Here is a 57407-nt window from a genome sequence, read left to right as displayed (position 1 = left end):
CGGCGGCACGGTGCTGCACTGGGCACACGACGGCGGCATGCTGCTGAGCGGCGATATTTTGCAGGTAACGCCCGGTGCCAGTGCGGTTTCGTTTATGTGGAGCTATCCCAATATGCTACCGCTGGCCGGCGCCACGGTGACAGCCATGCTGCAGCGGTTGCAGGGCGTGAAGTTTATGCGCCTGTACGGCGCGTTTGCCGGCCGCGAAATTCTCGCGCGTGCCGATGAGGCAGTACAGCAGTCGGGTCGTCGCTATCTGGCCTGTCTGCAACATCCACAGCCGTAGCGCTTACACAGCCGCGCTGGATAAATACCAGGCGATCGCACCGCGCACGGATGTACAGACGTCTGGACGTATACTATAGTCGGTTTCCTGCAAACATAAGGAAACCTGCAAACAATGAAAAAAACATGGCTTACCGCCCTGCTGGCGGCCTCTGTCACCCTGCTCAGCGCCTGTGACAACCACAACGACAGCAAAATCAAAGTGGCGATCAATACCGGACCGGATGAGGCGCTGTGGCAGACCGTGAAGCAGGTGGCACACGATAAATATCAGCTCGATGTCGATGTAGTGGCGTTTAACGATTACGTGCAGCCGAATGAAGCGCTGTTCAATAAAGATGTGGACGCCAACGCGTTCCAGAGCCTGCCTTATCTGGAGATGCAGTCCAAAGAGCGCGGGTATAAATTTGCCGTCGTGACCAATACCTTCGTGTTCCCGATTGCCGGTTATTCACGCAAGATTAAATCACTACAGGATCTGCCGGATGGTGCTACCGTAACCGTGTCTAACGAAGCGACCACTCTGGGGCGTAGCCTGCTGCTGCTGCAGGCGCAGGGCCTGCTGAAGGTGAAACCCGAAGCCGGTCTGCTGCCGACCACGCTGGACATTACCGACAACCCGAAAAAGCTGAAGATTGTGGAAGTGGATACGCCGCAGCTGGCGCGCACGCTGGACGATCCGCAGGTTTATCTGTCGATCATTAATAATAACTTTGCCGCGCTGGTGAATTTATCCGCCTCGCGTGACGGGATGTTTATGGAAGGCAAAGCGTCGCCGTACGTGAATGCGATTGTGGCGCGCGAAGATAATAAAGACAGCCCGAACGTGCAGAAGCTGAAAGAAGCGTTCCAGTCCCAGCCGGTGCTGGATAAAGCCAACGAGATTTATAAAGGCGATATTATTAAGGGTTGGTAAGCGTATGCGGTCGCCATAAATGGCGACCCTATATCAATCGCGGTTCTCATTAATCGCGAACCCGCGGCAATTACGGTCGCCATAAATGGCGCCCCTACATCAATCGCGGTCATCATTAATCGCGAACCCGCCACAATATTGTAGGGTGCGCATTCATGCGCACCTGGACATCTCCCACCACCGCAAAGCCCCCGCTCCCCCATCCCATTTTCTGCCAGCCAGCCCGCTTCTGCTGCTGTCTGAATCGTCTACACTTCAGGTTGAAAAAGGCGCAGCGGTGTAAAAATGGCGTAAAAATTTGGTCGATTGGTATAAAAATCGCGTACAAAAAAACGCCAACCCCTACCGATTACGCCGCTGAAACGCTATCTTCGCCAGCATAAAAGTGGGTGATTGCGACACGCCAGTGCGGTTGATGGCGCTCGCCCTTTCTCCCTGAAAAAACAGGAAATGTATGAGTCAATCAGAGAAACAGTCTCTGCCTGCTGGCATGCTGGCCGCCGCCGGCATCGTGTTTGGTGATATCGGTACCAGCCCGCTGTATACCCTGAAAGAGTGTCTGTCGATTTTGCCGGACGGCGCGCCGTCGGCACTGGCGGTGATGGGCTTTCTGTCGCTGATCTTCTGGGCGCTGACGCTCATCGTCACGCTGAAATATGTCTGCTTCGTGATGCGCGCCGACCACGACGGCGAAGGCGGCATACTCACCCTGATGTCGCTGGCACGCCGCAACGTTGGCCGCAAAGCCGGTCATATCATCGTGCTGGCCGGTCTGATTGGCGGCGCATTTTTCTATGGGGATGGCGTGATCACCCCGGCCATCTCGGTGCTGTCGGCCATTGAAGGGATTCAGGTGGTCTCGCCCGGGCTGGAAAAATATGTGGTGCCGCTGGCGCTCACCATTCTCGCGCTGCTGTTCATTATCCAGAAACACGGCACGGAAAAGGTCAGCCGGGTGTTTGGCCCGGTGATGTTTGTCTGGTTTGTGGCCATCGGCGCACTTGGCATACGCGGTATTCTGCTCAACCCGGAAGTGCTGCAGGCGCTCAGTCCGTCCTATGCACTGACCTTCCTGCTCAGCCACAAAGCGCTCTCGCTCGCGGCGATGGGCATGGTGGTGCTGGCGGTGACCGGCGCGGAAGCGCTGTATGCGGATATGGGCCACCTGGGCAAAGCGCCGATTCGTCTCGCCTGGCTGGTGATCGCCATGCCGGCGCTGATACTGAATTACTTCGGCCAGGGCGCGCTGGTGATCGCCGATGCGCAGGCGCTGAACAATCCGTTCTTTAATCTGGCCCCCGGCTGGGCGCAGATTCCGCTGATTGTGCTGTCAACGCTGGCCACGGTCATCGCGGCGCAGGCGGTGATTTCCGGCGTCTATACCCTGACGCATCAGGCCATTCGCCAGGGCTTTTTACCGCCGATGCGCATCATTTTTACCTCGCATACTGAGTCCGGGCAGATTTACATTCCGGTGGTGAACTGGCTGCTGTTCACCGCCGTGATGCTGATTGTGCTGGCTTTCCGTCAGTCGTCAGCGTTGTCCTCGGCGTACGGCATCGTGGTGACCGGCACCATGGTGATCACGGCCTGTCTGGCGGGCGTGGTGGCGCTGCGTAACTGGCGCTGGCCGCTGCCGCTGGCGCTGTTGTTCCTGCTGTGTATGCTGGTGGTTGACGTGCCGCTGTTCATCGCCAACCTGATGAAACTGCTGTCCGGCGGCTGGGTGCCGGTGCTGCTGGCGCTGACCATGATGGGATTGATGCTGATCTGGAGCAGCGAGCGTAACCGCCTGATTCGCCGTTTGAATAACGATCAGGACGGTTTACTGGCGCTGGTGAAATCGCTGGAGAGCAATCCGCCGAACCGCGTCGAGGGCACCGCCATCTTCCTCGCGCGCAAGGAGTTTGAAATTCCCCAGGCGCTGTTGCACAACCTTAAGCATAACCGCGTGCTGCACCGCCGCGTGGTGCTGTTGCATATCCGCACCACCGACACGCCGCGCGTTTATAACCAGCAGCGCATCAGCATTACGCAATTGTCGCCGTCGTTCTGGCAGGTCACTGCCGCCTACGGCTGGCGTGAAGTGCCGTCGATGGCCGAGATTCTGCATCTGTGCGGACTGGAAGGTTTTGGCTGCACGGTGAATGAAGCATCATTTTTTACCGCGCACGATACGCTGGTGATGAAAAAACGCCGCGGTCTGGCGCGGGTGCGCGGCGGGATTTTTCACTTCTGCCAGCGCAACGCGCTGCGCGCCCATGAGCAATTTCATATTCCGCCCAACCGGGTGATCGAACTGGGCGGCCAGCGCGAGTTTTAAGCCGCAGGGCCACGGATGGCCGGATTTGCCCGCACATGACGCACCGACTTTTTTAATGGCAAATGTAAGCAGATGAAAAAATATTAGCGAAACATTACCGGAGTTGTGGCGGAACTTTTCTTAACATCTGATTAGCAATTAAAGCTAAAACGCATAACCTCAAAAGGTGTTTATTAACCCTACCGGCCTGATGATTCACCGTGCGCTTTGCCGGAATGTATAAACCAATAAACAACGATCTCAGGATCGGTTAATTCACTTCCGGCTCTGTTGTTATTTTTGAGGAGTAAGACCATGAAAGCGTTAATTAACGATGTGATTTCCATTTTTACGCCGCAAAATGTTAAACCGGTTTTAATTCGCGCCGATTTGACGCACCGCGAATTATCTTCAATCCATCCGGCGGGTGTCACTACTGTAAGCTGGGCCACGTCAATGGAAGAGTTAACAGACGCCATTGTGAAAAAAGCCCAGGCGGCCGGAGCCGTCGGTTATCACATCACCGACGTTGAATCACATGAGCCGGGCCACGACGGCCAGCACGTGATGGCCGCCACTGCCACGCTGTATCACATCAATGACAAAGTGGCTTACGGCTGATGCCGGGATTAACGCGTTTTTCTGTTTATGGCCTGCCCGTCATTTCCGGCAGGCTTTTTTCATTAAAATAGGCGGCGAGAAAATCGAGAAAAACTTTAATACGCTGCGATTCTGCGGCGCGTTGCGTATACACCGCCCAGATATTGGCTTCCTGATACCACTGCGGTAATACCGCCACCAGCTCGCCCGTCGCCAGATACGGCGCCACATCCCACGCTGAACGCAGCGCAATACCATGCCCCTGCAACGCCCAGTGCAGAATCACCTTGCCGCTATTGGAAGAGTAATGGCTGTTCAGGCGACACAATACCTGCTGCTCGCCATTGGTCAATGCCCAGTTTCCAAATGAATTATCGCGTTCATTAATGATCAGACAGCTGTGATGAATTAACGCATCCAGCGAGGCTGGCATACCGGCGCGGGATAAATACGCCGGCGCGGCACATAAAATGCGCCGGTTGGCAATCAGCCGGCGGGCAATATAGGAAGGATTGAGATCGTCGCCAACGCAGATTTCCACATCCGTGCCGCTCTGTAGCAGGTCGAATGCCCGATCGCTTAGCATCAGTTTAATATTCAGCGACGGATGCTGGTGAATAAATGCCGAAACCGCATCCGATAAATAGTCCTGACCGAAACCAAATGAGCAGCCGACGGTAATTTCCCCGGTCAGCTCGCCGCGCCACTGACGGAAATTATTGAGAAAGCCATCCATTTCCTGCACTACCTGCAGCGCGCCCTCCAGCGCTTTTTCACCTTCCGGCGTCAGGCGCATCACGCGGTTAGTGCGGAAAAACAGCCGCGTCTCCAGCTGTTTTTCCAGAATGGCGATGCGTTTACTGATGTAAGACGGTGACTGACCCAGCTCAATCGCCGCGCGGCCGAAACCGTCATGCCGCGCCACGCTGATAAACACGTACAGGTCTTCAATCGACGGCCAACCCTGTAACGGCTTCTGATAACTTTTTCCGGCAAGCAGTATTTTCATAACAGCACATGGTGAGTGAACGCCACGTGGTTATAACACAGATCCCAGGAAGCGCTGAAGCGAGTGCAGAAACCGCTCTGGCACCTCTTCCTGCGGTGAATGGCCGCACGGTAACGCCTCGCCCTGCACCTGCAGCGCCTTGTCCTGCCAGGTGTGCACCACATCATACAGCTGACCGACCGTGCCCTTTTCGCCCCACAACAGTAACAGCGGGCAGGCAATGCGCCGGTCGCTGTCAGCGGCATCGTGTTGCAAATCGATGCTGGCGGCGGCGCGATAATCTTCACACACCGCGTGGATCATCGCCGGATCCCGATAGCAGCGCAGATAATCTTCAAACACCGCCGCTTCGGTCGCGCCCGGCGTTTTCAGCTGGCCATCAATGTGTTTACGCAAAAAGAACGCCGGATCGTGACCAATCATGGTCTCCGGCAGCGGGTGCGGCTGAATCAGGAAGAACCACCAGAAGTAGCGCGTGGCGAACGCCTGATCGGTCAGCGCGTACATGGTGGCAGTCGGTGCGATATCGACAAACACGCAGCAGCTGACTTTCTCCGGGTGATCGAGCGCCAGCCGGTGCCCGACGCGCCCGCCGCGATCGTGGCCGACAAACGCCACGCGCTGCAGGCCGAGCGCGTCGATCAGCTGGCTGATATCCTGCGCCATGCTGCGTTTGGCATACGGCAGATGTTCAGCGTCACTGGCGGGCTTGTCGCTGTCACCGTAGCCGCGCAAATCCGGCAGGATCACCTGATAATGCTGCGCCAGCTGCGGTGCGATTTTACGCCAGGCCAGATGATTTTGCGGATGGCCGTGCAGCATCAGTAAAGGCGAGCCCTTGCCGCCGCTGGCCACGCGCAGCGTAACGCCATTATCAAGCGTCACATCCTGCAGGGTAAAACCGGCGATAAACGGCGACGGGCCGCGATCGATAATCTTACTCATGGTTGCTCCCTGGTGCGCTGCAGCCACGGACGCTGCGCAAAGTGCTGCGCTTCAAACTGGCGGATATCTGCTTCATATTGCAGCGTCCAGTCTACCGCGCTGCCGCCACCGATCAGCATCTCGCGCTTCAGGGCACTGACCGTAAAGTGAATCACCTCATCCGCGAACTGAATGGTTTGCTGATCCAGCGACACGCTGATGGTGTTGCGCTGCGCATCGGCGGCCACCGCACTCAGACGCTGGTAATCAGCCTCGCTCAGGCTCAGCGTCAGCACACCGTTACGCTGGCAGTTGTCGTCAAAAATGCCGGCGAAGCTGGTGCCGATAATCGCGCGGATGCCCAACTGATTCAGCCCCCACACCGCATGTTCGCGGCTGGAGCCGCAGCCAAAATTGGCGCCGACCAGCAAAAACGTCGCGTTCTGCCAGCCCGGCTGATTAAGGATGAAATCAGGGTTTGGCGCACCGTCGGCCAGAAAGCGCAGGTCAAAGAACACGCCGCGATCCAGCCCCTGCCGGTCAATGCCTTTGAGAAACTGCTTGGGCATAATCACATCGGTATCGATGTTAGCAGCCGGCAGCGGTGCCAGCTTGCCGGTGATGGTAGTGAAAGCTTGCATATTAAACCCCGGATTGCAGATAGTGACGAACATCAACCAGATGGCCCGCCAGCGCAGCGGCGGCGACCATCGCCGGACTCATTAAGTGAGTACGCGCGCCCGCGCCCTGACGGCCGGCAAAGTTACGATTGGTGCCAGATGCGCAGCGATCGCCCGGTGCCAGCACATCCTCGTTCATCGCCAGACACATCGAACAGCCCGACTGACGCCACTCGAAGCCGGCGTCGATAAAGATGGCCGCCAGCCCTTCCGCCTCCGCCTGCTGCCGTACCTGGGTTGAGCCCGGCACGATGATGCCGCGCACGTGCGGCGCGATTTTGCGGGTGCCGATCACCGCTGCCGCAGCGCGCAAATCTTCAATGCGCCCATTGGTGCAGGAGCCGATAAACGCGTGGGTGATGGCAATGTCGGCCAGCGGCGTGCCGGCTTGCAGCCCCATGTAGTGCAGCGCATTTTTCATCGCCTGCTGTTTCACCAGATCGGGTTCGTCTGCCGGATTAGGCACGTGGCCGCTGATGGCGCAGGCCTGATCCGGGCTGATGCCCCAGGTGACTTTCGGTTCCAGATCGCTGCAATCAATGGTCAGTTGCCGGTCAAATACCGCATCATCATCGCTGCGCAACGTGCGCCACTCGGCCAGCGCCTGCTGCCACAGCTCGCCCACCGGCATTTGCGGTTTGCCGGCAATGTAAGCGTAGACCTTGTCATCCGGCGCGATAATCGCTCCGCGCGCACCGGCTTCCACCGCCATGTTACACAGCGTCATACGCCCTTCCATGCTCAGCGCATCGATCGCGCTGCCGGTAAACTCAATCGCATATCCCGTAGCGCCGGATGCGCCAATCTGTTCGATCAACGCCAGCACGATGTCTTTGGCGGCGCAGCCAAACGGCAGCTCGCCGGTAACTTCAACGCGCATGGTTTTCAGCGTGCGATAAATCAATGTCTGTGTCGCCAGCAGGTGCTCGATTTCCGAGGTGCCGATGCCAAACCCCAGCGCGCCAAACGCCCCGTAAGTGGTGGTATGGCTGTCGCCGGCGGCAATCACCATGCCTGGCATCACCAGCCCCTGCTCGTGCGCCACCACATGTTCAATGCCCTGTCGCGGGTCGAGCACGTCAAACAGCTCGATGCCAAAGTGTTCAGCATTTTTGCGGAAGTAATCGACCTGCAGCTGACCGCCAGCGTCGGTCATCGCCGCATCGCGCACTGGCCGCGTCGGGTTCACATGGTCGACGTTGAGTAGAATAGTGGCCGGATGACGCACGCGACGCGACCGGTCGCGCAGACCGCTAAACGCCTGCGGGCTGGTGTATTCATTGAGGATTGACCGGTCGATATAGAGCAGCACGTGCCCCTCATCGTCCAGGTGACGTACCACATGCTGTTCGATCAGCTTTTCATACAGGGTTTTGCCCGCCATGCTCATGTCCACGCGAAAGTTAAACAAGTCATCAGAGACCTTAGGGTAAACCCATTCGGCGTCAGATCATCAACACGCTCCGTGCAGTGATAGTGCATGATTTGTCATCGCTGCAGCGGATTTAATTTGACCTAAGTCGTGCCCGTCGTTATAAATAATAACCGCGCTCCGTTAGCGGATATATTGTTGCTTTTTCCCGCATTTCTGCTGTATTCCTGCCGTTTATTTCGCCATCCCGCTTTTATGAAAGTTAATTAATTGCCATCAATAGTTAATTAACTAAAAACAAGTTAATCTTTTCGTAACAATCTTTTAATTTGCCAACCGAATTTTTAACGTTCATCTGCAAAGAATAAACAGGACTGGCATGACTCAGACCAAAAAACTTGTGTCCGCGCTTTCGCTGACGGCACTGCTTGTCTCTTCAGCGGTTCACGCTGAGAACGCACCAGAAAAAACCGACGTGCTGCTGATTGGCGGCGGTATCATGAGCGCCTCGCTCGGTACCTGGCTGCAGGAGCTGCAACCGGGCTGGAAACAACTGATGGTTGAGCGTCTCGACGGCGTCGCGCTTGAATCCTCCAACGGCTGGAACAACGCCGGTACTGGCCACTCTGCCAACATGGAGCTGAACTACACGCCAGAGCGTGCAGACGGTTCCATTGATGTGAGCAAAGCGCTGGAAATCAATGAATCGTTCATGATTACCCGCCAGTTCCTGACCAGCCAGGTACAGCGTGGCGTGCTGCACGATCCGCGTTCGTTCATCAACTCCACCCCGCACATGAGCTTTGTCTGGGGCGACAAAAATGTCGAATACCTGACCAAACGCTATGCGGCGCTGCAGAAAACGACCCTGTTCCAGGGCATGAAGTTCTCTACCGATCACAAGCAGATCGAGCAGTGGGCACCGCTGGTGATGGAAGGTCGCGATCCGAATCAGAAAGTGGCCGCCACCTGGACGCCGGTGGGTACCGATGTGAACTACGGTGAAATTACCCGTCAGCTGATCGGCAGCCTGCAGAAAGATCAGAACTTCAAGCTGGAAACCTCCTCTGAAGTCACCGATTTCAAACGCAACAGCGACAACTCCTGGCACGTCACCATCAAAGATGTGAAGAGCGGCGCAAACCGTGAAGTGGATGCGAAATACGTATTCATCGGCGCGGGCGGTGCGGCGATCAAGCTGCTGCAGAAAACCGGTATTCCTGAAGCCGATAACTACGGCGGTTTCCCGGTGGGCGGTTCGTTCCTGATGACCGAAAACCCGGAAATCACCAGCCGTCACCTGCAGAAAGTGTATGGTCAGGCTTCCGTAGGCGCACCGCCAATGTCGGTACCGCACATCGATGCCCGTAACCTCGACGGTAAAAAAGTGGTACTGTTTGGACCGTTCGCCACGTTCTCGACCAAATACCTGAAGAACGGTTCGCTGTTCGATCTGCTGAGCGCCACCACCACCAGCAACTTCATGCCGATGACGCACGTGGGCATCGATAACTTTGACCTGGTGAAATACCTGATTGGTCAGGTGATGCTGAACGATGACGACCGCTTTGCCGCGCTGAAAGAGTACTACCCGAACGCGCGTAAAGAGGACTGGAAACTGATTCAGGCCGGCCAGCGTGTGCAGATCATCAAGAAAGATGCTGAGAAAGGCGGCGTGCTGAAGCTGGGTACCGAAATCGTGACCGATCAGCAGAAAACCGTGGCGGCCCTGCTGGGTGCTTCACCGGGTGCATCTACCGCGGCACCGATCACCCTGAACGTGATGCAGAAGCTGTTCCCGCAGCAGTTCGCGTCACCAGAGTGGCAGCAGAAGATCCGCGCTATCGTGCCAAGCTTTGGCCAGAAGCTGAACGGCAACACCGCGCTGACCCAGCAGGTATGGGATAACACCGCATCCGTGCTGCAGCTGACCAAACCGCCAGTGATTAACATGGACGATCAGCAGTCAGCACCTGCGCAGGCCAAACCGCGCGAAGAGTCCGCGAAGCAGGATATGGCGCTGTAATAGGCCATCGCTGAGTCAATCGAACCGATGCCGGTGCGCGAGCCATCGCCCACCGGCATTTTTTTGTCTGAGGATTGGCTGAATGCTGTGTCAGATTGCGCAATAAAATTGCGCTGCTACGGTTTGTACGCGCTGTGATTACTGTATCTTCCAGCCGCACCTGGTGTAGCGGCACGATTTATCGTGCTAGTTGTCCATCGCACTGCTGCCTGTTGCGCAATAAATTGCGCCGCTACGGTTTGTGCGCGCTGTGATTACTGCACCTTCCAACCGCACCTGGTGTAGCGGCACGATTTATCGTGCTAATTGTCCGCCGCGCTGCTGCTCAATGCGCAATAAATTGCGCCGCTACGGTTGGTGTGCGCTGTGATTACTGCATCTTCTAACCGCACCTTGTGTAGCGGTACGATTTATCGTGCTAGTTGTCCACCGCGCTGCTGTTTAATGCGCAATAAATTGCGCCGCTACGGTTTGTGCGCGTTGTGATTACTGCATCTTCTAACCGCACCATGTGTAGCGGCACGATTTATCGTGCTAGTTGTCCGCTGCGCTGCTGCCCAATGCGCAATAAATTGCGCCGCTACGGTTTGTGCGCGTTGTGATTACTGCATCTTCTAACCGCACCATGTGTAGCGGCACGATTTATCGTGCTAGTTGTCCGCTGCGCTGCTGCCCAATGCGCAATAAATTGCGCCGCTACGGTTTGTGCGCACTGTGATTACTGCACTTTCCAGCCGCACCTGTTGTAGCGGCACGATTTATCGTGCTAATTCAATCGCTGTAAGACCGCGGTAGGTGCGGGCATTGTGAATCTTCCGTAGGGTGCGCATTCATGCGCACCTGGAAAATAATTACGACTTTACGTAATCCGAATAGGCATTTTGCAGCGCGATGTGGTCGGCAATATATTTCGCATCGTGCCACACGCCGTAAATAAACGACGACGCCCGGTTGACCAGATTGGGCAGGCCAAGGAAATAAATACCGCGCTCGGCAGAAATACCGCGCTTGTGGAATGGCAGGCCCTGTTCATCAAACGCATCCACCTGCAGCCAGCTGAAATCAAATTTAAACCCGGTAGCCCAGATAATGGTGCTGATGCCCGCCGCCTGCACGTCCAGCTGCATCAGCGGATTTAACAGGCAGTCCGGATCCGGCAACAGCTCCCACGCCTGCGGCTCGGCCGGTAAATCCAGCCCGTTGCGCTCAATGTACGCATCCGCATCGCGCAGCACCTCGAAATAGGCTCTGTCACCTTCGGCGATATTCTCTGCCAGCCCCGGCGCAAAGCGCAGCACGCCGTTATCCCAGCGCTCGGTGATGCCGACCAGCGTAATACCCATATGGGCCAGCCGGCGGAAATCCACGGTTTTACCGCCTTCATAGCCGCTCACGGCAAAGGCCACGTGCTGTTTCTTCGGCTTGATTTTCACTTCGTCCCACAGCCCCAGCGCGCCAAGCCACCAGCAGTAATCACGGTCGCGATAGGCGCGTGGCGGGCGGTAGTGCTCGCCGACCGACAGAAACACCTCGCGGCCGGCCTGACGCAGCTCCTCGGCAATCTGGGTGCCGGACGCACCCGCACCGACCACCAGCACCGCACCGGGCGCCAGCTGCTGTGGATTCTTGTACGCAGATGAGTGGATCTGCTGCGGCACCGCGCCTTCAGGCACGATGGCCGGGAACGCGGGCTTCTGAAACGGCCCGGTGGCAGCCACCACGTTGTCCGCGTCGAATTCTCCCACCGACGTCACCACCCGGAAGCCGCTGCGTCCGGGCAGCCGCGTTACCTGCTGTACTTCAACCCCGGTGCGCACCGGCGCGTTGAGCATCTTTGCGTAATCCTCGAAATACTGCGCCATGCGCTCTTTCGGCGGAAACGCCTCCGGTGAAATGTTATCAAACTTCAGCGAAGGAAAGCGGTCGTGCCACGCCGGACCGTTGGCCACCAGCGAATCCCAGCGTTCGGAACGCCAGCGCTCGGCAATGCGGCTGCGCTCCAGCACCACATGCGGGATCTGCATCTGCGCCAGATGTTCGCTCATGGCGATACCCGCCTGGCCCGCTCCGACGATCACGGTATTGATTTTTTCTACTGACATAGGTCATCCCCGAATAGTTGGCATGCCACCAGCGCGGCGCAAATATTGCGCCGCTGGCGATTAACACCAGGTTGTCATGTTTAACGGCGGCTTAATGGCACAGCGAAATTAATGCCCGGCCTCAACGTTTAATATTTTTCCCAGCCCGAAAAACTTATTGGCGATAATTAACATCGCGGCGGTCACCACAATATAAATAACCGACAGCGCCGCCAGCGTCGGGTCGGCAAATTCACGCACGTAGTTGTACATCGCCACCGGCAGCGTCTGCGTCGCCTGGGTGGTAATAAACAGCGAGGCGGTAAATTCATTGAATGAGAGAATCGCGGCGAACAGCCAGCCACCAAACAGGCCCGGCAGAATCAGCGGCACGGTAATGGTCCATACCACGCGCAGCGGCGATGCGCCGAGGCTGGCCGCCGCCAGTTCTATCCGCTGCTCGAGATTTTTTAGCGATACATAGACGCTGCGCAGCACGAACGGCAGCACCAGCACCACGTGGCAGAAAATCACCAGCGCATAGCCGCGTCCCAGATTGAGCTGCGACACCAGCATCAGCAGGCCGAGGCCAATGGTGAAATGCGGAATAAACAGCGGCGACAGCAGAATGCTCTCCAGCACCTGTTTGCAGGGAAAGCGATAGCGCTCAATGGCAATCGCCAGCGTGGCACCGATGATCACCGCCAGCGTTGACGCCCATGCTGTGACAATCAGTCCGGACCAGAAGCCGTGACGAAAATCGTCGTAGCTCAGCGCCCGCTCAAACCAGCGCAGCGACCAGCCTTTCGGCGGGAAGAACAGCACGGAGGTGCTGCTGAACGACGAGATAAACACCACGACGGTGGGCAACATGACAAACGCCAGAATGGCGATCACCAGCAGTTTACCCAGCAGCGCAATCAGTTTGTCGTTGTGAGAACGGGTCATATCAGTGCCCTCCCATGGCGTGCAGGAAGCGCGTCATGCGCTTCAGCGCCAGCAGCAGCAGAATGGTCAGCAGCAGGCCAGCAATGCTCAGCGCTGCGGCAAACGGGAAGTTCATCGAGGAGAAACCCAGCTGATACACCAGCGTAGCCACGGTACTGACGCGCCCGCCGCCAATCAGTTGTGGCGTCGCGAAAGCGCTGAAGGTCCAGGCAAACGCGGTGGTCAGGCTGGCGATGATGCCAGGAATGGACAGCGGAATGGTCACCGTCAGCAGCGCGCGTACCGGCCCGGCACCAAGGCTGGTGGCGGCTTTTTCGTAGTCCGGATTGATGTGTGACAGCGCCGTCGCCAGCATCAGCACCATGATCGGCATGGTGACATGCACCAGCGCGACCACCACGCCGGTCTGGGTAAACATAAACTGGATTGGCTGGCTGATGATGCCCAGCGCCAGCAGCAGGCTATTAAGAAAGCCGCTGTTACCCAGCACGATAATCCACGAATAGGTGCGCACCACTTCCCCCAGAAACAGCGGGGTAATTGCGATGATCAGAATGGTGGATTTGATCCACGCGGTGCGGGTGCGCACCAGCGCATAGGCCAGTGGGTAACTCATCAGCAAACCAAACAGGGCCGTTTTGGCGCTGAGCAGCACGGTGTTGAGAAACGCGTCGCCGTAGATGCGTTTGAACAGGCCACTGAAATTGGCCAGCGTAAAGCCGCCGACATCCAGCGAGCCGGGAATGTACGCACGCACGCTGAACTGCATCACCGCAAACATCGCGACGACCAGCCCCATCGCGGTCAGCGTGGCGGGAAGAATGAACCAGGGTAAAAATGTCGGTTTTTTCGTCATGGACGTTACTGCCTGCATAGGTGGTACCGGCTACGGCGAGGCACCCGCCCCGCCGCAGCACCAGGACAATCAGTGAGACATGATGTTTTCAGAGAACCACTGACGCCACTCGGCAGTTTTCTCCGCACGCAGTTGGGGATCGGTATTGATGGTGGCATTCCACTGCGCCGGCGTGGTCAGCATGCCTGGCAGCTTCGCCAGCTCCGGATCGATATGCGCGTTGGTCACCGTCGGGCTACCGCGATAGATCTTCGCCACCTGCTGCTGAATTTCCGGTTTCAGTGCGATGTTGATGAACTTGTACGCCAGATCGGCATGTTTGCTGCCTTTATTGATGCCGACGGTATCCACGCCGAGGATCGCGCCCTCTTTCGGTATCGCCAGCTTGATGTTGACCCCTTCCGCAATCATGCTGTAGGCGTTCATTGACAGCATCACCTGCACCGGCGTTTCTCCGGTAGAGATCAGCTGCTGGCTGTTGGCATCATCGGTGTAGAACGATTTGATGTTAGGAATCAGCGCTTTCAGCTTCGCCTGGCCCTGCTGCCAGTGCGCGGCATCGCTGCCGGAGAGTTTTGCGGCCACGGCGATGATGTGGCTCGGATCCCAGTCGGGCAGCGCCAGCGTGCCTTTCAGCTCCGGCTTCCACAGGTCGTTCCAGCTGGTAAAGGTTTCCCCTTTCGGCACCAGATCCGGACGGTAGCCGATGGTGTAGACGTAGCCCCACACGCCAAGGTGATACGGGCTGACTTTCGCCTGCTGCACCAGATTGACCGCGTTAGGGATTTTGCTCATATCGAGCTTCTCAAACAGGCCGCTGTTGGCATACAGATAGCCGACGTGCGCGGTGGTGAAAGTCACGTCAGTTTCCGGCGAACCGCCCGCCAGTTTGGCTTTGTTGAGGCGATCGATGGTGCCGCCGGTGACGAACTGCACTTCGACGCCGGTCTCTTTGGTGAACTCTTTAGCGATGGTTTGATCGATCAGATCTTTAAAGCTGCCGCCCCAGGTGCTGACAATCAGCTTGTCGGCGGCCATGGCATTCCCTGCGCTCAGAATTCCCGTGGTTAACAACGTTAAGGCACATATCTTACGCAACATATTTTTGTCCCCAGTGAATGAAAAGGCTGTTATCGCTGCTCTGAACCACCGTTGATTCGCCACGGCGCGCTGCGCCAAAACAGTGCGAAAGTGAAAAGCAGGTGTCACAGCGATTCTGCCGCTGGCAGCTGCTGCGGTAAAACAGCCTTTTCCTCGCCGTTGCATCGGAATTTCTGACGCTAAAAAAGTCGCTGCTTTGCAACGGATTTTCTTAAGCCTTAGTGAGGCAGAAGCGAATGGGCGTGAAGGGTCAGGCAGGGGATTATGCTGCTATTCGCTGTCCGGCATGATAAATGCATGGAAACAGGAGTAAATAGAAAAGCCGGCGCGACAAGATCGCGCTGGCGACACCAGGAGAATCTGCATGCTCAGTCGCATCACCCAGCGCCAGCTGGAATACTTCGTCGCGTCCGGCGAAGCCGGCAGCATTATTGGCGCATCCGAACGTATTCACGTGTCGTCACCGTCGATCTCGGCCGCCATTACCCACATCGAATCCGAGCTGGGGGTGCAGCTGTTTGTGCGCCACCACGCGCAGGGCGTGTCGCTCACCGCCATTGGCCATCAGGTATTAAAAGAGGCGAAGCTAATCCTGGAACAGATGTCGAATCTGTATACCATCGCCTCAGAGTCGCTGAATAACGTGCGCGGCCCGCTGCGCGTCGGCTGTCTCGACACGCTGGCCCCGATGCTGACGCCGGAGCTGGTGTTTGGCTTTGGCCGTGCCTTCCCCGGCGTGCGCATCACGCTGGTGGAGGGCAATCATGAACAGCTGCTGAAACAACTGCGCGCCGCCGATATCGATATCGCGCTGACCTACGATCTGGTGCCGGCCAGCGACATCGCGTTTCAGTCGCTGGCGCAGCTGCCGCCGTATGTGATGGTCGGCGAACATCACCCGTTTGCCAGTCAGTCTGCGGTGACCATCCAGGATCTCGCTACGGTGCCGATGGTGCTGCTGGATATGCCGTGGAGCCGCGAATATTTTCTCAGCCTGTTTAGCGAAGCAGGCGTTACGCCCAACATTGTGATGCGCTCCGGCAATATGGAAGTGGTACGCGCGATGGTGGCCAACGGCGTGGGATTTGGCATCGCCAATGTGCGGCCCAAAGCCAATCTGTCGCAGGATGGCAAACGGGTGATCCGCGTGCGCCTTGCCGGCGTGAACCGGCCGATGTTGCTGGGATACGCCACGGTGGCCCACGTGCAGCAGTCGATGGTGGTCAACGCCTTCGCCGAACGCTGCCGCATGTTCATCTCCGATCAATACATTCCCGGCATGGCCGCGCCAAGCTACTTCGACCCGCAGGTGGTGCGCGTCGCCTGACGCGCTCAGTAACCCCGCGCGGGGAACACCTGGTTGAGCACCGGCTCGCCGCGCATCACTCGCTGGATGTTATCAGCCACCTGACGCGCCGCGCTGGCCGGAATCGCCACCGACGCCAGATGCGGGGTGATCAGCACATTCTCCATGCCCCACAGCGCATCGTCGGGCGGCAGCGGCTCGCGATCAAACACGTCTAATGTGGCGTGCCCGATCTGTCCGCTCTGCAGCGCCGCGGTCAGCGCGGGCTGATCGACAATCGCGCCGCGCGACACGTTGATCAGCGCACAGCCCGGCGGCAACCGCGCCAGGCGCTGCGCATCCAGCAAACCGTGGGTTTCCGGCGTGAGCGGCAGCATCACCACCAGAATGTCGCTGCTGGCCAGAAACGCATCCAGCGCCTGCATACCGCTGACGCAGTGAATGCCGTCCAGCGCTTTGGGCGACCGCGACCAGCCGCGCACGTCAAAGCCCTGACGCGCCAGCTCGCGCGCCGCATACGCACCCAGTTCGCCCAGCCCCAGCACGCCCACGCGAATCGACCCCGGCTCGCGCGGATGCAGATAGTGCCAGCGATGTTCACGCTGTGCGCGCTCAAATGCCGGTATGTCACGCGCGTAACGCAGCACGGCAAACAGCACGTAACCGGCCATCATGCGCGCCATATCCGGGTCCGATAGCCGCACGATCGGGATGTCAGGCAGGTCGTCGCGCCCCACCAGCGAGTCGACGCCCGCGCCCAGATTCACCAGCAATTTCAGCTGGCGATACGGGGCAAAAAAACCGCGCGGCGGCTTCCACGCCAGCGCAAACTGCACGCTATCGGCATCCGCAACCTGATCGGCACGGCAGATAGCGACATCCGGTAACTGCGGTGCCAGCAGCGCCGACCACGCCTCAAAGCTGTCGAACTCGCTGTAAAACACCAGAGTCGTCATGTGCTGGGCTCCTGTAGCAGCGTCGCCAGCGCATCGATAGCCAGTTCATAACCCAGCGCGCCCAGCCCGGCGATCACGCCGGTGGCGGCTTTCGACACCAGCGACTGATGACGAAACGGCTCGCGCTGCCAGATATTGCTCATGTGCGCTTCGATGATCGGGCCATCGAACATTAGCAGCGCATCCAGAATCGGCACTGAGCGATACGACAACCCGGCGGCATTTATGATCAGCCCGTTTGCCTGCTGGCGCGCTTCCTGAATCCAGTCCACCAGCACGCCTTCATGGTTGCTCTGACGAAACTGCAGCCTGAGGCCGTGCGCGTCGGCGCGCTGCTGACAGCGCTGGCCGATGCTGGCGAAACTGTCGCTGCCGTAGGTACCGTGGCGATCCATGCCGTACAGATTGGCATTCGGCCCATTGAGAAAGAAAATCTGAGACATGGCGGCTCCGTTACAGGTGCGGGCGCGTCGCGGCCATCGCCGGATGCGCGTCAAAAAGGGCAAACCAGGCGGCGCTCTGCGGATGCGTGGCGCGCCAGTTGAGTTCAGCAAAACGGAAGTCGAGGTAGCCCAATCCGCAGCCGATGGCGATCAACCCGAGATCGTCGGGCGTGCGGCTGAACGCCTCCGCCTGCTGCTCAATGGCCGCCAGCGCAGCCGCCACTTTGGTCAGCTGCGCATCGCGCCACGCTGACCACTGCTTTTCCAGCGGGCGGGCGCTGGTTTCGTAGCGCGCCAGCAGCGCGGCGTCCAGCAGCCCATCACCCAGCGCCTGGCGCGTAAGGCACAGCCAGCGCGCCTCGCCGTCTGCCGGCAGCAACTGGCCCCCGGCGCGGTGGTTAAGGTATTCGCAGATCACCCGGCTGTCGTATAAACATAGTCCCTGTTCAGTGCGCAGCGCCGGCACTTTAGCCAGCGGATTAAACGCGGCAATGCGCGCATCGCGCTCGATGGGGTGCGCCGCCGACGCCAGCAGGGTGATCTCCGGCGCCAGACCCAGCAGCTGGGCGCACACCATCACTTTTCGCACGTAAGGCGAGGTAGAGGCGTAATAGAGTTCCATCATGACGTGACCTCCGCATCTGGCAGCAGCAGCACTTTGCCGATATTGGCATTGGCTTCAAGGATACGGTGCGCCTGCGCGGCGGCCGTCAGCGGCAATCGCTGATGCACCCGCGGCGTGATGCGCCCGGCGGCCAGTAAAGGCAGCAGATGGGCGCGCACGCACTGCGCCAGACGCGCTTTTTCCGCCGCGCTTTTCGGTCGCAGCGTGGAAGAGGTCAGGCTTAAGCCTTTGCGCATGATCAGCTGTAAATCGATCTCCACTGTGGCCCGCTGCATAAAGGCGAGGCTGACGTGCCGCCCGCCCGCTGCCAGCACACTGAGGTTGCGCGCAATGTAGTCGCCGCCGACGTTATCCAGCACCACATCCACACCGCGTTCCCGGGTCAGCGTCTGGATCACCGCCACAAAATCTTCGCTATGGCGATCGATGGCGCGCCACACGCCCAGCTGCTGCAGCGCGGCAATTTTTTCCGCACCGCCGGCGGTGGCAATCACCCGCGCGCCACAAGCCTGGGCGCACTGGATCGCCAGCGTGCCCACGCCACTGGCCGCGCCGTGAATCAGCACGCTGTCGCCCGGCATCAGACGGCCCAGCTCAAACAGGTTGTGCCAGACGGTAAACGCGGCTTCGGGAAACCCCGCCGCGTGGCTGAGCGGCAGCGTGTCCGGCACCGGCAGGGACAGGTCGGCGCGCGCCACGCAGTATTGTGCATAACCGCCGCCGCTCAGCAGCGCCATCACCGCCATGCCCGGCTGCAATTCGCTGACGCCTGCGCCGAGCGCAACGATGACGCCCGCCGCTTCCAGCCCGAGAATATCGCTGCAGTCTGGCGGCGGTGGCATGCCGTTGCGCTGCAGAATATCGGGCCGGTTAACCCCTGCGCTGACGACGCGCAGCAGCACTTCGCCCGGTCCCGGCTGCGGCACCGGGCGCTGTACCGCAGTCAGCACCTCTGCACCACCCGGCTGCGCGGCGATGATCGCCGTCATGGTTTCCGTAGTCATGCGTTAACCCTGTGCGTCGCTGGCGAAGGCGCAAACGCCCTCGTCATCAAACGTCAGCCCCACCACGCTGCCGACCGGCCAGCGCGTCAGCGCGTCCAGTCCGGACTGACGGGCAAACAGTGAGGCACTGCCGAGCGCCGGGATATCAAGGTGCACGTCAACGTGATCGCCCTGAAATACATGCGTCAGCACCGTGGCGCTGAGCAGCGCCTGCGGACCGAGCGGCGCCAGCTGCACATTTTCCGGACGCACATACACATCGAGCCGGTCGCCGATGCTGGCCTGCACCCGTTTGGCCGGCAGGCGCAGCGTGTTGCCGCCCAGCTCCAGCAACGCGCTGGTGTCGCGGCCGGCGTAGCGGCCCGGCAAAATATTCACGTCACCAACGAAGCTGGCGACAAACGGATCCTGCGGGCGGCGATAGATCTCATCCGGCGGACCGATCTGGCGCACGTGTCCGGCCGACATTACTACCACGCGGTCGCTCATGCTCAGCGCTTCGCCCTGATCGTGGGTAACAAAGACCGTGGTCACGCCGAGTTTGCGCTGAATCGCTTTCAGCTCGACCTGCATGGATAAACGCAAATTTTTGTCCAGTGCGGAGAACGGCTCATCCAGCAGCAGCACTTTGGGGCGAATCACCAGCGCACGCGCCAGCGCCACGCGCTGCTGCTGCCCGCCGGACAGTTCACGCGGCTTGCGCTGGCCATAACCCGCCAGCTTCACCAGCGCCAGCGCCTGCCCGACCCGCTCGGCGATTTCCGCTTTCGGCACGCCGCGCATACGCAGGCCGTAGCCGACGTTTTTCTCCACCGTCATGTGCGGAAACAGCGCGTAGTTCTGAAACACGATGCCGATCTCGCGCTGATAAGGCGGGATTTCCGTTACCAGGTCGCCATCGATAAAAATCTCACCGCCGTCGGCTTCGGCAAAGCCGGCCATCAGGTTCAGCAGCGTGGTTTTGCCGCAGCCGGACGGGCCGAGCAGCGTAATGAACTCACCTTCATGGATGGTGAGAGAAATTTTATGCAGCGCGATGGCATCACCAAAGCGCTTCAGGACGCCATCCAGCTGCACCGCCACGTTGGCCTTATGCGGCGCCGATGACAGCGGTTGCGGAAACGGGGTTACTTCTGCACTGACCATACAATCTCCGGATTCGGACGGGGTGGCTCGTCGCGGGTTCATTCGCACATCCAGGTCGCCAGCCGGCGTAACAGGCTGTCACAGGCGTCCAGCTGTGCGAGGGTGATAAATTCGTCGGGCTTATGGCCCTGCTCCATACTGCCGGGACCGCACACCACGCAGGGGATGCCGGCGGCGGCAAACAGTCCGCCTTCAGTGCCAAACGCCACGGTGCTGAAGCTGTCGCTGCCGCTCAGCCGGGCAATCAGCTGTGCCGCGACACTGTGCGCGGCGGTATCCAGCCCGGGATAGGCGCTGAGCGCCGAGAAGCGGATGGCGCTGGCGGGCTGCACCGCGCGCATCTGCGGCTCCAGTGTCTGCTGCGCATACGCCACCAGCTCATCTGCCACCTGCTGTGCATCATCCTGCGGCAGGGTGCGCACTTCGAAATCAAAACTGCAGGCGTCTGGCACGATATTCAGCGCGCGCCCGCCGTGGATCACCCCGGTTTGCACGGTGGTAAACGGCGGATCGAAGCGCGCATCCTGCCGATCCGGCGCCGCCAGACGTTCACCGATGACAGTTAAGTGCTGGATCAGCTTCGCGGCGTATTCAATCGCATTGACGCCCTGCGGCGCGTATGCCGAGTGGCAGGCCGCGCCCTGCACGTCGCAGCGCATTGCCAGCTTGCCTTTGTGGCCCAGCACCGGACGCAACTCTGTCGGCTCGCCAATCAGGCAGATCGCCGGTCGATCGCTGCGCTGCGCCAGCGCCTTCACCAGCGAGCGCACGCCGAGGCAACCCACCTCTTCGTCATAGGAGATAGCCAGGTGCAGCGGCTGACGCAGCGGCTGGGCGAGAAAATGCGGCACGGCAGCCAGCATGCAGGCGAGGAAGCCTTTCATGTCTGCCGTGCCGCGTCCGTACAGCTTGCCGTCGCGTTCGGTGAGCGCAAACGGCGGCACCGTCCACGTCTGGCCATCAACCGGTACCACGTCGCTGTGGCCCGATAGCATCACCCCGCCGCTGCCGGCTGGCCCGAGCCGCGCATAGAGATTGGCCTTGCTGCGTTCTGCGTTGTGCATCAGTTCACAGGTCACGCCCAGCCCGCTGAGGTAGCGCCAGCAGAAATCGATCAGCGCCAGGTTGGATTCGCGGCTGGTGGTGTCGAAAGCCACCAGATGTTCGAGCAGGTTACGGCTGGTCAGCATCGCGTCTCCTCACGCTTATTCATCACCCGGCACGCCGTAACGGGGTGCCAGCGTGGGATTGAGCGCGCGCGTCAGGTAATCCTGCATCTGCGGCTGATAGGCCAGCCACAGCTGATGAAGTTCTGCGATGGGATCGCCCTCCGTCCAGTCAACGCGCAGATCAACCAGCGGCCACGACGGTTCGCCCACCACTGCCAGCGCCGCCGAATGAACCGGCCCGGCTTCACCTCCGGCGGACATCCCGGCCTGCATGGCCGCGATTAACCGTGCGGCCAGTTCGCCCGGCTGCTGCGTAAACGCGCTGACCATCGCCGCAATCACCTCGGGATTCGCCAGCAAATTACCGGCCGCCACGCAGTCGCTGCCGCACAGCGCGTGATTCACCCCCAGCGTGTGCGTTCCGCTAAAGCAGGCACTGCTGCCGTCGGCCGCCAGCACCGTAAGCTGGCGATAATCAAAAAAGTCATCGCTGGCAAGGCCGCTCTGCAGCGCCTGCTGCGCCGTCTCGCCCTGACTCAGCCGATCAAGGATGCGCGGGCCCAGCGCCGGCAGCGTGATGTTCTGCGTGGAGACCGCACCGACACCGGCGCGCAGCCATGGACAGCGTGCGCCGACCGCAATACTCGACGAGCTGACCGCGATGCCCAGCTGGCCGGTTTGCGCGCAGCGTCCAACAATCGATAACGTCATGATGCGGCGCTCCTTATTGTGGCTGCCAGTCGTCGGGGATCACCGCAATCACGTCGATCTCCATCAGCCACTGCGGCTGGCCCAGTCCCGAGATCACCAGACCGGTGGAGATGGGAAACACGCCTTTCAGCCACTTGCCCACCACCTGATACACCGGCTCGCGATAGCGCGGGTCGATGATGTAGGTGGTGGTTTTCACGATGTGCGACAGGTCGCTGCCCGCTTCTTCGAGCAGTTGCTTCACGTTTTTCATCGCCTGCTCGGCCTGCGCTGCCGGATCGCCCAGCCCCACCAGGTTGCCTTCGAAGTCGGTGCCAATCTGGCCACGCACGTAAACGGTGTTGCCGGCGCGCACGGCCTGACACAGGTCGTTGTCCAGCGACTGATTAGGATAGGTATCTTTGGTGTTGAATTTGCGGATGCGGGTATGGGTGCTCATGATGCCTGCCAGCGTTTAATTGGTTTCCGCAAGGTATACCGGTCTTAGCGCAGCAGGGAAAACAGCATTAACTGAGGTGTTGCTTTAAAAAATCCGAAGGAGTGCGGCAGGCCTGCTGGCCCGCCGGTGAGTGATTAATGCGCAGCCTTATTTGGCCGCATAAACCGCATCACAAAATGCTTTGCGCGCGCCCAGTTTGGCTGACAGGCGTGCAGCCGCTTCGCGCATCAACACGCCTAACTCTTCATCTTTGCGATTCAGCGTCAGACGCGAAACCGGGCCGGTCAGCGCCAGCGCAGCGGTCAGCCGGTCATTTTCGGCGAATACCGGTACGGCAAAGGCCGCGATGTGCGGATCGCGCGCGCCTGAGCTGAATATTGGCAGCGACGGCAGCGCATCGAAGAGATTTTCATTCATGCCCCAGAAACGCAGCACCTTACTGATGGCTGAGTTATCGAGCGGAAAAATTGTCCCCGGCAGGCGCGTATGACGCAGGCCATCAGACGATTCAGCACGAAACAGGCACAGACGCTGGCCGTTATCCAGTACGTACCAGCTGGCGCTCTCGTTGGTCGCCGTTGCCAGCGCCTGCAATTCCGGCTGCACCACGCTGGCCAGATGGAATGATTGCTCATAAAGCTTGCCGAGGTATAACAGACGCGGGCCGAGCGTGTAGACACCGCTGTCACTGCGCACCACATAGCCCATCCTTTCCAGCGAGTTCATCAGACGATAGACAGTGGTTTTGTGATAGCCGGAAAGCTGCGACAGCGCAGTCAGCGACAGGCTCTCTTCGCCGGGCTTAAAACAATCCAGCAGGGACAACGCCTTCTCCACCGCATTAACGCCTTCATTTCCCATTTTTTCCTCCTGATTTGTGCCGTCCTGAGTGTACCTGAAAACTGTGAGTCACATCGTGTTTACATCACAAACACCTTCGTAACACTGGCATGCGGCGTCAGATCGTCGATATAGTTGTTTTATATTGTACAACATTGTTGTACCAGGTAAAACAAACCACGAGGTGAATTATGTCTGTCTCTGCAAATAACCTGATCAACCGCAACATCGAGCGCGTCAGCGCCCTGTCCGTCAGCCAGGCCGCCGCATTCCAGGCGGCGATTCTGGCCGATGTCGCCGGTCGTCGCGGCACCCTGCATGGCCGCGTTAAGCCGCTGTCGCCGCAGATGAAAGTCGCCGGGCCGGCCATCACGGTGGAAGTGCGTCCGGGCGATAACCTGGCGATTCACGCAGCGCTGGCTATCGCCCAGCCGGGTGATGTGCTGGTGGTGGACGGCAAAGGCGACATCAGTTGCGCGCTGCTGGGTGAAATCATGGCAACCCAGGCCGAAGCGTCCGGCATCGCCGGCATCATCATTGATGGCGCGGTGCGTGATGCTGACGCCCTCGCGCAGGGCAGCTATCCGGTGTTTGCTGCCGGCCTCAACCCGAGCGGCCCCACCAAAAGCATTCCCGGACGCGTGAACCATCCGGTGTCGGTGGCCGGTGCGTCGATTGAGCCGGGCGACCTGGTGGTCGGCGATGCCGATGGCGTGGTGGTGATCGCTAAACAGGATGTGGAACGCATCATTGCCCTGGCGGCGAAGAAGCTGGACGCCGAAACGCGCCGCATCGCGGGTATTAAGCAGGGCGATTTGCGTCCGGGCTGGCTGGAAGGTGCCCTGCGCGCGGCGGGTATGTTAGCAGAAGGAGAATCTCTGTAATGAGCAACGTAAAAACTATCCTCATCACCGGCAGCGACCTGGCTGCTGAAGCCGTCGAGCTGCTGCAGGACTATCAGCTGATTTATGCCGGACGCCAGCCGCAGGAAACCGATTTGATCGCGCTGTGCGAGCGCCATAATCCTCAGGCGATCATTGTGCGCTATGGCAAAATCAACGGGCGCATCATGGACGCCGCGCCGGCGCTGCGCGTGATCTCCAAGCACGGCAGCGGTATTGACGTTATCGATCAGCAGGCGGCGGCGGAACGCCAGATTGCGGTCCGCGCGGCAGTGGGTGCCAATGCCGCTGCCGTGTCGGAGCATGCCTGGGCGCTGATCCTCGCCTGTGCTAAATCCGTGCCGCAGCTGGACCGCCGGATGCGCGATGGACACTGGGATAAAGCGCAGCATAAATCGCTGGAGCTGGAAGGACGCACACTCGGCCTGGTCGGTCTGGGCGCCATCGGCAGCCGCGTGGCGCGCATCGGCCAGGCCTTCGGTATGCAGGTGCTGGCCTACGATCCTTATGCGCAAACCTTGCCGGCTGGCTGTGAAGCGGTTGAATCACTGGATGAACTGTACAGCCGTGCCGATGTGGTGTCGCTGCACTGTCCGCTGACGGACAGCAATCACCAGATGATCAACGCGGCCGCCCTCGCCCGTTTTAAGCCTGGCGCGATTCTGGTCAACACCGCGCGCGGCGGACTGATTGACGATCAGGCGGTGGCGACCGCGCTGCAAAACGGCACACTGCGTGCCGCCGGACTGGACAGCTTCACCAGCGAGCCGCTGACTGCACCGCATTTGTGGCAGTCGCTTAACAACGTGATTATTACGCCGCACATTGGCGGCGTGAGCGACAATGCTTACGTGCGCATGGGCACCGGTGCCGCGCGCAACGCGTTACAGGTTCTGCAGGAGCAGGAGGCGGTATCATGACCGTGCTCACCGTACCGGAGGTGCGCGAGTTAACGCTGTTTTCGCGCCTGCCTGAAGCGTTTCGCCGGCCGGACGCCGGCAATGTCTGGGCTGCCGCCAATCGCGGCGGCCAGCTTACCGACTCCTTTCTCGAAGGCCCGGTGTGGCATCCCTCAGGCTGTCTGTATGTCACCGACATTCCCTATGGCCGCATCTTTCGCGTCGATATGAGCGGCAACTGGGAGCTGGTGGTGCAGTATGACGGTGAGCCCAACGGCATGAAGCTGACCGATCCGGACACGCTGATCATCACCGATTACCGTAACGGCCTGATGAAGCTGTCAATCAGCAGCGCCACTATCACGCCGTGGCTGACGCGGCGTAACAGCGAAAGCTTTCGCGGCGTCAACGATTTAACCCCCGACAGCCGCGGCAATCTCTATTTCACCGATCAGGGCCAGACCGGGCTGCACGATGCCAGCGGACGCGTCTATCGGCTCAGCCCGGATGGCCGGCTGGATCTGCTGCTGGATAACTGCCCGAGCCCGAACGGCCTGGTTCTGTCGCCGGATGAGAAAATCCTCTACGTGGCGATGACGCGCGGCAACTGTGTGTGGCGCGTGCCGTTGCTGGCGGATGGTTCGGTGAGCAAAGTTGGACTGTTCTTTACCTCGCACGGACCCAGCGGGCCGGACGGGCTGACCATCAATCAGCGCGGCGAACTGCTGATCGCCAATCCCGGCCTGGGGCGCGTCTGGCGTCTTAACGATCTTGCTGAACCGGAAGAGATTCTGCTCAGTCCGCTGGGTCGCTCCACCACCAACCTGTGCTTCGGCGGGGCCGACTATAACCAGCTGTTTATCACCGAATCGGTCAGCGGCAGCATCCTGACCTGTACCCAGAACACGCCAGGCCGCGCGTTGCCGGCCATCGATACCTCGTTTCTCTGACTACAACTCTGCGTCATCCGAACGCACCGGAGATTACTATGACCCTGCACTCAACATCCAGCCCTGCGCCGGCTCAGCCGGCTGCGGTGCCACCCCGCCATGAAACGCTCAGCGAACAGGATTTCCAGGACAGTGAGCAGGCGGCCGCCAAAGCCTTTCGTCGCATTCTGCCGTTTATCTTTATCTGTTACGTGGTCAGCTACCTTGACCGCACCAACGTCAGCTTTGCCGCGCTGGGCATGAACGCCGATCTCGGCATCACCGCCGAACAGTTTGGCTTCGGCGCAGGCATGTTTTTTATCGGCTATTTCCTGTTTGAGATTCCCAGCAACCTGATCATGCAAAAAGTGGGCGCGCGCATCTGGATCGCGCGCATCATGATTTCGTGGGGGTTGATTTCGATGGCGACCGCGTTCATCAGCGGCCCCGTCAGCTTTGCCATTGCGCGCTTCTGTCTCGGCGTAGCAGAGGCCGGCTTTACCCCCGGCATCTATCTGTTCTTTACCTACTGGTTCCCTGGCAGCTGGCGCGCCAAAATCACCGCCGCGTTCCTGGTCGGCATTCCGGTGGCCAATATCATCGGCTCACCGATTTCCGGCGCGCTGATGCAGATCACCGGCCATGAGCATATCCGTAACTGGCAGTGGCTGCTGTTGATTGAAGGCTTACCGGCGGTGATCCTCGGCGTCATGTGCCTGTTTGTCCTGAGCGACCGGCCGGAGAAAGCGCGCTGGCTGGCACCGCGTGAACAGCAGTTGCTGAGCCGCCGGCTGGCCGATGAGCAGCAGCAAATCGCGGCAACGCACGGTTCCCAGATGCGCGACGCGCTGCGCAATCCGCTGCTGTATCTGCTGGCGTTTATTAACTTTTGCGGCATTGTGGGTTCGATCGGCGTAGGACTGTGGATGCCGCAAATCATCAAACAGCTCGGCGTGAGCCATACGGCAACCGGCTTTCTTGCCGCGCTGCCCTATGTCTGCGGTGCCGTGAGCATGCTGTTGTGGGCGCGCCGCGCTAATGCATCAGCGCACCGTATTCGCTGGATCAGCGGCGCGCTGGTGATCGCCGCCTTAGCCCTGATGTGCAGCGCGCTGAGCGATGCGCCGGTGATCAAAATGCTGGCACTGTGCTGCACCGTCAGCGGTATTCTGGCGTTTCAGGCCTCGTTCTGGGCGCTGCCTTCCGGCTTTTTGACCGGCAAAGCCGCGGCAGGCGGCTTAGCTATGATTGTCTCGATTGGTAATCTCGGCGGCTTCTTCGGCCCGTCGCTGATCGGCTATGTGCGTCAGTCTACCGGCGGCTTTATGTGGGCGCTGCTGGCGGTGGCGGCAGTCCTGATGATTGGCGCACTGGCGGTCGCCATGGTGAAAGATCCGTGGCGCCAGCGCAGCGCTGAGCAGAGATAATAACGCCGCGTTTCCCGGTGTGCCTGTGGCGCATCGGGAAACGGATGTTTTAGAGGATGAAAGCAGGATAACGTCAGACGTGATGAGCCAGATGCGTGCTCTCCCTGGCACAGGCTCATGAGAGATTATTTCCCGGTGCTGGCCACCGGCTGTTCCGCTTCAACGTGCAGCTTTTTGCTGCGTCCCATCAGCAATACCGCAATCCCGCCCGCCGCGCACAGCAGCGCCAGAGGAATCATCGCCATCGCATGGCTGCCGGTTTTCTCATTGATGATACCGTAAACGTTCACCATCAGCCCACCACCAATCAGGTTGGCCATCGCGCCGATAGCAGCCAGACCGGCCGCTGCGGTGGTTGAGGACATCCAGCCCGAGGCCAGCGCCCAGAACGGCCCTTTCATCGAGTAAGCACCAATCAGCACCAGTGACAGAATCACCACGCTGCCCGCCAGCGTATCGGTCAGGAACGCCGCCAGCAGTCCACCAGCAATCAGGAACAGCGTCAGCGCGGTATGCCAGCGACGCTCACCGCTACGGTCAGAGCTGCGGCCCCAGACAATCATCAGAATTGATGCCAGACCGTACGGGATCGCGTTCATCAAACCGGTGGTGAAGTTATCCAGGCCAAATGATTTCAGCAGTTGCGGTGACCAGACGCTCAGCGTCGAACCCGCTGCCGACGCGCCGGCGTAAATCAGCGCCATCACCCAGATATGCTTGTGGCGCAGCAGCTGCCACAGCGTGATATGACCAATCGCTTTGCGCTGTGCATTCTCTTCAGCCAGTTTGCCGCTCAGCCAGTTGCGCTGTTCGCTGGTCAGCCAGTGGGCATTTTCCGGACGGTTGCTGAGCAGGAAGAAAGCCAGCACGCCCAGCACAATCGCCGGGAATCCTTCGATGATAAATAGCCAGTGCCAGCCGCGCAGGCCGAACCAGCCGTCCATCGTCAGGATTGCGCCCGAGATCGGCGAGCCAATAAAGTTGGCTGCCGGGATCGCCACCATAAAGGTCGCAATCACGCGCGCGCGGTATTTCGCCGGAATCCAGTAAGTCAGATAAAGGATCACGCCGGGAAAGAAGCCGGCTTCGGCGGCGCCTAGTAGAAAGCGCAGCACGTACAGCATTTCCGCACTGCTGACGAACGCGGTGCACACCGAGACAATACCCCAGGTCACCATGATGCGCGAAATCCAGATTTTGGCGCCAATCTTCTGCATCGCGAGGTTGCTTGGCACCTCAAACAGAAAATAGCCAACAAAAAACAGGCTGCTGGCCAGGCCAAACACCGCTTTGCTCAGCCCGAGGTCTTCATTCATTTGCAGGGACGCCATGCCGATGTTGCCGCGATCAATAATGGCGATCAGATAGCAGACGATCAGGAACGGCAGAATGCGCCAGATGACGCGTTTTACGGTCTGCTGCTCAATATCGGGCACAGCGGCCGCGCGGGTTATCTTGTCAGACATAGAGTTCCTCACAGAGTCATGGCTTAACGCAAATCGGCCAGTGTTATTGTTTTACTCTGTACAACATGTGTGTACATAGTAAAACCATTATGTTTGGCCGCGCGACCCTGCGCAGAAAAATGTGTCCGGGCTGCGTGATTTGTCACAAAAAGGTAGCCAGTTGATTATGGATATGTGATGCAGCTGTCAGTTTCTGCTGCAGCACGGGAAAATACCAGCATTCATTCCGTCAGGCGACAGTGGAATTACTTTGCAACATCTTGCCGTTTTCCCGCGGCGTCATTCTGCGGTATACCCATTGCCTCACCGCATAACGCGCTTATCAGGATGCAAAAATGTTCGTAAAGCACTATGACGTAGATGAAAGCCATATCGATTTTCAGGGCGTGGTCGACGGGCTGTACTACCCGTTTTACATGGAGTGGACGCGCCACGCTTACATGCGCGAGGCGCTGGGTATCGACATTGAAGAAGAGTTCAGTCAGGGCAAGATTTACATGGTGCTGGAGTACACGCTGCGCTTCCGCAAGAGCCTGGTGAAAGGCGATAAGGTGGAAGTCACCTGCGCGCTGGAGCAGAATGAGAAGCGCAACCGCGTGAACTTCGTGCAGCAAATCAAGGTCGACGGCGTGGTGTATGCCGAGGCCACGTTTGTCGCCACCTGTCTCGCCAATGGGCGTCCGTCAATGCCGGAAGCGGTAACGCGCGCGCTCGGTCTGTAACGTTAGAATACGTGGCAGCAGCCTGCTTTATGCCTGCTGCCACTCTGCAACCAGCGTCTCCACCAGCAGTGCCGCTGGCAGCGCGCGCACCCGCGCCACGCCCTGACCGGCCCACTGGGCACCGAAGCCGTCCTCGCCGTGCGCAGCCGCCGCTGCCGCCAGGGCTTTTCCCAGCGCATAGGTCAGCGGATAGTCGGGAATCTCCTCCGGCGTTACGTCATGGCACAATTCACAAAATGCGTTGCGCACGCAGCGCGCCTGACGCCCGGAGATCGACGCCGTCATTACCGTGCCACGCTCGCCGGCTGCCAGCAGCGCGCGGCGATAGGCCGCACTGGCCGCCGATTCCGGACACAGCACAAACGCCGTACCGAGCTGTACACCGCTGGCACCCAGTTTCATCATCGTCGCGATGCCTGCACCGTCCATCACGCCGCCCGCTGCCACCACCGGCAGCGTGGTGTGCTGACGAATCGCCTGCACCAGCGCAACGGTCGAAAGCTGCTGGTCTGGCGCGCCCGGATCAAAATGGCCGCGATGACCACCGGCTTCATAACCCTGCGCCACAATGATATCGATACCGCTGCCTGCAATTGCCCGTGCTTCCTGCGGACTGGTGGCGGTCGCCAGCGTGACAATGTCACGTTGCTTTAGCCGGGTGATGGCCGTGGCATCGGGAATGCCGAAATGGAAACTGACCGCCGCCGGCCGCGCCTGCTCCAGCACCCTCAGCATCGCCTCATTGTGCAAAAAGCTCTGATAGATCTCCGTTAGCGCTGGCGGCAGCGCCGTCTGGTACTGCGCAAACTGCGGACTGAACCGGCTGATCCACGCCGCCTCGCGCGCGGCATCCCGCCTTGCCGGCGCATGACAAAATACGTTGACGTTGATCGGGCCACGCGTCAGTGCCTGGGTGTGGGCAATCATTTCTGCCGCCTGCTGCGGTGTCGCCGCGCCAACGCTAATCGATCCCAGCGCCCCGGCATTGGATACCGCTGCGGCCAGCTGCGGCGTGGCGACACCGGCCATCGGTGCCTGAATCAGCGGATACTGCAGTTTTAACAGCTGGCACAGCGCGGTCGTCATGGTGGTTTTTCTCCAGGCCGTCATCGGGCGTTGATTGCGTCACGTCTTGGGCATTAACATACATTTAACATGCATCTTTTAACAAGTCTGCCGGGCACTTTTCTTACCCGCACGCGCGGCGTTGATCACTTTTTTCTCACATTTTTAACGCCACGGTCGATAATCAAAGTTGCATAGCAAAAACAGCTTTCAGCTTGCGCTGTAACAACATCAGGCAGGTAACACCATTACACACCCCACCTGCGCACATCGGTGCGCAGCGAGACAGCAGCCTGTGCCTGTGGCACGGCTGTAATGGACAACCGGGGAAATCATGCGGTGCCGTCCACTGGACGCGCCGAATGCGTTAGCACGCGCGTATCTGCGCCTGCATTTCGTTCAACAGCATACCAAGCGCCTGAGGTCTCTCATGTTCGGGGTGAAAAAATCGAGCCTTTCTCTGCCATTTGCCAAAAGTGGCGACATTGCTAAGGATATTGAAGCGATAAAGCAGCATGTTGCGTGGATTGAGTTTTCACCGGCCGGTGAAATCCTCAGCGCCAATGCGCAATTTTTACAGGTCACCGGCTATCAGCTGCATGAAATTCAGGGACAGCATCACCGGATTTTCTGCAGCCCTGCTTACAGCCAGTCTTCCGACTATTACGCCTTCTGGCAAACGCTGGCCGCCGGCGAATCGGTGAACGGCATTTTTGAGCGTTTCAACAAGCAGCACCAGCGCTTCTGGCTCAGCGCGACCTATTTTCCGGTGAGCGATGAGCGCGGCAAAGTGTACAAAGTGATCAAGGTCGCGAGCGACATCACCGCGCGTCATCAGGAGCTGGAGCATAAAGAGGCGGTGATAACGGCGCTGGATCGTTCGATGGCGGTGATTGAATTCACGCCGGACGGTCACATCATTACCGCCAACGCCAACTTCCTCACCCACATGGGCTATACCCTGCCAGCCATCGCCGGCCAGCATCATCGCCTGTTCTGCTTCGACAATTTCTACCGCGAGAATCCGGACTTCTGGCGCAAAATCGGCAACGGTCAGCATTTTGTCGGTCGTTTTGAACGTAAGACTGCCAGCGGCGAGCGCATCTGGCTGGAGGCGAGCTACAACCCGGTGTTTGACGGCGATGGTAAGGTCTACAAAGTGATTAAGATCGCCTCGGATATCACCGCACGCGTCGAGGCGGCGAAGCGCGTGGCGGATATCGCACTGACCACCTCTGAGCAGACCTCACAAATTACCGATAACGCTAATGAAGTGCTGGATGAAACGGTGCGTAACTCCGGACTGGTGGCGCAGCAGGTGAATGCCGCCGCCGAAATTGGCGCGCAACTCACCGCCTCGGCCAGGAGCATCAGCGACGTGGTGGAAACCATCAACCTGATTGCTTCACAGACCAACATTCTGGCACTGAATGCCGCGATTGAATCCGCACGCGCTGGCGAGGCCGGACGTGGCTTCAGCGTGGTGGCAGGTGAAGTGCGCCGCCTGGCGGCCTCGACCGCCAGCGCCACCAAACAGATATCCGTGGTCGTGGAGCAAAATGCCGACCTGATCCAGCAGATGTATCAGCAGCTGGATGAGGTCAGGCAATTTGTGGTGACCGAACAGGAGAAGATCAGCGTGCTGTCGCGCAGCCTGCGGGAAATCAACAGTGGCGTACACGAGTTTGTGAACGTCATTCACCGGCTGGATGTGTGACAGCGTACGCGGGAGCGCTGGCTCCCGCGCGTTTACAGCCCACTGCCCGCCTGCGGCGCGGGCTGCCGCTTCCACTTCAGCGCATTACGCAGCGCCGGTTCGGCATATTTACTGATCAGCCAGGCAACGTAATACAGTACGCTGGCCACCACCACCGGCAGCATCGTCATCACCGCCTCATTTTTGATATAGCCATTAAGCTTAATCAATATCGCGATCATTAAATTTTCATGAATCAGATACAGGGCGTAACTGACAAATCCGATGGCGGTGAAAAAGCGCAGGGAAAGCCAGCGCTCAATCTGTCTGGAATAAAAGCTGGCGATAAAAAACAGCATTACCAGTAGCAGCGGTATCACGGCGACCACGCCGCTGTTTTTAACGTAGTAGCTGAAATTAATCAGCAAGGCCAGCGCGGTCAGTGCGTAGTGATAACGTTTATCGCGCCCGTGCAGACGTTCATAAACCAGACAGCCGACCATAAACCAGGCGTAGTGAATAAAACCGAATTTTGAAATGACATCGATTAATAATGGATGGCCGAGTGATTTCAATACCGATGAGGCGGAAAGTAATAACATCGGCACAATCAGCGCCGGCAGACAATATTTACGTCCGAGGGTGAAATAAACCGCGCCAATAATCAGATAAAACAGCGCTTCAACATAGAGAGACCAGAACGATCCGGCCATGGAGCGGAATTCAATGCCGGTGAGCTGCGTCAGCGTCTCAGGATTAATAAATATCAGGCCAGGCAGCAGGTTGCGGCTTTCCGGTGTCATCAGCGACCACTCCGGAAAAAAGCCGCCGGCAACGTACAGCAGCAGACTGGCTATCAGCATTGCCGGAAACAGGCGCAGCCAGCGTTTTTTGAGAAAGCTGAGGTAGCCGGACGATTTATCCAGCGTCATAAATATGACAAAGCCGGAGATCATAAAAAACAACTGCACGCCGACCCAGCCGAATGCCAGCAGCGGAATATGCTGGGTAGTGGCGGCATACGGCAACAGTTCGGGCCAGCGGGCATAGGCGTGATAAGCAATCACCAGCAGGATCGCTAATCCGCGCATGCCATCAAGATGCGTGATACGTGGTTGCATAAGTGGTCTCTGGAAAGAGGAGCAGATGGGTTTCAGCAAATTAGCACTGACAAAGATTTACACTCAACAAGAATAGTCCTGGATAACGCATCATCATTTAACCCGGAAATTCTTCAGGTCCAGAACGTTAAATCACGCTCTGATAAATTATGGCTGTAATATATTTATCGTCATCAGCATGAAATAAACACTAAGCTATTAGCGCAACGGGAAAAGTTTACCGGCATTCGCCGTATTGTACTGGCGGAAACGCAGCGGCAGGGCCTGTTATTAACAGACCTTATGCAGATCTGATTACACCACGGCATCGTCGGGCTTCTGGCCGAATATGCGATCTGTTTTTGCCGCTCCGCTCACGCTTTTTTTACTTTTTCGCCCAGGTTCGGCGCAGTCATGCCGATACTCATAACGTACTTATGAAATATCATTTTACTGGTTTGTGATAAGTCTATGATGGCGAAACGTTCACTGATGGATTTCCCGACCGATGGTCGGATGCGCGGACTGATGCGCCAGCCGATGCTGCTGATGGTGCTGCTGATTTTTCTCTCCTTTATGGTGGCGCTGGTGACGCTGTGCTTTATCGCCAGCGATCTCAACCAGCAGGAGGCGCGGCAAAACCGCCTGCTGCTGGAGAAGGCGTTGCAGACGCGTCAGGAAGTGATGCAGTTTCACCTCTCCGATAATGCAGAATGGGGCGAAGCCTACCAAAACCTGCACCGCACGCTGAATACTGACTGGGCGTGGACGCGGCAGAATCTGGGTGAATCGCTGTTCCAGACCTTTGCCTACGAGGGCGTGTTTGTCATCGCGCCGCGCGGCGATACGGTTTACAGCGTGATCGACGGTCAGCTGCAGCAACGCGATTTCACCGACTGGCTCGGTCGCCAGCAACTGCCCGCGCTGCGTCAGCAGTTACAGCACAATGACGGTAAGGCGCTGTCGCGCTTTGTGGTGGTAAACCAGCAACTGGTGCTGCTGTGCGCGGCATGGATCACCACCGGTGGCGATAACAGCGTGCCGCAGGTGCCCGGTGCGCCATCGCTGATGATCTTTGCCGATCGCCTGACGCCGCAAAAATTACAGCAACTGGGGCACGAGTACGGCATCAACGCGCTGCGGGTGGAATTCGCTGCACCCCGCGCGCCAGTGGCGGAAAGCCTGCGCCTCGCCGCCGACGGCCATGACGCCACGCTGCGCTGGACCAGCAGCAACCCCGGCGGTAATTTGCTGACCGCCCTGCTACCGCTGCTGGTGATCGCCATGCTGATCACCTTGTATGGCGCCATCATGCTGATGCGCAACGCGCTGCGTAAAGCGCAGCTCAATGATGAAAATACGCTGCTGCTGGCGCAAAGCCAGCGGGCGCTCAGCGCCAGCGAACGCCGCTTCCGTGATATCGCCGAAATTACCACCGACTGGATTTGGGAGATGGACGACCAGCTGCGCTTCAGCTGGGTTTCCGGCCGTTTCCCGGTAGTGACCGGGTTTACCAGCGAGGAGTGGCTGCAGCGCACGCTACTGGATTTCCTGCTGTGCGATGAACACCAGCGCGCCCGGCTTTTACAGCTGGCAGAGTCGGGCGGTCAGCTCACGCTGAACGGCTGCCGCTATCTCTCCGCTCAGCATCAGCCGCGCTACTGCAATCTGACCCTCAAGCGCGTCAGCCTGGCGCACGGCGTCAGCGGCTTTCGCGGCAGCGCCAGCGACGTAACGCTGGAAGTTGAAGCGCAGGCGCGCGCGCACTATCTGTCGCACTTCGATGAACTGACCGGACTGGCCAACCGCGTGCAAATGCGCGAATTCCTCACGGGGCAGCTGAGCCTGCCGCTGCCGGCGCAGCCGCTGCTGGCGATGATTATGATCGACCTGGATAAATTCAAACCGGTCAATGATCTCTACGGTCATGCGGCGGGCGATCAGGTGCTGCATGCGGTATCAGATCGTATCCGGCGCACGCTCAACGGCAACGGCCTGGTGGCGCGGCTCGGCGGCGATGAGTTTGTGGTGATTCTGCCGGAGGCGGGCAGCCGCGAACAGGTCGACGCGCTGTGTCAGCAGCTCATCGCCCAGCTCAATCTGCCGTTCCCGGTGTACGACAACGACATCCACATCGGCGGCAGTCTCGGCATCGCGCTGGCCCCGCAGGATGCCGACAACGCCAGCGATTTGCTGCGCTTCGCCGACATCGCCCTGTATAAAGCGAAAAACAGCGGCCGCAACCAGTGGATATTTTTCGACCGTGACATGGAAGAGAAAATTGTGCAGCGGCGCGAAATGGAGCATGAGCTGCGCGCAGCGCTGCAGGAGAACCAGCTGCGGCTGGTGTATCAGACGCGCTATGACCTGATCGCGCAGCGCATCAGCGCGGTCGAGGCGCTGGTACGCTGGCAGCATCCGCGGCTGGGCTTACTGATGCCCGATCAGTTTATTCCGCTGGCCGAAGAGACCGGCCTGATCAGCGCGCTGAGCGACTGGGTGCTGCTCAATGCCTGCGAGGATATCGCCCGTTACCGGCCGGAAATGGCGGTTTCAGTGAATATTTCCGCCAGCGAGTTGCAGGATAGCGCCTTAGCCGAACGCATCACCCGGATGCTGCAGCTCAGCGGTCTGCCGAGCCAGCGGCTGGAAATTGAAGTCACGGAAAACGCGCTGCTGAGCGATCCGGACAAAACCCTGGCGGTGATGCAGGCGGTGAAAGCGCTGGGGGTGAGATTTCTGATTGATGATTTTGGCACCGGCTATGCGTCGCTGTGCTACCTGCGCGCCTTCCCGTTCGACGGCATCAAAATCGATAAATCCTTTATTTTTCCGCTGGCCGATTCGCCCCAGGCGCGCCAGGTGGTGGAAAACATGATTGGACTCGGCAAAGCCTATTCCCTGTCGGTAACCGCGGAAGGCGTGGAAACGCCGGTGCAGATGTCGCAGCTGCAGGAGCTGGCGTGCGATGCCATTCAGGGTTACTACATCGGACGACCGCTGCCGCTGCCGCAAATCTCCACCGAGCCGCCGCAGAGTGAACCGGCGCTGCACATGAATATTTAATAAAAGGTGGCGATCCTTCGCCAGAGGTGATTACAGCGACTGGTGCGCGGTTTCTTTGGCTTTCCATAAGGCAAACAAAGTAATTGCCAGCGCCAGCGTCACGTACAGCGACACCCACAGCGTGCTGCCCAGCTCTTTGTACAGCGAGGTAATGATCAGCGGGGCAAAACCGCCGCCGATGATGCCGGCCAGCGTATAGGCCAGGGACGAACCGGCATAGCGCACGTGGCTGGGGAACTGCTCGGTGACAAACGCCGCCTGCGGACCGTACATCATGGCGTGAATCAGCAGGCCAATCACCACCGCCAGTACAATCAGCCACGGCTGAGTGCTGTCGAGCAGGACAAAAAACACAAACGACCAGACAATAGCCAGCAGCGCGCCGGCAATGTACACCGGACGGCGGCCGAGGCGGTCGGACAGCGCGCCAAACAGCGGCACCGTCAACGCGTTGCCAATCGCGCCGACCATCGTCGCCATCAGCGCCAGCGGACGCGGCAGCTGCAGTACGGTGGTGACGTAAGTCAGGGTGAACACCACCACCAGCGCGTACAGCACGTCAGAGCCGATGCGCGAGCCGCCGGCGATCAGCAGTTCACGTGGATAGCGCAGGAACACCTCTTTCAGCGGCGTGTGGCTGGTTTTCTCCGCCTGCTGCATCGCCACGAAAGTCGGGGTTTCTTCCACGCCGCGCCGCAGCCACAGCCCAAACATCACCAGCAGCAGACTGAGCAGGAACGGGATGCGCCAGCCCCACTCCTGAAACTGTTCGCCGCTGAGTGACAACGTCACTAAAGTGATAAAGCCGGTGCCAATCAGCGTACCGCAGGAAGGCCCGACCTGGGCGAACGAGGCGTTACGCCCGCGCTTACTGGCTTCGCCGTGCTCCATGGAGAGCAACACCGCGCCGGCCCATTCGCCGCCCAGCGCGATGCCCTGCACAAAGCGCAGCGCCACCAGCAGAATCGGGCTCCAGATGCCCCACAGCGCATAACCGGGCAGCATGCCCATCAGCGCCGTGGTCACGCCCATGATCACCAGCGTGGTGATTAATACTGCCTTGCGTCCGGCGACATCCCCGAGATGGCCAAAGATAAAACCGCCCACCGGACGCGACACATAACCCACGGCGTAAGTTGAAAACGCCAGAATAGTGCCGACCAGCGGGTCGAAGCTGGGGAAAAACACATGGTTAAACACCAGCGCCGCCATGATGTTGTAAACGGTAAAGTCGTACCACTCCAGCGCGGTGCCGATGGAGCTGGCCGCGGCAAGACGGCCGGTGTGGGTTTTCCCTGCTGCGGCACGCGCGGCGTGCGGCAGAGTAGAATCAGTATTCGCCATGAGCCATCTCCTGTTTAGTGAGCTGCCAGCTGAGCGCATAAAATTCAGCGCGGGCATTGAGCGCCTGTGACGCGGCCGCCGCCAGTGTCTGGCAGGCATCGGCGCACGAACAGCTGAGCAGCAGCATCGGCAGCATGGCACGCTGCGCCCGATCTTCCTGTGGCAGCGGCGTGCTCAGCGTGGTGTCCGGCGTGAGTAAGCGCGAGGCGATATAGCCCGGCACCGTGGCAACCTGCTGCTGCCAGGCGTTGAGCGTTGCAGTTTCAATGCCAGCCTGTAGCGTCAGCACCGCAAGGTGGCTGCCGCTGCCCTGACCGTGCTGCTGAGTGATGGCACACACGCGGCGCATCGGTTTGATCATCCGATCCAGGTTTTTTACCGACCACGGCGTCTGGCGCGTGAAGGCGGCGTAGTAATCGGCGCTGGTGAAGGTTTCCAGCGAGCAGGTTTCATACAGTCCGAGGTACTTGCGTTCAGCATCCAGCGCCTGATAGCGCGTGCCGCTGAGAAAGCCGTCAATGGCGACGCGCTCGGCGACATGTTCATGGTCATACCATTGATTGAAATCAGCTTCGTTTTCAGCGGCGACGTTGGTGGCGACGAACAGCATGCCGTGAGGATGTGTCATTTTCAGAGACTCCGTTGCAGGATGGATTCAAGCGCCAGCGCCCAGCTGAGCAGCGCGGCATCGTTGCCATGGGTGGCGGCCAGCATCAGACCCACCGGCGCACTGCCGGGCTGATGACAAGGCAGGGAGATGGCGCAGCCGTCCAGCATGTTGATCACGCTGGTGTTGCGCAGCATCAGCAGGTTGACCTGGCGATAGCGCTCCGCGTCGTCGAGTTCGGCGATGGTCGGCGCAATCAGCGGCACGGTGGGCAGCAGCAGGCCATCGAACGGTGCCACCGCCTGCTCCACCCGCTGCCGCCAGTCGGCGCGCTGCTGATACAACAGTTGTGCGTCGTCCTCATTCAGCAACGCGCCGCGCTCAATGCGCATCCGCACCTGCGGGTCATAACCCGCCGCGTGCGACTGCAGCAGCGACTGATGCCACTGCCAGGCTTCCCAGGCGGTGATGCCGCCACGGGCGTTCATGGTTTCCAGTTCCGCCAGTTCAGACAGCGGCAGCTCGGTGAGCGTGGCACCCTGCGCGCGCAGCTGTGCCAGCGCGTGGTGCCACGCCTGGCTGACCGCGAGATCCAGCCCGTCCAGCACCCGGGTCTGTGGAATCGCAAAGTGCGCCCGCGTGATATCACGCTCTGCCAGCTGCAAAGGCTGATCGGCGATGACGCTGTCGAGCAGCCAGCAGCTGCGCACGTCATGGGCAATTACGCCAATACTGTCGAGTGCCGCCGATAGCGGTAGCGTGCCAGCCTGATTGATGCGGCTGGCGCTGGGTTTGAAGCCGGTCAGCCCACACAGCGCCGCCGGTATCCGCACCGAGCCGCCGGTGTCCGTGCCGACCGCCGCGAGGCACATGCCGTCGGCCACCGCCACCGCCGCGCCGGATGAAGAACCGCCGGGAATGCGTTTTTCGCCGCGCTGCCATGGGTTAGCTGGCGTGCCGTAGTGCGGATTGATACCGAGCCCGGAAAAAGCGAACTCGGTCATGTTGGTTTTGCCGACGATAGCGGCACCGGCCTGTTTCAGCTGCTGCACGATATGCGCGTCGCGCGCGGCGGGCGGCGCATCCGCCAGCACGCGCGAGCCGGCGCAGGTGGGTTCGTCCGCCACATCAAACAGGTCTTTGATGCTGATTGGCAGTCCATCAATCGGACTGCGCGGCTGTTGCTGTTGCCAGCGCACATCAGCCTGCTGCGCCTGCTGAACGGCGCGGGCGGAATAGGTCCGCGTAAACACGCGTGCGCCTTCGCCCGATGGCTGCTCGGCGGCGCGTAGTGCCTGTTGCGTCGCGGCGCTTGCAGTGAGGTCTCCGGCGCGCAGTTGCTGGCTCGCCTGCCATAAGGTGGTCATACGCGTCTCCTCAGGCAATCACCGGCAGCGTGCCGGTGACATAGTGGTGTTCCAGCGTGCGATTCAGCAGCGGATCGTGCAGTGCCATGCGGAACTCGCTGGCCGGACGGATGCCGCCGATCGCGCTCAACGTGCCGCATGACATCGCAAAGCCTTCGCTGACCGGGCGATCGCCGAAGTAGCGCGCCAGCAGATCCATCGGCGTGAGCAGAGAGTCGAGCGTGCCCTGCTGATAAGTCACCCAGTCGCCATTGACTTTGATCCACGCGCGCAGCTCCAGCCGATCCCAGTGCGGCTCAACCTCTGCCATACGCCACGCATGACCGGCGACCGGCTTAACGCAGGCCTGCTTCGACAGTGCCACGCTGAAGGTTTCCAGGTGACGGTCGGTGTGATCAGAAATCAGCGACACCCAGTATTCGCCGCGATGGAAAAACACAAACGGCTCGGCTTCGCCGGAGGTTTGCTCGCCCACCACTTCCAGCGGGCTGTGCTGCGCCAGCTGCTGGGTGGCTACGCGATAAAACAGCGGGACTGCACCAGGTGCGGGCACGCCCAGCGCCTCCAGCTCCCTGATATGGTGCAGCACCGCCGCCTGGTCGCGGCCAACCCATCCGGCAATGACCAGCTGCTTAATGTCGACATCCAGCACCGGGGCGGCTTGTGAGTCGGTTGTAAAGCGTAAATGCATGCGATGATCTCCTGATGAAAAATGCGTGTGAAATTTCACTGCAATTTCAAGATAGCCATTTTCATGCCAGGTTTTTGTGTAAGATGTCTCAGTACCCCAATAAGGATCTGCGTGATGAGTGATTCAGTTGCTGAAAATGTGAAGTCACAGGCCGGACAAAAAAGCGTTTCATTGAATGAACAGGCCTATCTGGCGTTCAGGCATCGCCTGATTACGCTGCGCTATAAGCCAGGTGAATATCTCAATACCGCGCAGGTGATGGAGGATCTGGCAATGGGCCGCACGCCGGTTAACCAGGCGGTACATCGGCTGGCGACCGAAGGGTTACTGCAGATTATCCCGCGTAAAGGGGTGATGGTGGCACCGCTGTCGATTGACGATGCGCTAGAGCTGATTGAAGTGCGGCTGGTAAATGAAGCGCTGTGCCTGCGGCTGGCGGCGCAGCGCGTGAATCCGGCGCAGATTGCCCAGCTACAGGCGCTGAATCAGCGCATCGCCGCCGCCAGCGTGGCGCGCGATCGTGAGCAGATGATGCTGCTGGACCGTGAATTTCATCAGGTGCTGGCTGACATCGCCGGTAACGGTCGTCTGTCAGATATTCTCAGCATCATCCACGCCCAGGCGCAGCGCTTCTGGGCAACCACCCTGTCGAGCGCGCAGCACATGCAGGAGGTGATTGCCGAGCATGACGCAATTATTGCGGCGCTGGCGCAGGGTGACGTAACACGGGCAGAAGACGCCGCGCGCGTGCACATCTATTCGTTCAAGCAGGCGCTGCTTAACGCCTGATTTCAGCCAGGGTAAAACGGGCCGGGACCAACGGATTCACGCAGAATCAGCTCGCCGGCAAAGGTTTTGCGGTTACGCATTTCGCCGCCGTCGAGCATCGACACCAGGCGTTCAATGGTCTCCTCGATCATGCCGGTCACCGGCATGCGCACGCTGGCCAGCGCCGGAATGGTATAGGGCGCCAGCGGAATATCGTCGAAACCCAGCACCGCCACCTGCTGCGGCACGCGGATGTTATGCGCCGCCAGCGCTTTCAGCGCGCCCACCGCCATCTCATCGTTACTGGCAACCAGCGCGCTGAACGATTTACCGCGCGCCAGCAGCGTTTCTACTGCCGCTGCCCCATGCTGCGCCTGCCATTTGCCCTCCACCACCAGCGAGTCATCCGCCACCAGCTGATGCTGCGCCAGTGCCGCGTGGTAACCCGCCAGCCGCTCGCGCCCGGTCGGCGAGTCAAGCGATCCGGTGATAAAAGCAATATCGCGATGGCCGAGTGCAATCAGCTGCGCCACCGCCTCGGCGCTGGTGCGCTGCTGATCGGAGTAGATGCAGTAACTGTCGTGCTGACGCAGCCGCCGGTTGATCACCAGAATCGGATGGCGGTGCTGGGCAATGATGCTGTCCATCTCATCGATGGTGAGAAAACGCGGATAGATGATCACGCCATCGCAGCGCAGATCGAGCAGAAACTGAATCGCCGCACGCTCCTCTTCAGCGCTGTGTTTGCCGTCCACCAGCAGTAGCTGACGGCCCTGCTGCTCAAGAATGCGCGCCGAATGCTGCATCATTTCGCTGAAATAGCTGCCGGTATACAGCGTGTTAGTGATCACCAGGCCAATGGTCTGGCTGGATTTAGTCGCCAGATTGCGCGCCAGCAAATTCGGCCGGAAGCCGGTCTCGGCAATCGCCTGGTACACCCGATCGCGCTTTTCCTGGCTGACGTAGCCGTTACCGGACAACACGCGCGACACCGTCGCTTTTGACACGCCGGCCTTTTTTGCCACCTCAAGTATGGTTGCCATGCTTCACTCTGCTTCGCTGCTCATCGCCTCAGTGTACCTAAGCGATGAATAAGACGGGGAATTTTCTTGTCGCCCTGCGCCTGCGGTTAAAGATCCCGCCGCCCGTCAGCCGATCAACATCACAAAATTAAAACGAAGATAGCGATTTTTCTTGTCTGAATGAATGCGCCTGTTCATGATTTTGTGAAACCGGTTTCTCATGAACACATAACAGCCAGACGAAACCGACGTTTCCTCTACCCTACAATCAGAGACAAACATTCATGGCGACCAACTACGCTGACGCCGCACGAGCCATTGTGGCCTCGCTCGGCGGATTAGAGAATATTGAAGCCGTTACCCACTGCATGACACGCCTGCGCTTCGTGGTGAAAGACAGCACGCGCGTCGACAACGCCACACTGAAAGCCATTCCCGGCGTGATGGGCGTGGTGCACACCGACAGTCAGTGTCAGGTGATCATCGGCAACAACGTCAATCTCGCCTTTCAGGAAGTGATGAAACTCGGCACGCCGGGCAACAGCGGCAGCGCGCCGGTGAAACGGAAAATCACGCTGCGCAGTATCGGCGCGGGCATTCTCGATGCGCTGGTCGGCACCATGTCACCGCTGATCCCGGCGATCATTGGCGGATCGATGGTGAAACTGCTGGCGATGATGCTGGAGATGAGCGGTGTGCTGCCCAAAGGCTCGTCGACGTTAATCATCCTGAATGTGATTGGTGACGGCGCCTTCTTCTTCCTGCCGGTGATGGTGGCGGCTTCGGCGGCGCTGAAATTTAAAACCAATATGTCGCTGGCGATTGCCATTGCCGGCGTGCTGGTGCATCCCAATTTTATCGACCTGATGGCCAAAGCGGCGCAGGGTCAGGTAGTGGAATTCGCCTCAGTGCCGGTCACCGCGGTGAAATACACCTACACGGTGATCCCCGCGCTGGTGATGACGTGGATTCTGTCGCACATCGAATATTGGGTCGATCGCTTTACCCCGGCGGTGACCAAAAACTTCCTTAAACCGATGCTGATTGTGCTGATTGCAGCCCCCATCGCCATCGTCTTTATTGGCCCGCTCGGTATCTGGATCGGTAGCGGCATCTCGGCGCTGGTGTACACCATTCACGGTTATCTCGGCTGGCTGTCGGTGGCGATCATGGGCGGTCTGTGGCCGTTGCTGGTAATGACCGGCATGCATCGCGTGTTTACCCCGACCATTATTCAGACCATCGCTGAGACCGGCAAAGAAGGCATGGTGATGCCGTCGGAAATTGGCGCCAACCTGTCACTGGGCGGCTCATCGCTGGCGGTGGCGTTCAAAACCAAAAATCCGGAACTGCGGCAGACGGCGTTCGCGGCGGCAGCTTCCGCCATCGTCGCCGGCATTTCCGAACCGGCGCTGTACGGCGTGGCGGTGCGCCTGAAGCGTCCGCTGATTGCCAGCCTGATCAGCGGCTTTATCTGTGGCGCGGTGGCCGGCATCGGCGGCCTCGCCAGCCACTCGATGGCCTCACCGGGCTTGTTTACCAGCGTACAGTTTTTCGATCCCACCAACCCGATGAGCATCGTCTGGGTGGCTGGCGTGATGGTGCTGTCAGTGGTGCTGTCGTTCATCCTGACGCTGATTCTTGGCTTTGAAGATATTCCGGTGACGGAGACCGCGCCGCGCCCCGGTAAGCCGGAAGCGGCAAAGCCGGTCAGCGCGAATTAATAATGGACTGTGATTGAGGTGAGTGATGTCTGAAGTGACATTTCCTGCGGGATTTTTATGGGGCGGCGCGTTAGCCGCCAACCAGTCAGAGGGGAGTTATCGCGCCGGCGGTAAAGGCTTAACCACGGTGGACATGATTCCACACGGCGAGCATCGCATGGCGGTTAAGCTGGGGCTGGAGCCGCGCTTTACGCTACGCGACGATGAGTTCTATCCGAGCCACGACGCCATCGATTTTTATCACCGCTATAAAGAAGATATCGCCCTGATGGCGGAGATGGGCTTCACGGTGTTTCGCACCTCCATCGCCTGGAGTCGCATTTATCCCAACGGCGATGAGCTGACGCCGAACGCGGCAGGCATTGCCTTCTATCGCAGCGTATTTGAAGAGTGCCGCAAATACGGCATCGAACCACTGGTCACGTTGTGTCACTTCGATGTGCCGATGCATCTGGTCACCGAATATGGCTCGTGGCGCAACCGTAAAATGATCGATTTCTTTGCCCGCTACGCCCGCACCTGCTTCGAAGCGTTTGATGGTCTGGTGAAATACTGGCTGACCTTCAATGAGATCAATATCCTGCTGCACAGCCCGTTCTCCGGTGCCGGTCTGGTGTTCGCGCCGGATGAACATCACGAACAGGTGAAATATCAGGCAGCGCATCATGAACTGGTCGCCAGCGCGCTGGTAACCAAAATCGCCCATGAGATCAATCCGCAGAATCAGATTGGCTGCATGCTGGCCGGCGGCAACTTTTATCCGTGGTCCTGCAAGCCGGAAGATGTGTGGGCCGCGTTACAGAAAGATCGCGAGAACTTATTCTTTATCGATGTCCAGGCGCGCGGCGCTTATCCCGCTTACGCCGCCCGGGTATTCCGCGAGAAAGGCGTGGAGATTGTCATGGCGGAGGGCGATAGCGAACTGCTGCGCCACACCGTCGATTTCATCTCCTTCAGCTATTACGCCTCGCGCTGCGCGTCGGCAGAGATGAATGAACAGAACAGCAGCGCCGCCAACGTGGTGAAGTCGCTGACCAATCCGCATCTGGCGCGCAGCGCCTGGGGCTGGGGCATTGATCCCCTTGGCCTGCGCATCACCATGAATATGATGTACGACCGCTATCAGAAGCCGCTGTTTCTGGTGGAAAACGGTCTCGGCGCGCACGATGAAATCAATGCCAGCGGGGAAATTGCAGACGATTACCGCATCAGCTACCTGCAACAGCACATTCGCGCCATGGGTGAAGCGATTGCTGACGGCGTGCCGGTGATGGGCTACACCACCTGGGGCTGCATCGATCTGGTCGCGGCGTCGACCGGTGAAATGAGTAAACGCTACGGATTTGTCTATGTCGATCGCGACGACCACGGCAACGGCACGCTCAACCGGCTGCGCAAAAAATCCTTCTGGTGGTATCAGCGGGTCATTGCCAGCAACGGCCGGGATTTGGATTTTAATTAAAAAAATGCGGTGAATGGCACTGAATGATTGTTCAATTCAGGGCCATTGCGCCACAAAGGGAATATCCGGCGTCGCCGGACAATTCATTTTGCGAAAAATCGCGCCGCTGCGCTAATTTTGCTGCGGGAATATCCGGCAGAAGTCAGCCTTAATACGCTTATTCTGCTGCGTTTTTATTCATTACTCTTTTAACTCTCTATTTAAATCCGGTCCTGACGAATTTATTCTACCCTGCCTGATCGCGGTATCAGCGCCTGTACGGCGGTACTCTTTTGTACAGCGCGATGGTACTATTTCCCGGTTGCTGTTCAGAGATAGCGCTATGTTACAACTACAATTAAAGGTGAAGGGCGACAGCCAGCTGCTCTATTTGTTGCAGGGCTTACGCGCATTTCTTCCCGTATTTTCTCTCATTTATCTCCTCTGTTTTCCTGCTGCTCAGGCGGCAAACAGTGCGGTTCAGCGTGATGATCAGGCTAACCGCATCGTCAGCGGCATCATCAGTTTTAGCCACTGGCCCCAGTTAACACAGCCGCCACAGCTGTGCGTATTCGCTTCAGCACAGCACCTTGCGCAGCCTCAGGGCCCGACGCCGTTCAGCGTGGTGTGGATTAACCAGACCAGCGAACTCAGCCGCCAGCGCTGCGATGCCATTTACTTCGGCGATCAGACGCCGCAGCAGCAAACTGAACTGCTGGCGATGCTACAGGGTAAAGCCGTCCTGTCCATCGCGGAAAACAACCCGGACTGTGCGGTTGGCGCGGCCTTTTGTCTGATCTTTAACCGCGATCACACCGCATTTTCCGTCAACCTTGACTCGCTGGCGCGCAGCGGTGTCAGAGTGAGCCCGGACGTGTTGTTGCTGTCCCGCAAAGGAAGCAAATAAGATGAAGTTTGATAGCATAAAAAAAGATAAATCATCGATTCGCAATAAGTTGCGTCGTATCAGCACCGTCAATGCCGCCGTGATATTACTGCTGTGCTGGCTGCTGCTGACATCGACGTCTTTACTGTTTATTAAACGCTATGAGAAAAGAAACCTCGAACTCATTGCCGCCACACTCAGCACCAGCCTGACCGCCGCGACGGTATTTGAAGACAGCTATGATGCCCGCAACAAAATAGCCCTGCTTGGCAATGAAGGGATGTTTGCCTCCGCGAAGCTGGTCACGGCGGGCAATACCGTACTGGTGGACTGGCACGATCGCCAGCAAGAGAGCGGCTGGTATGAAACGCTACTGCGTCGCTGGATTTATCAGCAGCCGCTGGCGGTGGAAATTAATCACGCTGAAACTCAGGTCGGCCATTTAATGCTGGCCGGCACCGTCAGCGGTGCAGCCGATTTTATTCGCTATTCGGTGATGATTTTATCCATCGGTATGCTGTGCGTGCTGGTGATTTCCTGCCTGCTGAGTGAATTTCTGCATCGCGGTATTCTGCGCTCGCTGCGCAATATCACCAGCGCCATCCATTACGTGATTCGCTCTGGCGATTTCTCGACGCGCGTACCGCAAAATCCGACCAAAGAGTTTCAGCTGTTTTCCGAAGATCTGAACTCGCTGCTGAGTGAAATGCAGACGCTAAAAGCCTCGCTGCTGCGCGATAACCGTTCACTGGCGGCCAAAGCGCTGGAGGATCCGTTAACCGGACTGGCCAACCGCTCGGCGTTTGTTGGCCGCCTGTCGCAGTTGCTGGATCAGCAGCTGGCGCATGAGAATTTTGTGCTGCTGTTTCTCGACGGCGATCGCTTCAAGAGCATTAACGATAACTGGGGCCATGCCGCCGGTGATGAAGTGTTGAAGGCCATTGCGGCGCGCCTCAGCGCGCTGGCGTATCAGGACGATCTGGTGGCGCGGCTGGGCGGTGACGAGTTTGCCATGCTGATTACCAGCCGCACCTCAGAAGCCGATCTGCAGCAGCTGACGGAAGATATTCGTACCGCAATCGCGCAATCGATTGTGATTTCGGAAGGCACGCAGATCACCACATCGGTGACGATTGGCTACGCCTGGTCGCAGCATGGCGATTCGGTGGCGTCGATTCTGGAGCGCGCCGATATGCACATGTATAAAAACAAAGGAATGAGTAAGGTACGCGTATGAAACTGAAATCATGTTTGCTGGTTATGGTGCTGGCCTGTGCCGGCTGTCAGTCAACCGGGCGTTTTAGCGACGCGCAGATTAAAGCGATGCGCGACGCCGGCTTCAGCGAAAACACTGAAGGCTGGGGACTGGGCCTGTCCGATAAGATCCTATTTGGCATCAATGAATCTGACCTGACGCCCGCCAGCAAAGCCAGCATTGCGCAGATGGCGAAAAACCTGGCCGCTACCGGCATCGAACATCTGCGCGTTGACGGCCACACAGATAACTACGGCAAAGCGGATTACAACCAGCAACTGTCGCTGAAACGCGCCAACGCGGTGGCCGATCAGTGGGCCACCGGCGCGGCGATTCCACGGCAAAACATCGTGACGCGCGGGCTGGGCATGAGCGCGCCGGTCGCCAGCAATAACACCGCACAGGGCCGGGCGCAAAATCGCCGCGTCGCCATTGTGATCACGGCGCCGTAAGCAGTTAATCAGCGCGTCTGCGCATAGTCATACAGGCGATCGCGCGCGAGGTTCTTCATTTTGACTTCGCACATGATGTCGAAGCGATCAAACGACAGCGCCCAGTCATTCAGCGTCTGGTTGAAATAGTAGTCAGAATGGGCGCGCAGCTTCGGCTTTGAGGCAGCCAGTTGTTCCTGATCGGGAAAGCCGCTCTCCGGGATCAGCCCTTCCTGGGCGATCGAATAGTGCAGCACCGGCCGCACGCCGCGCCACGACTCCAGAATCAGCGCCACGCGCGCATCGCTGGCCTGAATAAACTGATTCTCTTTCACCCAGTGATGGTGAATATCCAGTACCACGGGACAAAGCGCGCGCGCCTGCAAGACGTCATCCAGCGAGCAGGAAATTTCGTCATTTTCCACCGTCAGCATATTGCGGGCTTCCGGGCTGAGGCGCATAAACGCCGCGCGAAAACCCTCAATACCGCGTTTGCCGTTCATGTGGATGTTGATTTTGAAATCCTGAAACTGCCTGCCGTAGCCCATCAGCACCGCGCACAGCGTATGGTACTCGACATCCTCCAGCGCCCGATCCACCACGTCATCATTATCCGAAGCCAGCACCGTATACTGGCCGGGATGGAACGACAGGCGAATGTTGTGCGCGCGGGCCAATTCGCCGCAGCGGCTAAACAGCGGCTGCAGCTCGGGCAGAATATCGCCATACAGTTCTGTGGCCAGCGGCACGGTGTACAGCGGTAGCAGATCGCTGCCGATGCGCATCATGCGTAATGCATCCGGCTGCTGCGCCAGCTGTTCCAGCGTCAGAGAGAGGTTCTGCAGGTTATTTTGTGCCAGTGCCAGTAGCAGCGTGGCCGCCGCGTTACGCTCCATAGCGAGAAAGCGTGTGCGGGTGGTGGTTTTAAATGGAAATGGCTGTTTAGCCTCAGAATCAAAGTACTTACACGCAAAACCCAATTTCATTATGTTCCCCTTCAGGTCAGCTAGTGAGTCTAGCTGCCGCTGGCAATTATGCGAGGAACGCCACGTGATTAAACGGGCAGCCGCCTTGCACGGCTGCCCGCACTGTTACACGCTCGGGTAAGTGATATTGCTGCCCGGCGCTTCACGATGCAGATGGATAAAGTTCAGGTGTCGCTCGTACTGATCGAGAATGTCGATAATCACCTGCTCCTTGTTGTAGTCCATCAGATCGTTGCCCTGGCTGCCCTCCAGCAGGAAGGTTTCCAGCCGGTAATAGTGCGACTTACCGCTGCGGGCGCGATAGGTAAAGCCCGGCACCGAATACTGCTGCGGCCACACCTGATAGACGAAATCCTGCTCCTCGCCGAGGTGCACGCGCAGATCAAGGTAGCCCAGCGGCTGGCCCTCTTCCGGCGCAACGCTCTCCAGCGATACGCGACCGCCGCGCAGCTCCAGCTCTTTGGCGACATCCTGCATCGCCGGATAGATCACCGTTTCCATCATCTGCTGGGTATAGCGCGTGCCTGGGTAGTTCATCAGGCGCGACAGCCGCTTTTTCCAGCTCAGACGGTCATTGCTCGCCGGAATATAGGGCGCGGTATCACGGCTGGCGCTGGCGCGGCGGTGATCTTCCACTTTGAGTGATTTATACAGCCCGGCCATCACAAAGAAAATCACGAAGCTGAACGGCAGGCCCATGATCACCGTGGTGTTTTGCAGCGCAGAGATGCCGTTGGTCATTAGCATGCCCATGGTCAGCACGCCAATCGCCACCGACCAGAAAATGCGCAGCCAGTTTGGCGCATCGCTGTTGATGTCTTTCAGCTTCGAGGTGAAGTTCCCCAGCACCAGCGAGCCGGAATCCGCCGAGGTAACATAAAACAGCATGCCGGTAATGGTGGCGACCGAGGCGCTGAACTTAAACGCCGGATACTGCGCCAGCAGGCTGTAGAACCCGCGCTCGGCATGCGCCATCACTTCCTGGGCAAAACCAGCATCGCCGTGGATGATCTCGTACAGCGCCGCGTTACCGAACACCGACAGCCACAGCAGCGTGAAGGTGAACGGGATAATCAGCGTGCCGAGCACAAACTCACGGATGGTGCGGCCACGGGAAATACGGGCGAGGAACAGGCCGACAAACGGCGACCACGCCACCCACCACGCCCAGAAAAACAGCGTCCAGCTGTTCATCCACTGCGTCGGACGATCAAACGCAAAGGTGTTGAGCGTCATGCCCATAAAGCGGTTGATGTAATCACCGACGTTCAGCACCAGCGCGTTGAGCAGGAAATCCGTCTTGCCCATAAACAGCACAAACAGAATCAGACCAAGCGCCAGCGCGACATTCAGCTCCGACAGGATGCGGATGCCTTTATCCACGCCCGAGGTCACCGAAATGGTAGCGATCACCACCGACAGTACAATCAGCGCCATCTGCGCCGTCAGCCCTTCCGGCACATCAAATAACACTTTCAGCCCGTAGTTGAGCTGTACCACGCCGATACCCAGCGTGGTGGCGATACCAAAAATGGTACCGATCACCGCCGCGATATCCACCGTGTGGCCAATCGGGCCGTTAATGCGCTTGCCGAAGATCGGATAGAGCGCTGAGCGAATGGTGAGCGGCAGATTATAGCGGTAGCTGAAGTAGCCGAGCGCGATGCCCATCAGCGCATACATCGACCAGCCGGTCAGACCGTAGTGGAACAGCGTCCACACCATCGCCTGACGCGCCGCTTCCAGGGTCTGCCCGGCCCCTTCCGGCGGCTGCATATACTGCGTGACCGGTTCCGCCACCGAGAAGAACATCAAATCGATGCCGATGCCGGCGGCAAACAGCATCGCCGACCAGCTCAGCAGACTGAATTCGGGTTTGGACTGCTCCGGGCCCAGCTTGATGGCGCCGTAGCGTGAACAGGCCATATAGATGACGAAGACGATATACAGCGTAGCGGCCAGCATGTAGTACCAGCCAAAGGTGGACGATACCCAGTTGACGGCGCTCTGGATCCAGCCGGCAGCGAGATCGCTGTACAAAATGGTGACAAGTGAAAATGTCAGAATCAGTCCGGCAGAGGTGTAAAACACCACGGGATTGATTCTGTCTTTTTCACTGGCAGGTGGATTAATCATCGGTTACCTCTGGTTAATTTCCTGTAATTATTCAATGAAGTAGCAGGGCCGTAGCGATCGGCCTTATCGGTATCGTTCTCCTGTTTTCCCTCCTGATTGTTCGGCACGGTTCAGTATTCACCTTCCCGTTGCGCTTTCATAACAACCGAAGCACAGTATCCTAACAAGTTTCTTTTTTATATTGAACGTGCAATCAAAAAAAGTTTTAATAGGGGTCTTACATTGCGGTGGAGCTGGAGTCATGCCAAAGGTGGGAATGCAGCCGATACGTCGTCGGCAACTGATTGATGCGACCCTGAGTACCATTAACGAAGTCGGGATCAATGACGCGACCATTGCGCAGATTGCGCGGCGCGCCGGCGTCTCGACCGGCATCATCAGCCACTACTTCAAAGACAAAAACGGTTTGCTGGAAGCCACCATGCGCGACGTGACGCGTCAGCTGCTTGATGCGGTGGCGGCACGACTGAAACCGCTGGCGGGAGCCGGCACCGAAGCGCGCCTGCTGGCGATTGTCGAAGGTAACTTCGACGACACCCAGGTGCACAGCGCAGCGATGAAAGCGTGGCTGGACTTCTGGGCCAGCAGCATGCATCAGCCGCAGCTGGGTCGCCTGGAACGCGTCAGCAGCCGTCGCCTGTTTTCCACCCTCGCTGCCGAGTTTCGCCGCGAGCTACCGCGTGAGCAGGCGCGGCTGGCCGCGCACGGTCTGGCCTCGCTTATTGATGGCCTGTGGCTGCGCGCCGCGCTGAGCGGCAAACCGTTTGATCTGGCGATTGCCAGAACGCTCACCACCCAATTCATTCGCCAGCAGCTGGCTGGCGCCGCGAATCACTGAGGAAGGAGCAACCATGTCCCGATTCACCGAGCAGCATTTATACATTGATGGTCAATACGTTGCCGCAGCAGCGGGCGATACATTCCAGACCATCAACCCGGCCAATGGCGAAGTGCTGGCCGAGGTCCATGAAGCCGCGCAGGCGGATGTCGATCGCGCGGTCGCCGCCGCGCAAAAAGGCCAGAAAATCTGGGCGGCCATGACGGCGATGGAGCGCTCACGCATCCTGCGCCGTGCGGTGGATATCCTGCGCGAGCGTAACGATGAGCTGGCGGCGCTGGAAACCCTCGACACCGGGAAACCGCTGAGTGAAACCCAGGCGGTGGACATTGTTACCGGTGCCGATGTGCTGGAGTACTACGCTGGACTAATTCCGGCGCTGGAAGGCCAGCAGATCCCGCTGCGTGATACCTCCTTCGTCTATACGCGCCGCGAACCGCTTGGCGTGGTCGCCGGTATTGGCGCATGGAACTATCCGATCCAGATCGCGCTGTGGAAATCTGCGCCGGCGCTGGCGGCCGGTAACGCGATGATCTTTAAACCCAGCGAAGTGACGCCGCTGAGCGCGCTGAAGCTGGCAGAAATCTACAGCGAAGCCGGCGTACCGGATGGCGTATTCAACGTGCTGAACGGGCGCGGCGCGGTGACCGGTCAGCTGCTGACCGACCATCCGGGCATCGACAAAATTTCCTTCACCGGAGGCGTGGCCAGCGGCAAAAAAGTGATGGCCAACGCGGCCGGCTCCACGCTGAAAGAGGTGACCATGGAGCTGGGCGGCAAATCTCCGCTGATCGTGTTTGACGACGCTGACCTCGATCTCGCCGCCGACATCGCCATGATGGCGAACTTCTACAGCTCCGGCCAGGTGTGCACCAACGGCACGCGCGTGTTTGTGCCGACGGCATTGCAGCAGGCGTTTGAAGCAAAAATCGCTGAACGCGTGGCGCGCATCAAAGCTGGCGATGTCAACGATCCGGCTACCAACTTTGGCCCGCTGGTCAGCTTCCCGCACCGTGACAATGTGTTGCGCTATATCGAATCCGGCATCAGCGAAGGCGCGCGCCTGCTGTGCGGCGGTAAACGTCTGAGCGGCGCAGCGTTTGATAACGGTGCCTGGGTAGAACCGACCGTGTTCACCGATTGCCGTGATGAGATGACCATCGTACGCGAAGAGATTTTCGGACCGGTGATGTCGATCCTGACCTATGACAGCGAGGAAGAAGTGGTGCGCCGCGCCAATGCCACCGAATACGGCCTGGCGGCGGGTCTGGTCACCCGGGATCTCAATCGCGCGCACCGCGTCATTCACCAGATTGAAGCGGGCATTTGCTGGATCAACACCTGGGGTGAATCCGCCGCTGAAATGCCGGTGGGCGGTTACAAGCACTCCGGTATCGGGCGCGAGAATGGTCTGATGACGCTGCAGAGCTACACGCAGGTGAAATCTGTGCAGGTCGAACTGACCCGTTTTCAGTCGGTATTTTAATCAAGCTTAACCTGAGGAGCGACTAATGGAATTTGATTACATCATTATCGGAGCCGGATCCGCAGGGAACGTTTTGGCAACAAGACTGACCGAAGACAGCAGCGTGAACGTCCTGCTGCTGGAGGCCGGCGGTCCCGATTACCGCTTTGATTTCCGCACGCAAATGCCGGCGGCGCTGGCCTGGCCATTACAGGGCAAACGCTACAACTGGGCGTACGAAACCGAGCCTGAGCCACACATGAATAACCGCCGCATGGAGTGCGGACGCGGTAAAGGGCTGGGCGGTTCGTCGCTGATCAACGGCATGTGCTACATCCGTGGTAACGCCATGGATCTCGACAACTGGGCGCAGCAGCCGGGTCTGGAAAACTGGACTTACCGCGACTGCCTGCCCTACTACCGCAAGTCGGAAACGCGCGATATCGGTGCTAATGATTATCACGGCGGCGAAGGCCCGGTGAGCATCACCACCTGTAAGCCAGGCAACAACCCGCTGTTCGCCGCGATGATTGAAGCCGGCGTGCAGGCGGGCTATCCGCGCACCGACGATCTCAACGGTTATCAGCAGGAAGGATTTGGTCCGATGGACCGTTTCGTGACGCCGCAGGGCCGCCGCTCCAGCACCGCGCGCGGTTATCTGGATACGGCGAAACAGCGTCCGAACCTGAAAATCATCACCCACGCCACCACCGATCGCATTTTGTTCGAGGGCAAACGCGCGGTCGGCGTGCAGTATCTGCACGGCGCCAGCGATACGTCGCACACCGTGCATGCGCGGCGTGAAGTGCTGCTGTGCGCCGGTGCTATCGCCTCGCCGCAGATTCTGCAGCGCTCCGGCGTTGGCGCGGCGGCATTGCTGAAGCAGCACGACATCCCGCTGGTGCATGATCTGCCGGGCGTCGGTGAAAACCTGCAGGATCATCTGGAGATGTACCTGCAGTACGAGTGCAAAGAGCCGGTATCGCTCTATCCGGCCCTGAAGTGGTGGAACCAGCCGAAAATTGGTGCCGAGTGGCTGTTCAAAGGCACCGGTATCGGCGCCAGCAACCAGTTTGAAGGCGGTGGCTTTATCCGCAGCCGGGAAGAGTTTGCCTGGCCCAACATTCAGTACCACTTCCTGCCGGTGGCGATTAACTACAACGGCTCGAATGCGGTAGAAGCGCATGGCTTCCAGTGTCACGTCGGTTCGATGCGTTCGCCAAGCCGCGGTCACGTGCGCATTAAGTCGCGCGATCCGCGCCGTCATCCGGCGATTCTGTTTAACTACATGGCGCACGAGCAGGACTGGCATGAGTTCCGCGATGCCATCCGCATCACGCGGCAAATCATCAACCAGCCGGCGCTGGATAAGTATCGCGGCAAAGAGATAAGTCCGGGGCTGGAGTGCCAGAGCGACGAGCAGCTGGATGAGTTTGTGCGCAACCATGCTGAGACCGCTTACCATCCGTGCGGCACCTGTAAAATGGGCAGCGATGAGATGGCGGTCGTGGATGGCGAAGGTCGCGTACACGGCCTGCAGGGACTGCGCGTGGTCGACGCCTCAATTATGCCGCTGATCATCACCGGTAACCTGAACGCCACCACCATCATGATTGGTGAGAAGATCGCCGACAACATTCGTGGCCGCCAGCCGTTACCGCGCAGCGAAGCGGACTACTTCGTGGCGGGCGATCGCCCGGTACGCGGCGAACCGCTGCGCGCATAAAGCAGTGATATTTCAGGGGAGAACGCATGGTTCTCCCCTTTTTTTCGCCCTCTTCTCTCTCGTCACCCCGCCTGCCATCAAGGCCTGTCAGACTTTACGCCGCACGGTGCTGGCACCCGGGTTGATGTAGCAAACTAACAGTATGTTGTAACTAGAATGCCTTAGCGCCTCCGCTAAGCGTCGGGCTCGTCCAGCGCCAGCGCCTGCAAAAAGCGTTGCAGGATGGCGTTGTGACGCGGGCCCTGGCGGGTGACGAGCGCGATTTGACTGTGGTAATGGAACTGCTGCGGCGCGAGGGCGCGCATCTGCTTTTTATCCACCCACTGCGCGGCGTAGTGGTCCGGCAGGAAACCGATATAGCGCCCGGTGAGAATGAGAAACGCGATCCCTTCGCGATCGGAAGCGGTGGCACTGCAGTTCAGCTGCTGATGCAGCACAATCGCCTCCGCCGGCATGCGAAACAGCGGCGCTATTGCATCGCAGGCCGCCAGCGCGTGGTGTTCCGGCCGCTCCGCCTGGTTAAACAGCGGGTGCGCGTGGCTGCAATAGAGCTGCGCATGTTCATCATACAGCTGTGCGTACGCCAGCCCGGAGACCGGCGCCGCCATCGGCAGCGCGCCCACGTGCAGGCGTCCTTCCAGCAGGCCACGCTCGATGTCCGCCGCGGTTAACATACTGATGTTGATACGGATCCCTGCCCCGCTCTCCCGCAGTGCCGCCAGCGCATGGGTGAGACGCATGCGCGGCTGCGTCACCAGATTATTGATGATGCCGATGTTGAACTCTCCGCGCAGCTGCTGATGCATCTGGTTCACCTGCTGGCGAAAATCTTCCACCGCCGCCATCATGGTCTCGCTGTGTCGTAAAATTTCACGCCCTTCCTCAGTGAGCGCAAACCCGGCGCGACCGCGCTGGCACAGGCGCATGCCCAGCCGTTTTTCCAGATCGCTCATGTGCAGGCTGATGGCCGAGCGCGTAATGCCGAGCAGGCTTTCGGCGGCAGAAAAGCTGCCGCACTCGCTGACGGTTTTGAAAACGCGCAGCAGTCTGAGGTCAAAGTCGGTCACCTGGGCCAGCGCTTTCTTTTTCATTCAGGTGAGTAAATCCATAAGTGAAGACAAGTTAATTAGCATTTAACTTAACCGGCGGCGGATTGCAAACTCTGCTTAACACATGCCGGAGAAACCCCGATGTCACAGCCGATTAATACCGCCGATCTGAATTTACAGGCGCACTGGATGCCGTTCACTGCTAACCGCTATTTTCAGCATGATCCCCGTTTTATTGTTGCCGCGCACGGCCACTGGCTGACCGATGGCGACGGCCGCCAGATTTTCGATAGTCTGTCCGGCTTATGGACCTGCGGCGCAGGCCACACGCGCCGTGAAATCCAGCAGGCAGTCGCACAGCAACTCGGTACGCTGGATTACTCGCCGGGCTTTCAGTACGGCCATCCGCTGTCGTTTCAGCTGGCCGAGCGCATCGCCAGCCTGATGCCCGGCCATCTCAACCACGTGTTCTTTACCGGTTCGGGGTCGGAGTCGGCGGATACTGCGGTGAAAATGGCGCGCGCCTGGTGGCGGGCCAAAGGCCAGCCCAATAAAACCCGGTTTATTGGTCGCGCGCGCGGCTATCACGGCGTGAACATTGGCGGCACCAGCCTTGGAGGAATCGGCGGCAACCGTAAGGCCTTTGGTCAGCTGCTGGAG

Annotated in this window: 51 protein-coding genes (2 of these 51 only partly in view); 23 read left to right on the top strand and 28 right to left on the bottom strand. The window is 59.0% G+C overall.

Annotation, left to right across the window (positions count from 1 at the left end; genetic code table 11):
• The 4 genes from AC6I7J_RS20240 to AC6I7J_RS20225 form a co-directional block, all read left to right on the top strand.
• On the top strand, positions 1–286 hold the final stretch of the coding sequence (locus tag AC6I7J_RS20240) for an MBL fold metallo-hydrolase (RefSeq protein WP_498007433.1). The gene continues 518 nt to the left of window position 1, outside the view; the window shows 286 of its 804 coding nt (coding positions 519–804); its start codon lies off the left edge, out of view; it ends in the stop codon at positions 284–286.
• Between the two features lie 114 nt (positions 287–400).
• On the top strand, positions 401–1201 hold the full coding sequence (locus tag AC6I7J_RS20235) for a MetQ/NlpA family ABC transporter substrate-binding protein (protein ID WP_498007432.1): 801 nt from the start codon (positions 401–403) through the stop codon (positions 1199–1201).
• 454 nt (positions 1202–1655) lie between these two features.
• Entirely contained in the window at positions 1656–3524 is a 1869-nt protein-coding gene (gene kup / locus AC6I7J_RS20230) for a low affinity potassium transporter Kup (RefSeq protein WP_215787831.1), read from the top strand.
• Between the two features lie 294 nt (positions 3525–3818).
• Positions 3819–4124, top strand: coding sequence for a YdgH/BhsA/McbA family protein (locus AC6I7J_RS20225; RefSeq protein ID WP_058770126.1), 306 nt, complete (start codon positions 3819–3821; stop codon positions 4122–4124).
• A gap of 25 nt (positions 4125–4149) precedes the next feature.
• Here the strand turns inward: AC6I7J_RS20225 and AC6I7J_RS20220 are convergent, their stop codons facing one another.
• The 4 genes from AC6I7J_RS20220 to leuC are packed head-to-tail and all read right to left on the bottom strand — an operon-like array spanning position 4150 to position 8100.
• Positions 4150–5112 (bottom strand): LysR family transcriptional regulator, encoded by a 963-nt coding sequence (locus AC6I7J_RS20220; RefSeq protein ID WP_021509484.1) that lies wholly within the window; start codon positions 5110–5112, stop codon positions 4150–4152.
• A 30-nt stretch (positions 5113–5142) separates the two neighbouring features.
• Positions 5143–6057 carry an alpha/beta fold hydrolase gene (locus AC6I7J_RS20215; RefSeq protein ID WP_222987096.1) on the bottom strand — a complete coding sequence of 305 codons (915 nt, stop codon included), beginning with the start codon at positions 6055–6057 and terminating at the stop codon, positions 5143–5145.
• Positions 6054–6677, bottom strand: coding sequence for a 3-isopropylmalate dehydratase small subunit (gene leuD, locus AC6I7J_RS20210; protein ID WP_058781436.1), 624 nt, complete (start codon positions 6675–6677; stop codon positions 6054–6056). Before leuD ends, AC6I7J_RS20215 begins: the two co-directional genes overlap by 4 nt.
• Before the next feature lies 1 nt (position 6678).
• On the bottom strand, positions 6679–8100 hold the full coding sequence (gene leuC / locus AC6I7J_RS20205; RefSeq protein ID WP_058770123.1) for a 3-isopropylmalate dehydratase large subunit: 1422 nt from the start codon (positions 8098–8100) through the stop codon (positions 6679–6681).
• Between the two features lie 367 nt (positions 8101–8467).
• On the opposite strand from leuC, the gene mqo reads away from it, so the two are divergent.
• Complete coding sequence (gene mqo / locus AC6I7J_RS20200; RefSeq protein ID WP_021509488.1) at positions 8468–10114, top strand: malate dehydrogenase (quinone); 1647 nt, start codon at positions 8468–8470, stop codon at positions 10112–10114.
• A gap of 851 nt (positions 10115–10965) precedes the next feature.
• Here mqo and AC6I7J_RS20195 read toward each other — a convergent pair.
• The 4 genes from AC6I7J_RS20195 to AC6I7J_RS20180 all read right to left on the bottom strand — a co-directional run bounded on the left by AC6I7J_RS20195 (position 10966) and on the right by AC6I7J_RS20180 (position 15100).
• Positions 10966–12216 (bottom strand): flavin-containing monooxygenase, encoded by a 1251-nt coding sequence (locus AC6I7J_RS20195; RefSeq protein WP_058775056.1) that lies wholly within the window; start codon positions 12214–12216, stop codon positions 10966–10968.
• A gap of 108 nt (positions 12217–12324) precedes the next feature.
• Positions 12325–13143: an ABC transporter permease gene (locus AC6I7J_RS20190; protein ID WP_058770557.1), complete on the bottom strand. Its 819-nt coding sequence runs from the start codon at positions 13141–13143 to the stop codon at positions 12325–12327.
• Between the two features lies 1 nt (position 13144).
• Positions 13145–13999, bottom strand: a complete 855-nt coding sequence (locus AC6I7J_RS20185; RefSeq protein ID WP_021509491.1) for an ABC transporter permease — start codon at positions 13997–13999, stop codon at positions 13145–13147.
• Positions 14000–14068: 69 nt separating this feature from the next.
• Positions 14069–15100, bottom strand: a complete 1032-nt coding sequence (locus AC6I7J_RS20180; protein WP_498007431.1) for an ABC transporter substrate-binding protein — start codon at positions 15098–15100, stop codon at positions 14069–14071.
• Between the two features lie 364 nt (positions 15101–15464).
• On the opposite strand from AC6I7J_RS20180, the gene AC6I7J_RS20175 reads away from it, so the two are divergent.
• A complete protein-coding gene (locus AC6I7J_RS20175; protein WP_021509493.1) occupies positions 15465–16427 on the top strand; it encodes a LysR family transcriptional regulator in 963 nt (320 codons plus the stop codon).
• Between the two features lie 5 nt (positions 16428–16432).
• Here the strand turns inward: AC6I7J_RS20175 and AC6I7J_RS20170 are convergent, their stop codons facing one another.
• The 9 genes from AC6I7J_RS20170 to AC6I7J_RS20130 form a co-directional block, all read right to left on the bottom strand.
• A complete protein-coding gene (locus AC6I7J_RS20170) occupies positions 16433–17362 on the bottom strand; it encodes a 2-hydroxyacid dehydrogenase (protein ID WP_498007430.1) in 930 nt (309 codons plus the stop codon).
• Positions 17359–17805, bottom strand: coding sequence for a type II 3-dehydroquinate dehydratase (locus tag AC6I7J_RS20165; RefSeq protein ID WP_498007429.1), 447 nt, complete (start codon positions 17803–17805; stop codon positions 17359–17361). The genes AC6I7J_RS20170 and AC6I7J_RS20165 overlap by 4 nt, the downstream gene beginning before the upstream one ends.
• A gap of 10 nt (positions 17806–17815) precedes the next feature.
• Positions 17816–18430, bottom strand: coding sequence for a glutathione S-transferase (locus tag AC6I7J_RS20160; RefSeq protein ID WP_059012401.1), 615 nt, complete (start codon positions 18428–18430; stop codon positions 17816–17818).
• Entirely contained in the window at positions 18427–19434 is a 1008-nt protein-coding gene (locus AC6I7J_RS20155; protein WP_498007428.1) for an NAD(P)H-quinone oxidoreductase, read from the bottom strand. Before AC6I7J_RS20155 ends, AC6I7J_RS20160 begins: the two co-directional genes overlap by 4 nt.
• Before the next feature lie 3 nt (positions 19435–19437).
• On the bottom strand, positions 19438–20580 hold the full coding sequence (locus AC6I7J_RS20150) for an ABC transporter ATP-binding protein (RefSeq protein WP_264251973.1): 1143 nt from the start codon (positions 20578–20580) through the stop codon (positions 19438–19440).
• Positions 20581–20618: 38 nt separating this feature from the next.
• Complete coding sequence (argE, locus tag AC6I7J_RS20145; RefSeq protein ID WP_498007427.1) at positions 20619–21770, bottom strand: acetylornithine deacetylase; 1152 nt, start codon at positions 21768–21770, stop codon at positions 20619–20621.
• A 15-nt stretch (positions 21771–21785) separates the two neighbouring features.
• Positions 21786–22460, bottom strand: coding sequence for a DUF1028 domain-containing protein (locus tag AC6I7J_RS20140; protein ID WP_498007426.1), 675 nt, complete (start codon positions 22458–22460; stop codon positions 21786–21788).
• A gap of 13 nt (positions 22461–22473) precedes the next feature.
• Positions 22474–22899 (bottom strand): RidA family protein, encoded by a 426-nt coding sequence (locus tag AC6I7J_RS20135; RefSeq protein WP_021509501.1) that lies wholly within the window; start codon positions 22897–22899, stop codon positions 22474–22476.
• Positions 22900–23046: 147 nt separating this feature from the next.
• On the bottom strand, positions 23047–23760 hold the full coding sequence (locus AC6I7J_RS20130; protein ID WP_021509502.1) for an IclR family transcriptional regulator: 714 nt from the start codon (positions 23758–23760) through the stop codon (positions 23047–23049).
• Positions 23761–23930: 170 nt separating this feature from the next.
• Here AC6I7J_RS20130 and AC6I7J_RS20125 point away from each other — a divergent pair, with 170 nt between their 5' ends.
• Genes AC6I7J_RS20125 through AC6I7J_RS20110 form a run of 4 tightly spaced genes read left to right on the top strand, consistent with a single transcriptional unit; the run spans position 23931 to position 27896 of the window.
• A complete protein-coding gene (locus AC6I7J_RS20125) occupies positions 23931–24623 on the top strand; it encodes an RraA family protein (RefSeq protein ID WP_021509503.1) in 693 nt (230 codons plus the stop codon).
• Positions 24623–25561 carry a hydroxyacid dehydrogenase gene (locus AC6I7J_RS20120; RefSeq protein WP_498007425.1) on the top strand — a complete coding sequence of 313 codons (939 nt, stop codon included), beginning with the start codon at positions 24623–24625 and terminating at the stop codon, positions 25559–25561. Before AC6I7J_RS20125 ends, AC6I7J_RS20120 begins: the two co-directional genes overlap by 1 nt.
• The gene (locus AC6I7J_RS20115) at positions 25558–26490 is read left to right on the top strand and encodes an SMP-30/gluconolactonase/LRE family protein (protein WP_132463726.1); all 933 of its coding nucleotides are present in this window, start codon (positions 25558–25560) and stop codon (positions 26488–26490) included. Before AC6I7J_RS20120 ends, AC6I7J_RS20115 begins: the two co-directional genes overlap by 4 nt.
• Before the next feature lie 38 nt (positions 26491–26528).
• Positions 26529–27896 carry an MFS transporter gene (locus AC6I7J_RS20110; RefSeq protein ID WP_498007424.1) on the top strand — a complete coding sequence of 456 codons (1368 nt, stop codon included), beginning with the start codon at positions 26529–26531 and terminating at the stop codon, positions 27894–27896.
• 125 nt (positions 27897–28021) lie between these two features.
• Here the strand turns inward: AC6I7J_RS20110 and AC6I7J_RS20105 are convergent, their stop codons facing one another.
• The gene (locus tag AC6I7J_RS20105) at positions 28022–29362 is read right to left on the bottom strand and encodes an MFS transporter (protein ID WP_021509507.1); all 1341 of its coding nucleotides are present in this window, start codon (positions 29360–29362) and stop codon (positions 28022–28024) included.
• Between the two features lie 335 nt (positions 29363–29697).
• Between AC6I7J_RS20105 and AC6I7J_RS20100 the strand changes: the two genes are divergently transcribed.
• Positions 29698–30084, top strand: a complete 387-nt coding sequence (locus tag AC6I7J_RS20100) for an acyl-CoA thioesterase (RefSeq protein WP_021509508.1) — start codon at positions 29698–29700, stop codon at positions 30082–30084.
• Between the two features lie 27 nt (positions 30085–30111).
• On the opposite strand, the gene AC6I7J_RS20095 is transcribed toward AC6I7J_RS20100, so the two are convergent.
• Positions 30112–31170 (bottom strand): NAD(P)H-dependent flavin oxidoreductase, encoded by a 1059-nt coding sequence (locus AC6I7J_RS20095; protein WP_498007470.1) that lies wholly within the window; start codon positions 31168–31170, stop codon positions 30112–30114.
• 409 nt (positions 31171–31579) lie between these two features.
• On the opposite strand from AC6I7J_RS20095, the gene AC6I7J_RS20090 reads away from it, so the two are divergent.
• Positions 31580–32866, top strand: a complete 1287-nt coding sequence (locus AC6I7J_RS20090; protein WP_021509510.1) for a methyl-accepting chemotaxis protein — start codon at positions 31580–31582, stop codon at positions 32864–32866.
• Positions 32867–32898: 32 nt separating this feature from the next.
• Here the strand turns inward: AC6I7J_RS20090 and AC6I7J_RS20085 are convergent, their stop codons facing one another.
• Positions 32899–33966, bottom strand: coding sequence for an acyltransferase family protein (locus AC6I7J_RS20085; protein ID WP_150360223.1), 1068 nt, complete (start codon positions 33964–33966; stop codon positions 32899–32901).
• 450 nt (positions 33967–34416) lie between these two features.
• Between AC6I7J_RS20085 and AC6I7J_RS20080 the strand changes: the two genes are divergently transcribed.
• The gene (locus tag AC6I7J_RS20080; RefSeq protein ID WP_498007423.1) at positions 34417–37011 is read left to right on the top strand and encodes a bifunctional diguanylate cyclase/phosphodiesterase; all 2595 of its coding nucleotides are present in this window, start codon (positions 34417–34419) and stop codon (positions 37009–37011) included.
• Between the two features lie 30 nt (positions 37012–37041).
• Here the strand turns inward: AC6I7J_RS20080 and AC6I7J_RS20075 are convergent, their stop codons facing one another.
• From AC6I7J_RS20075 to AC6I7J_RS20060, 4 genes are read right to left on the bottom strand one after another with little or no spacing between them, the layout of a single operon-like run.
• Positions 37042–38355, bottom strand: coding sequence for an MFS transporter (locus AC6I7J_RS20075; RefSeq protein ID WP_021509513.1), 1314 nt, complete (start codon positions 38353–38355; stop codon positions 37042–37044).
• Positions 38342–38983, bottom strand: a complete 642-nt coding sequence (locus AC6I7J_RS20070) for a hypothetical protein (RefSeq protein WP_498007422.1) — start codon at positions 38981–38983, stop codon at positions 38342–38344. The genes AC6I7J_RS20075 and AC6I7J_RS20070 overlap by 14 nt, the downstream gene beginning before the upstream one ends.
• 2 nt (positions 38984–38985) lie before the next feature.
• Positions 38986–40329 carry an amidase gene (locus tag AC6I7J_RS20065; protein WP_498007421.1) on the bottom strand — a complete coding sequence of 448 codons (1344 nt, stop codon included), beginning with the start codon at positions 40327–40329 and terminating at the stop codon, positions 38986–38988.
• A 10-nt stretch (positions 40330–40339) separates the two neighbouring features.
• Complete coding sequence (locus AC6I7J_RS20060; protein WP_104093575.1) at positions 40340–41020, bottom strand: DUF2848 domain-containing protein; 681 nt, start codon at positions 41018–41020, stop codon at positions 40340–40342.
• Between the two features lie 114 nt (positions 41021–41134).
• Between AC6I7J_RS20060 and AC6I7J_RS20055 the strand changes: the two genes are divergently transcribed.
• Complete coding sequence (locus tag AC6I7J_RS20055) at positions 41135–41809, top strand: GntR family transcriptional regulator (RefSeq protein WP_498007420.1); 675 nt, start codon at positions 41135–41137, stop codon at positions 41807–41809.
• Between the two features lie 2 nt (positions 41810–41811).
• Here AC6I7J_RS20055 and AC6I7J_RS20050 read toward each other — a convergent pair whose 3' ends face one another.
• Positions 41812–42831 (bottom strand): LacI family DNA-binding transcriptional regulator, encoded by a 1020-nt coding sequence (locus AC6I7J_RS20050; protein WP_238562282.1) that lies wholly within the window; start codon positions 42829–42831, stop codon positions 41812–41814.
• A gap of 263 nt (positions 42832–43094) precedes the next feature.
• Here AC6I7J_RS20050 and ascF point away from each other — a divergent pair, with 263 nt between their 5' ends.
• The 5 genes from ascF (at position 43095) to yfiB (ending at position 48568) form a co-directional block, all read left to right on the top strand.
• Positions 43095–44534, top strand: coding sequence for a PTS cellobiose/arbutin/salicin transporter subunit IIBC (ascF, locus tag AC6I7J_RS20045; protein WP_136546574.1), 1440 nt, complete (start codon positions 43095–43097; stop codon positions 44532–44534).
• Positions 44535–44559: 25 nt separating this feature from the next.
• Positions 44560–45996: a 6-phospho-beta-glucosidase gene (locus tag AC6I7J_RS20040; protein WP_222987078.1), complete on the top strand. Its 1437-nt coding sequence runs from the start codon at positions 44560–44562 to the stop codon at positions 45994–45996.
• Positions 45997–46318: 322 nt separating this feature from the next.
• Entirely contained in the window at positions 46319–46882 is a 564-nt protein-coding gene (yfiR, locus tag AC6I7J_RS20035) for a regulatory sequestration protein YfiR (protein WP_058775074.1), read from the top strand.
• 1 nt (position 46883) lies between these two features.
• Positions 46884–48098, top strand: a complete 1215-nt coding sequence (gene dgcN / locus AC6I7J_RS20030) for a diguanylate cyclase DgcN/YfiN (protein ID WP_058770539.1) — start codon at positions 46884–46886, stop codon at positions 48096–48098.
• Positions 48095–48568 carry an outer membrane lipoprotein YfiB gene (yfiB, locus tag AC6I7J_RS20025; protein ID WP_414057147.1) on the top strand — a complete coding sequence of 158 codons (474 nt, stop codon included), beginning with the start codon at positions 48095–48097 and terminating at the stop codon, positions 48566–48568. The genes dgcN and yfiB overlap by 4 nt, the downstream gene beginning before the upstream one ends.
• Before the next feature lie 8 nt (positions 48569–48576).
• On the opposite strand, the gene AC6I7J_RS20020 is transcribed toward yfiB, so the two are convergent.
• Complete coding sequence (locus AC6I7J_RS20020) at positions 48577–49533, bottom strand: UV damage endonuclease UvsE (protein WP_058775077.1); 957 nt, start codon at positions 49531–49533, stop codon at positions 48577–48579.
• 105 nt (positions 49534–49638) lie between these two features.
• Positions 49639–51669 (bottom strand): choline transporter, encoded by a 2031-nt coding sequence (locus AC6I7J_RS20015; protein ID WP_021509525.1) that lies wholly within the window; start codon positions 51667–51669, stop codon positions 49639–49641.
• Between the two features lie 241 nt (positions 51670–51910).
• On the opposite strand from AC6I7J_RS20015, the gene betI reads away from it, so the two are divergent.
• From betI to betA, 3 genes are read left to right on the top strand one after another with little or no spacing between them, the layout of a single operon-like run.
• The gene (gene betI / locus AC6I7J_RS20010) at positions 51911–52507 is read left to right on the top strand and encodes a transcriptional regulator BetI (RefSeq protein ID WP_498007419.1); all 597 of its coding nucleotides are present in this window, start codon (positions 51911–51913) and stop codon (positions 52505–52507) included.
• Between the two features lie 13 nt (positions 52508–52520).
• Positions 52521–53993, top strand: a complete 1473-nt coding sequence (betB, locus tag AC6I7J_RS20005; RefSeq protein ID WP_058758825.1) for a betaine-aldehyde dehydrogenase — start codon at positions 52521–52523, stop codon at positions 53991–53993.
• Positions 53994–54018: 25 nt separating this feature from the next.
• The gene (gene betA, locus AC6I7J_RS20000) at positions 54019–55698 is read left to right on the top strand and encodes a choline dehydrogenase (RefSeq protein WP_021509528.1); all 1680 of its coding nucleotides are present in this window, start codon (positions 54019–54021) and stop codon (positions 55696–55698) included.
• Positions 55699–55871: 173 nt separating this feature from the next.
• Here the strand turns inward: betA and AC6I7J_RS19995 are convergent, their stop codons facing one another.
• Positions 55872–56789 (bottom strand): LysR family transcriptional regulator, encoded by a 918-nt coding sequence (locus AC6I7J_RS19995; protein WP_498007418.1) that lies wholly within the window; start codon positions 56787–56789, stop codon positions 55872–55874.
• A 99-nt stretch (positions 56790–56888) separates the two neighbouring features.
• Here AC6I7J_RS19995 and aptA point away from each other — a divergent pair, with 99 nt between their 5' ends.
• On the top strand, positions 56889–57407 hold the beginning of the coding sequence (gene aptA / locus AC6I7J_RS19990) for an omega-aminotransferase AptA (protein WP_498007417.1). 813 nt of this gene lie beyond the right edge of the window; the window shows 519 of its 1332 coding nt (coding positions 1–519); its start codon is at positions 56889–56891; the stop codon falls past the right edge of the window.

This window comes from Type-C symbiont of Plautia stali, assembly GCF_059730935.1.
This window is presented reverse-complemented; position numbering and strand designations above follow the sequence as displayed.

What these genes read in the sequence shown, in the direction of transcription:
- AC6I7J_RS20110 (WP_498007424.1), top strand. Translation starts at nt 26,529, where the DNA reads ATGACCCTGCACTCAACATCCAGCCCTGCGCCGGCTCAGCCGGCTGCG.
- AC6I7J_RS20115 (WP_132463726.1), top strand. Translation starts at nt 25,558, where the DNA reads ATGACCGTGCTCACCGTACCGGAGGTGCGCGAGTTAACGCTGTTTTCG.
- AC6I7J_RS20185 (WP_021509491.1), bottom strand. Translation starts at nt 13,999, where the DNA reads ATGACGAAAAAACCGACATTTTTACCCTGGTTCATTCTTCCCGCCACG.
- dgcN (WP_058770539.1), top strand. Translation starts at nt 46,884, where the DNA reads ATGAAGTTTGATAGCATAAAAAAAGATAAATCATCGATTCGCAATAAG.
- kup (WP_215787831.1), top strand. Translation starts at nt 1,656, where the DNA reads ATGAGTCAATCAGAGAAACAGTCTCTGCCTGCTGGCATGCTGGCCGCC.
- AC6I7J_RS20120 (WP_498007425.1), top strand. Translation starts at nt 24,623, where the DNA reads ATGAGCAACGTAAAAACTATCCTCATCACCGGCAGCGACCTGGCTGCT.
- AC6I7J_RS20150 (WP_264251973.1), bottom strand. Translation starts at nt 20,580, where the DNA reads ATGGTCAGTGCAGAAGTAACCCCGTTTCCGCAACCGCTGTCATCGGCG.
- yfiR (WP_058775074.1), top strand. Translation starts at nt 46,319, where the DNA reads ATGTTACAACTACAATTAAAGGTGAAGGGCGACAGCCAGCTGCTCTAT.
- AC6I7J_RS20140 (WP_498007426.1), bottom strand. Translation starts at nt 22,460, where the DNA reads ATGACGTTATCGATTGTTGGACGCTGCGCGCAAACCGGCCAGCTGGGC.
- AC6I7J_RS20195 (WP_058775056.1), bottom strand. Translation starts at nt 12,216, where the DNA reads ATGTCAGTAGAAAAAATCAATACCGTGATCGTCGGAGCGGGCCAGGCG.
- betB (WP_058758825.1), top strand. Translation starts at nt 52,521, where the DNA reads ATGTCCCGATTCACCGAGCAGCATTTATACATTGATGGTCAATACGTT.
- yfiB (WP_414057147.1), top strand. Translation starts at nt 48,095, where the DNA reads ATGAAACTGAAATCATGTTTGCTGGTTATGGTGCTGGCCTGTGCCGGC.
- leuD (WP_058781436.1), bottom strand. Translation starts at nt 6,677, where the DNA reads ATGCAAGCTTTCACTACCATCACCGGCAAGCTGGCACCGCTGCCGGCT.
- AC6I7J_RS20165 (WP_498007429.1), bottom strand. Translation starts at nt 17,805, where the DNA reads ATGTCTCAGATTTTCTTTCTCAATGGGCCGAATGCCAATCTGTACGGC.
- AC6I7J_RS19995 (WP_498007418.1), bottom strand. Translation starts at nt 56,789, where the DNA reads ATGAAAAAGAAAGCGCTGGCCCAGGTGACCGACTTTGACCTCAGACTG.
- AC6I7J_RS20015 (WP_021509525.1), bottom strand. Translation starts at nt 51,669, where the DNA reads ATGATTAATCCACCTGCCAGTGAAAAAGACAGAATCAATCCCGTGGTG.
- argE (WP_498007427.1), bottom strand. Translation starts at nt 21,770, where the DNA reads ATGCTGACCAGCCGTAACCTGCTCGAACATCTGGTGGCTTTCGACACC.
- AC6I7J_RS20060 (WP_104093575.1), bottom strand. Translation starts at nt 41,020, where the DNA reads ATGCATTTACGCTTTACAACCGACTCACAAGCCGCCCCGGTGCTGGAT.
- AC6I7J_RS20225 (WP_058770126.1), top strand. Translation starts at nt 3,819, where the DNA reads ATGAAAGCGTTAATTAACGATGTGATTTCCATTTTTACGCCGCAAAAT.
- AC6I7J_RS20075 (WP_021509513.1), bottom strand. Translation starts at nt 38,355, where the DNA reads ATGGCGAATACTGATTCTACTCTGCCGCACGCCGCGCGTGCCGCAGCA.
- AC6I7J_RS20095 (WP_498007470.1), bottom strand. Translation starts at nt 31,170, where the DNA reads ATGACGACCGCGCTGTGCCAGCTGTTAAAACTGCAGTATCCGCTGATT.
- AC6I7J_RS20170 (WP_498007430.1), bottom strand. Translation starts at nt 17,362, where the DNA reads ATGACGACTCTGGTGTTTTACAGCGAGTTCGACAGCTTTGAGGCGTGG.
- ascF (WP_136546574.1), top strand. Translation starts at nt 43,095, where the DNA reads ATGGCGACCAACTACGCTGACGCCGCACGAGCCATTGTGGCCTCGCTC.
- AC6I7J_RS20055 (WP_498007420.1), top strand. Translation starts at nt 41,135, where the DNA reads ATGAGTGATTCAGTTGCTGAAAATGTGAAGTCACAGGCCGGACAAAAA.
- AC6I7J_RS20135 (WP_021509501.1), bottom strand. Translation starts at nt 22,899, where the DNA reads ATGAGCACCCATACCCGCATCCGCAAATTCAACACCAAAGATACCTAT.
- AC6I7J_RS20105 (WP_021509507.1), bottom strand. Translation starts at nt 29,362, where the DNA reads ATGTCTGACAAGATAACCCGCGCGGCCGCTGTGCCCGATATTGAGCAG.
- mqo (WP_021509488.1), top strand. Translation starts at nt 8,468, where the DNA reads ATGACTCAGACCAAAAAACTTGTGTCCGCGCTTTCGCTGACGGCACTG.
- AC6I7J_RS20175 (WP_021509493.1), top strand. Translation starts at nt 15,465, where the DNA reads ATGCTCAGTCGCATCACCCAGCGCCAGCTGGAATACTTCGTCGCGTCC.
- AC6I7J_RS20065 (WP_498007421.1), bottom strand. Translation starts at nt 40,329, where the DNA reads ATGACCACCTTATGGCAGGCGAGCCAGCAACTGCGCGCCGGAGACCTC.
- betI (WP_498007419.1), top strand. Translation starts at nt 51,911, where the DNA reads ATGCCAAAGGTGGGAATGCAGCCGATACGTCGTCGGCAACTGATTGAT.
- AC6I7J_RS20180 (WP_498007431.1), bottom strand. Translation starts at nt 15,100, where the DNA reads ATGTTGCGTAAGATATGTGCCTTAACGTTGTTAACCACGGGAATTCTG.
- betA (WP_021509528.1), top strand. Translation starts at nt 54,019, where the DNA reads ATGGAATTTGATTACATCATTATCGGAGCCGGATCCGCAGGGAACGTT.
- AC6I7J_RS20190 (WP_058770557.1), bottom strand. Translation starts at nt 13,143, where the DNA reads ATGACCCGTTCTCACAACGACAAACTGATTGCGCTGCTGGGTAAACTG.
- AC6I7J_RS20125 (WP_021509503.1), top strand. Translation starts at nt 23,931, where the DNA reads ATGTCTGTCTCTGCAAATAACCTGATCAACCGCAACATCGAGCGCGTC.
- leuC (WP_058770123.1), bottom strand. Translation starts at nt 8,100, where the DNA reads ATGGCGGGCAAAACCCTGTATGAAAAGCTGATCGAACAGCATGTGGTA.
- AC6I7J_RS20235 (WP_498007432.1), top strand. Translation starts at nt 401, where the DNA reads ATGAAAAAAACATGGCTTACCGCCCTGCTGGCGGCCTCTGTCACCCTG.
- AC6I7J_RS20215 (WP_222987096.1), bottom strand. Translation starts at nt 6,057, where the DNA reads ATGAGTAAGATTATCGATCGCGGCCCGTCGCCGTTTATCGCCGGTTTT.
- AC6I7J_RS20100 (WP_021509508.1), top strand. Translation starts at nt 29,698, where the DNA reads ATGTTCGTAAAGCACTATGACGTAGATGAAAGCCATATCGATTTTCAG.
- AC6I7J_RS20160 (WP_059012401.1), bottom strand. Translation starts at nt 18,430, where the DNA reads ATGATGGAACTCTATTACGCCTCTACCTCGCCTTACGTGCGAAAAGTG.
- AC6I7J_RS20220 (WP_021509484.1), bottom strand. Translation starts at nt 5,112, where the DNA reads ATGAAAATACTGCTTGCCGGAAAAAGTTATCAGAAGCCGTTACAGGGT.
- AC6I7J_RS20020 (WP_058775077.1), bottom strand. Translation starts at nt 49,533, where the DNA reads ATGAAATTGGGTTTTGCGTGTAAGTACTTTGATTCTGAGGCTAAACAG.
- AC6I7J_RS20085 (WP_150360223.1), bottom strand. Translation starts at nt 33,966, where the DNA reads ATGCAACCACGTATCACGCATCTTGATGGCATGCGCGGATTAGCGATC.
- AC6I7J_RS20080 (WP_498007423.1), top strand. Translation starts at nt 34,417, where the DNA reads ATGATGGCGAAACGTTCACTGATGGATTTCCCGACCGATGGTCGGATG.
- AC6I7J_RS20040 (WP_222987078.1), top strand. Translation starts at nt 44,560, where the DNA reads ATGTCTGAAGTGACATTTCCTGCGGGATTTTTATGGGGCGGCGCGTTA.
- AC6I7J_RS20155 (WP_498007428.1), bottom strand. Translation starts at nt 19,434, where the DNA reads ATGACTACGGAAACCATGACGGCGATCATCGCCGCGCAGCCGGGTGGT.
- AC6I7J_RS20050 (WP_238562282.1), bottom strand. Translation starts at nt 42,831, where the DNA reads ATGGCAACCATACTTGAGGTGGCAAAAAAGGCCGGCGTGTCAAAAGCG.
- AC6I7J_RS20090 (WP_021509510.1), top strand. Translation starts at nt 31,580, where the DNA reads ATGTTCGGGGTGAAAAAATCGAGCCTTTCTCTGCCATTTGCCAAAAGT.
- AC6I7J_RS20070 (WP_498007422.1), bottom strand. Translation starts at nt 38,983, where the DNA reads ATGACACATCCTCACGGCATGCTGTTCGTCGCCACCAACGTCGCCGCT.
- AC6I7J_RS20130 (WP_021509502.1), bottom strand. Translation starts at nt 23,760, where the DNA reads ATGGGAAATGAAGGCGTTAATGCGGTGGAGAAGGCGTTGTCCCTGCTG.